This is a genomic window from Oceanobacillus longus (assembly GCF_042650085.1).
Lineage (GTDB): Bacteria > Bacillota > Bacilli > Bacillales > Amphibacillaceae > Oceanobacillus > Oceanobacillus longus.
This window is the reverse complement of record NZ_JBHSAO010000018.1, coordinates 1-57,671: the sequence shown is the minus strand read 5'-3', so window position 1 is coordinate 57,671 and position 57,671 is coordinate 1. Positions and strand designations below refer to the sequence as shown.

General features: G+C 38.1%; 52 protein-coding genes, 1 pseudogene and 1 riboswitch (1 of these 54 running past the window's edge). Of the genes and pseudogenes, 19 read left to right on the top strand and 34 right to left on the bottom strand.

Annotated elements, in window-relative coordinates; all coding sequences use genetic code 11:
- From ACFOUV_RS18380 to ACFOUV_RS18370, 3 genes are all read right to left on the bottom strand, one after another.
- Positions 1 to 228, bottom strand: the 5' end (the start) of a protein-coding gene (locus tag ACFOUV_RS18380; protein ID WP_379498237.1) for a D-2-hydroxyacid dehydrogenase. Its footprint begins 720 nt before the window's first position; 228 of the gene's 948 nt are visible here — the first part of the coding sequence; the start codon lies at positions 226 to 228; its stop codon lies beyond the left edge, outside the window.
- A 355-nt stretch (positions 229 to 583) separates the two neighbouring features.
- Positions 584 to 1,051, bottom strand: coding sequence for a thioredoxin-dependent thiol peroxidase (bcp, locus tag ACFOUV_RS18375; RefSeq protein WP_379498236.1), 468 nt, complete (start codon positions 1,049 to 1,051; stop codon positions 584 to 586).
- Between the two features lie 58 nt (positions 1,052 to 1,109).
- Positions 1,110 to 1,544, bottom strand: a complete 435-nt coding sequence (locus ACFOUV_RS18370) for an ion channel (RefSeq protein WP_379498235.1) — start codon at positions 1,542 to 1,544, stop codon at positions 1,110 to 1,112.
- 186 nt (positions 1,545 to 1,730) lie between these two features.
- On the opposite strand from ACFOUV_RS18370, the gene ACFOUV_RS18365 reads away from it, so the two are divergent.
- Positions 1,731 to 3,026: a glutamate-1-semialdehyde 2,1-aminomutase gene (locus ACFOUV_RS18365; RefSeq protein ID WP_379498234.1), complete on the top strand. Its 1,296-nt coding sequence runs from the start codon at positions 1,731 to 1,733 to the stop codon at positions 3,024 to 3,026.
- A 590-nt stretch (positions 3,027 to 3,616) separates the two neighbouring features.
- On the opposite strand, the gene ACFOUV_RS18360 is transcribed toward ACFOUV_RS18365, so the two are convergent.
- From ACFOUV_RS18360 to ACFOUV_RS18350, 3 genes are all read right to left on the bottom strand, one after another.
- Positions 3,617 to 5,368 carry an ABC transporter ATP-binding protein gene (locus ACFOUV_RS18360; protein WP_379498233.1) on the bottom strand — a complete coding sequence of 584 codons (1,752 nt, stop codon included), beginning with the start codon at positions 5,366 to 5,368 and terminating at the stop codon, positions 3,617 to 3,619.
- A 98-nt stretch (positions 5,369 to 5,466) separates the two neighbouring features.
- A complete protein-coding gene (ntdP, locus tag ACFOUV_RS18355) occupies positions 5,467 to 5,994 on the bottom strand; it encodes a nucleoside tri-diphosphate phosphatase (protein WP_379498232.1) in 528 nt (175 codons plus the stop codon).
- A gap of 159 nt (positions 5,995 to 6,153) precedes the next feature.
- The gene (locus ACFOUV_RS18350) at positions 6,154 to 6,405 is read right to left on the bottom strand and encodes a gamma-type small acid-soluble spore protein (RefSeq protein WP_379498231.1); all 252 of its coding nucleotides are present in this window, start codon (positions 6,403 to 6,405) and stop codon (positions 6,154 to 6,156) included.
- 164 nt (positions 6,406 to 6,569) lie between these two features.
- Between ACFOUV_RS18350 and ACFOUV_RS18345 the strand changes: the two genes are divergently transcribed.
- Positions 6,570 to 6,770 (top strand): hypothetical protein, encoded by a 201-nt coding sequence (locus ACFOUV_RS18345; RefSeq protein ID WP_379498230.1) that lies wholly within the window; start codon positions 6,570 to 6,572, stop codon positions 6,768 to 6,770.
- 19 nt (positions 6,771 to 6,789) lie between these two features.
- Here ACFOUV_RS18345 and mutY read toward each other — a convergent pair whose 3' ends face one another.
- Positions 6,790 to 7,884, bottom strand: coding sequence for an A/G-specific adenine glycosylase (mutY, locus tag ACFOUV_RS18340; protein ID WP_379498229.1), 1,095 nt, complete (start codon positions 7,882 to 7,884; stop codon positions 6,790 to 6,792).
- 67 nt (positions 7,885 to 7,951) lie between these two features.
- Here mutY and ACFOUV_RS18335 point away from each other — a divergent pair, with 67 nt between their 5' ends.
- A complete protein-coding gene (locus tag ACFOUV_RS18335; RefSeq protein ID WP_379498228.1) occupies positions 7,952 to 8,938 on the top strand; it encodes a metal-dependent hydrolase in 987 nt (328 codons plus the stop codon).
- A gap of 28 nt (positions 8,939 to 8,966) precedes the next feature.
- Here the strand turns inward: ACFOUV_RS18335 and ACFOUV_RS18330 are convergent, their stop codons facing one another.
- Both ACFOUV_RS18330 and recX read right to left on the bottom strand, forming a co-directional pair.
- Complete coding sequence (locus tag ACFOUV_RS18330) at positions 8,967 to 9,302, bottom strand: YfhH family protein (protein ID WP_379498227.1); 336 nt, start codon at positions 9,300 to 9,302, stop codon at positions 8,967 to 8,969.
- A gap of 60 nt (positions 9,303 to 9,362) precedes the next feature.
- Positions 9,363 to 10,175 carry a recombination regulator RecX gene (gene recX / locus ACFOUV_RS18325; RefSeq protein WP_379498226.1) on the bottom strand — a complete coding sequence of 271 codons (813 nt, stop codon included), beginning with the start codon at positions 10,173 to 10,175 and terminating at the stop codon, positions 9,363 to 9,365.
- A gap of 196 nt (positions 10,176 to 10,371) precedes the next feature.
- Here recX and ACFOUV_RS18320 point away from each other — a divergent pair, with 196 nt between their 5' ends.
- From ACFOUV_RS18320 to ACFOUV_RS18285, 8 genes are all read left to right on the top strand, one after another.
- Positions 10,372 to 11,271, top strand: coding sequence for a TIGR01777 family oxidoreductase (locus tag ACFOUV_RS18320; protein ID WP_379498225.1), 900 nt, complete (start codon positions 10,372 to 10,374; stop codon positions 11,269 to 11,271).
- Between the two features lie 282 nt (positions 11,272 to 11,553).
- Complete coding sequence (locus ACFOUV_RS18315; RefSeq protein WP_379498224.1) at positions 11,554 to 12,111, top strand: GNAT family N-acetyltransferase; 558 nt, start codon at positions 11,554 to 11,556, stop codon at positions 12,109 to 12,111.
- Positions 12,112 to 12,177: 66 nt separating this feature from the next.
- Positions 12,178 to 12,309 carry a YfhE family protein gene (locus ACFOUV_RS18310; protein ID WP_379498223.1) on the top strand — a complete coding sequence of 44 codons (132 nt, stop codon included), beginning with the start codon at positions 12,178 to 12,180 and terminating at the stop codon, positions 12,307 to 12,309.
- A 995-nt stretch (positions 12,310 to 13,304) separates the two neighbouring features.
- The gene (locus tag ACFOUV_RS18305; RefSeq protein ID WP_379498222.1) at positions 13,305 to 13,700 is read left to right on the top strand and encodes a GntR family transcriptional regulator; all 396 of its coding nucleotides are present in this window, start codon (positions 13,305 to 13,307) and stop codon (positions 13,698 to 13,700) included.
- Positions 13,697 to 14,803, top strand: a complete 1,107-nt coding sequence (locus tag ACFOUV_RS18300) for a DUF1648 domain-containing protein (protein ID WP_379498221.1) — start codon at positions 13,697 to 13,699, stop codon at positions 14,801 to 14,803. The genes ACFOUV_RS18305 and ACFOUV_RS18300 overlap by 4 nt, the downstream gene beginning before the upstream one ends.
- Before the next feature lie 22 nt (positions 14,804 to 14,825).
- Positions 14,826 to 15,029 carry a PLD nuclease N-terminal domain-containing protein gene (locus ACFOUV_RS18295; RefSeq protein ID WP_379498220.1) on the top strand — a complete coding sequence of 68 codons (204 nt, stop codon included), beginning with the start codon at positions 14,826 to 14,828 and terminating at the stop codon, positions 15,027 to 15,029.
- Complete coding sequence (locus ACFOUV_RS18290; RefSeq protein ID WP_379498219.1) at positions 15,030 to 15,938, top strand: ABC transporter ATP-binding protein; 909 nt, start codon at positions 15,030 to 15,032, stop codon at positions 15,936 to 15,938.
- On the top strand, positions 15,938 to 16,714 hold the full coding sequence (locus ACFOUV_RS18285; protein WP_379498218.1) for an ABC transporter permease: 777 nt from the start codon (positions 15,938 to 15,940) through the stop codon (positions 16,712 to 16,714). The genes ACFOUV_RS18290 and ACFOUV_RS18285 overlap by 1 nt, the downstream gene beginning before the upstream one ends.
- Positions 16,715 to 16,755: 41 nt before the next feature.
- Here ACFOUV_RS18285 and ACFOUV_RS18280 read toward each other — a convergent pair whose 3' ends face one another.
- From ACFOUV_RS18280 to ACFOUV_RS18235, 10 genes are all read right to left on the bottom strand, one after another.
- Positions 16,756 to 17,457 carry a hypothetical protein gene (locus tag ACFOUV_RS18280; RefSeq protein ID WP_379498217.1) on the bottom strand — a complete coding sequence of 234 codons (702 nt, stop codon included), beginning with the start codon at positions 17,455 to 17,457 and terminating at the stop codon, positions 16,756 to 16,758.
- Between the two features lie 3 nt (positions 17,458 to 17,460).
- Complete coding sequence (locus tag ACFOUV_RS18275) at positions 17,461 to 18,318, bottom strand: ABC transporter ATP-binding protein (protein WP_379498216.1); 858 nt, start codon at positions 18,316 to 18,318, stop codon at positions 17,461 to 17,463.
- Positions 18,308 to 18,685: a GntR family transcriptional regulator gene (locus ACFOUV_RS18270; protein WP_379498215.1), complete on the bottom strand. Its 378-nt coding sequence runs from the start codon at positions 18,683 to 18,685 to the stop codon at positions 18,308 to 18,310. The genes ACFOUV_RS18275 and ACFOUV_RS18270 overlap by 11 nt, the downstream gene beginning before the upstream one ends.
- Before the next feature lie 127 nt (positions 18,686 to 18,812).
- Positions 18,813 to 19,682, bottom strand: a complete 870-nt coding sequence (locus ACFOUV_RS18265) for a ComEC/Rec2 family competence protein (protein ID WP_379498214.1) — start codon at positions 19,680 to 19,682, stop codon at positions 18,813 to 18,815.
- Between the two features lie 1,002 nt (positions 19,683 to 20,684).
- Positions 20,685 to 22,823, bottom strand: a complete 2,139-nt coding sequence (locus ACFOUV_RS18260) for an ATP-dependent Clp protease ATP-binding subunit (protein ID WP_379498213.1) — start codon at positions 22,821 to 22,823, stop codon at positions 20,685 to 20,687.
- A 705-nt stretch (positions 22,824 to 23,528) separates the two neighbouring features.
- On the bottom strand, positions 23,529 to 24,317 hold the full coding sequence (gene pdaA / locus ACFOUV_RS18255; RefSeq protein WP_379498212.1) for a delta-lactam-biosynthetic de-N-acetylase: 789 nt from the start codon (positions 24,315 to 24,317) through the stop codon (positions 23,529 to 23,531).
- A gap of 78 nt (positions 24,318 to 24,395) precedes the next feature.
- Entirely contained in the window at positions 24,396 to 25,706 is a 1,311-nt protein-coding gene (locus ACFOUV_RS18250) for a Na+/H+ antiporter family protein (RefSeq protein ID WP_379498211.1), read from the bottom strand.
- A 137-nt stretch (positions 25,707 to 25,843) separates the two neighbouring features.
- Positions 25,844 to 26,638, bottom strand: coding sequence for a YfkD family protein (locus tag ACFOUV_RS18245; protein WP_379498210.1), 795 nt, complete (start codon positions 26,636 to 26,638; stop codon positions 25,844 to 25,846).
- Positions 26,639 to 26,774: 136 nt separating this feature from the next.
- Positions 26,775 to 27,458, bottom strand: a complete 684-nt coding sequence (locus tag ACFOUV_RS18240; RefSeq protein ID WP_379498209.1) for an amino acid ABC transporter permease — start codon at positions 27,456 to 27,458, stop codon at positions 26,775 to 26,777.
- Between the two features lie 93 nt (positions 27,459 to 27,551).
- The gene (locus ACFOUV_RS18235) at positions 27,552 to 28,436 is read right to left on the bottom strand and encodes a transporter substrate-binding domain-containing protein (protein ID WP_379498208.1); all 885 of its coding nucleotides are present in this window, start codon (positions 28,434 to 28,436) and stop codon (positions 27,552 to 27,554) included.
- 330 nt (positions 28,437 to 28,766) lie between these two features.
- Here ACFOUV_RS18235 and ACFOUV_RS18230 point away from each other — a divergent pair, with 330 nt between their 5' ends.
- Positions 28,767 to 30,701, top strand: coding sequence for a heavy metal translocating P-type ATPase (locus ACFOUV_RS18230; RefSeq protein ID WP_379498207.1), 1,935 nt, complete (start codon positions 28,767 to 28,769; stop codon positions 30,699 to 30,701).
- Between the two features lie 18 nt (positions 30,702 to 30,719).
- On the opposite strand, the gene ACFOUV_RS18225 is transcribed toward ACFOUV_RS18230, so the two are convergent.
- The 3 genes from ACFOUV_RS18225 to ACFOUV_RS18215 form a co-directional block, all read right to left on the bottom strand.
- Positions 30,720 to 31,541, bottom strand: a complete 822-nt coding sequence (locus tag ACFOUV_RS18225) for a YihY/virulence factor BrkB family protein (RefSeq protein WP_379498206.1) — start codon at positions 31,539 to 31,541, stop codon at positions 30,720 to 30,722.
- A gap of 203 nt (positions 31,542 to 31,744) precedes the next feature.
- A complete protein-coding gene (locus tag ACFOUV_RS18220) occupies positions 31,745 to 32,041 on the bottom strand; it encodes a YtxH domain-containing protein (protein ID WP_379498205.1) in 297 nt (98 codons plus the stop codon).
- Positions 32,042 to 32,055: 14 nt separating this feature from the next.
- A complete protein-coding gene (locus tag ACFOUV_RS18215) occupies positions 32,056 to 32,529 on the bottom strand; it encodes a low molecular weight protein-tyrosine-phosphatase (protein ID WP_379498204.1) in 474 nt (157 codons plus the stop codon).
- A 171-nt stretch (positions 32,530 to 32,700) separates the two neighbouring features.
- Between ACFOUV_RS18215 and ACFOUV_RS18210 the strand changes: the two genes are divergently transcribed.
- Positions 32,701 to 34,071: an alanine/glycine:cation symporter family protein gene (locus ACFOUV_RS18210; RefSeq protein WP_379498203.1), complete on the top strand. Its 1,371-nt coding sequence runs from the start codon at positions 32,701 to 32,703 to the stop codon at positions 34,069 to 34,071.
- 53 nt (positions 34,072 to 34,124) lie between these two features.
- Here the strand turns inward: ACFOUV_RS18210 and ACFOUV_RS18205 are convergent, their stop codons facing one another.
- From ACFOUV_RS18205 to ACFOUV_RS18195, 3 genes are all read right to left on the bottom strand, one after another.
- Positions 34,125 to 34,790 carry an SOS response-associated peptidase gene (locus ACFOUV_RS18205; RefSeq protein WP_379498202.1) on the bottom strand — a complete coding sequence of 222 codons (666 nt, stop codon included), beginning with the start codon at positions 34,788 to 34,790 and terminating at the stop codon, positions 34,125 to 34,127.
- Positions 34,791 to 34,805: 15 nt separating this feature from the next.
- Positions 34,806 to 35,801, bottom strand: a complete 996-nt coding sequence (locus tag ACFOUV_RS18200) for a glutaminase (RefSeq protein WP_379498201.1) — start codon at positions 35,799 to 35,801, stop codon at positions 34,806 to 34,808.
- Positions 35,802 to 36,109: 308 nt separating this feature from the next.
- Positions 36,110 to 36,982 (bottom strand): CAP domain-containing protein, encoded by an 873-nt coding sequence (locus ACFOUV_RS18195; protein ID WP_379498200.1) that lies wholly within the window; start codon positions 36,980 to 36,982, stop codon positions 36,110 to 36,112.
- Positions 36,983 to 37,443: 461 nt separating this feature from the next.
- Between ACFOUV_RS18195 and mreBH the strand changes: the two genes are divergently transcribed.
- Positions 37,444 to 38,451, top strand: coding sequence for a rod-share determining protein MreBH (mreBH, locus tag ACFOUV_RS18190; protein ID WP_379498199.1), 1,008 nt, complete (start codon positions 37,444 to 37,446; stop codon positions 38,449 to 38,451).
- A gap of 80 nt (positions 38,452 to 38,531) precedes the next feature.
- Here mreBH and ACFOUV_RS18185 read toward each other — a convergent pair whose 3' ends face one another.
- Both ACFOUV_RS18185 and ACFOUV_RS18180 read right to left on the bottom strand, forming a co-directional pair.
- Positions 38,532 to 39,740: a saccharopine dehydrogenase family protein gene (locus ACFOUV_RS18185; RefSeq protein ID WP_379498242.1), complete on the bottom strand. Its 1,209-nt coding sequence runs from the start codon at positions 39,738 to 39,740 to the stop codon at positions 38,532 to 38,534.
- A 30-nt stretch (positions 39,741 to 39,770) separates the two neighbouring features.
- The gene (locus tag ACFOUV_RS18180) at positions 39,771 to 41,270 is read right to left on the bottom strand and encodes an aldehyde dehydrogenase family protein (protein WP_379498198.1); all 1,500 of its coding nucleotides are present in this window, start codon (positions 41,268 to 41,270) and stop codon (positions 39,771 to 39,773) included.
- Between the two features lie 996 nt (positions 41,271 to 42,266).
- Between ACFOUV_RS18180 and ACFOUV_RS18175 the strand changes: the two genes are divergently transcribed.
- Positions 42,267 to 43,610: a sodium-dependent transporter gene (locus ACFOUV_RS18175; protein WP_379498197.1), complete on the top strand. Its 1,344-nt coding sequence runs from the start codon at positions 42,267 to 42,269 to the stop codon at positions 43,608 to 43,610.
- A 124-nt stretch (positions 43,611 to 43,734) separates the two neighbouring features.
- Positions 43,735 to 45,078, top strand: coding sequence for a CoA-disulfide reductase (locus ACFOUV_RS18170; RefSeq protein WP_379498196.1), 1,344 nt, complete (start codon positions 43,735 to 43,737; stop codon positions 45,076 to 45,078).
- A 53-nt stretch (positions 45,079 to 45,131) separates the two neighbouring features.
- Here the strand turns inward: ACFOUV_RS18170 and ACFOUV_RS18165 are convergent, their stop codons facing one another.
- Positions 45,132 to 45,800 (bottom strand): hypothetical protein, encoded by a 669-nt coding sequence (locus ACFOUV_RS18165; protein ID WP_379498195.1) that lies wholly within the window; start codon positions 45,798 to 45,800, stop codon positions 45,132 to 45,134.
- 246 nt (positions 45,801 to 46,046) lie between these two features.
- On the opposite strand from ACFOUV_RS18165, the gene ACFOUV_RS18160 reads away from it, so the two are divergent.
- A complete protein-coding gene (locus tag ACFOUV_RS18160) occupies positions 46,047 to 47,765 on the top strand; it encodes a DNA-binding protein (protein WP_379498194.1) in 1,719 nt (572 codons plus the stop codon).
- Between the two features lie 265 nt (positions 47,766 to 48,030).
- Here the strand turns inward: ACFOUV_RS18160 and helD are convergent, their stop codons facing one another.
- The 6 genes and pseudogenes from helD to ACFOUV_RS18130 all read right to left on the bottom strand — a co-directional run bounded on the left by helD (position 48,031) and on the right by ACFOUV_RS18130 (position 56,051).
- Complete coding sequence (gene helD / locus ACFOUV_RS18155) at positions 48,031 to 50,349, bottom strand: RNA polymerase recycling motor HelD (RefSeq protein ID WP_379498193.1); 2,319 nt, start codon at positions 50,347 to 50,349, stop codon at positions 48,031 to 48,033.
- Positions 50,350 to 51,115: 766 nt separating this feature from the next.
- Positions 51,116 to 52,999 (bottom strand): ABC-F family ATP-binding cassette domain-containing protein, encoded by a 1,884-nt coding sequence (locus ACFOUV_RS18150; RefSeq protein ID WP_379498192.1) that lies wholly within the window; start codon positions 52,997 to 52,999, stop codon positions 51,116 to 51,118.
- Between the two features lie 326 nt (positions 53,000 to 53,325).
- The gene (ribH, locus tag ACFOUV_RS18145; protein ID WP_379498191.1) at positions 53,326 to 53,796 is read right to left on the bottom strand and encodes a 6,7-dimethyl-8-ribityllumazine synthase; all 471 of its coding nucleotides are present in this window, start codon (positions 53,794 to 53,796) and stop codon (positions 53,326 to 53,328) included.
- 33 nt (positions 53,797 to 53,829) lie between these two features.
- Positions 53,830 to 54,432, bottom strand: a pseudogene (gene ribB / locus ACFOUV_RS18140) (3,4-dihydroxy-2-butanone-4-phosphate synthase); the annotation flags it as partial.
- Positions 54,433 to 54,449: 17 nt separating this feature from the next.
- Positions 54,450 to 55,100 carry a riboflavin synthase gene (gene ribE, locus ACFOUV_RS18135; RefSeq protein ID WP_379498190.1) on the bottom strand — a complete coding sequence of 217 codons (651 nt, stop codon included), beginning with the start codon at positions 55,098 to 55,100 and terminating at the stop codon, positions 54,450 to 54,452.
- 192 nt (positions 55,101 to 55,292) lie between these two features.
- Positions 55,293 to 55,439, bottom strand: a riboswitch (FMN riboswitch).
- 114 nt (positions 55,440 to 55,553) lie between these two features.
- Positions 55,554 to 56,051 (bottom strand): peroxiredoxin family protein, encoded by a 498-nt coding sequence (locus ACFOUV_RS18130; protein ID WP_379498189.1) that lies wholly within the window; start codon positions 56,049 to 56,051, stop codon positions 55,554 to 55,556.
- Between the two features lie 182 nt (positions 56,052 to 56,233).
- On the opposite strand from ACFOUV_RS18130, the gene ACFOUV_RS18125 reads away from it, so the two are divergent.
- Positions 56,234 to 57,220 (top strand): DmpA family aminopeptidase, encoded by a 987-nt coding sequence (locus tag ACFOUV_RS18125; RefSeq protein WP_379498188.1) that lies wholly within the window; start codon positions 56,234 to 56,236, stop codon positions 57,218 to 57,220.
- Between the two features lie 186 nt (positions 57,221 to 57,406).
- A partial coding sequence (locus ACFOUV_RS18120; RefSeq protein WP_379498187.1) for a transposase occupies positions 57,407 to 57,671 on the top strand: 265 nt, incomplete at its 3' end.

The window sequence follows — 57,671 nt, the reverse complement described above, 5'->3', positions numbered from 1 at the left end:
TGGTAAATCATCTACTCCTGCAGACAATACCATGACCCACTTCAGACTGGCAGCGTTTTTTAGTAATTCCTCCGTTAAATCACTTCCATAAGTTACAAGAACTTCTGCCTCTGTTATGTGTTTGACTGTTTCCTCCTTACTTTCCGAATAGACAAATGTAAGTGAGTGGAAATTCGCCTCTAGCTTATCTTTATGTTTTCTTGAAACCTTAGCAGTAAATAAAATCATTGCCGTTCCCTCCCCTGTTCTTCTACTTATATAGTAAACGTTTTCTCACTGACTGAAAAGTATTAACAAAAGCGCAAGCGCCCGTTAAGGGACGTACGGACTGCGCCCCGTACTGTGGGGTGGTTCAACTTGTTGAACATTCCTACGTAGGAGATAAAGGAAACACGGCGACCGTAGGGAGTCGATGTTGACTTACCGCACGGAGGTGAAGGAAGTCTCGCTAGTCCCTGGGCGCTGGAGCTGGACGTGGCTGTTTATGCATTAGAATTAATTGCTGCCAAAATTATCTTTCTTATCTTTGAACAAATGCAAAGCAATTAAAAAACAGCCCTGAAATGGACTGTTCTCTTTTAAACTATACGTTTTCCTTTATAAATGTCAGTGCTTCTTCCACATGCCCATTTACTTTAACTTTCCGATATTCTTTTTGGAGTTTTCCCTCTTTATCGAGAATAAACGTGGAGCGTTCGATTCCATAATATTCTTTACCAAAATTCTTTTTCAATTTCCATACATCAAAGTTCTCTGCTACCTTATGATCTTCATCAGCCAAAAGCATAAACGGCAACTCATGTTTATCAATGAATTTCTGGTGACTTTTCACTGGGTCAGGGCTTATTCCAATGATTACCGCATCCAGTTCAGCAAAGCTCTCATGTTGATCACGAAAATCACAAGCCTCTGTGGTGCATCCCGGAGTCATATCTTTTGGATAGAAATACAAAACAACATGTTTTCCTTCAAAATCAGATAAGCTAATCTCTTCCCCTGAATGATTCTGTAATGTGAAGTCTTCTACCTTTTTACCAACTTCAACTGTCATATGATACCCCTCCATAAATAACGAATTAGATTTACTATATCATATAGAAGAAACAGAATCATTTTTCCCTGCTTCTCCCACTAAATTGCACCATTTTCAATACAAATGCAGCAGGCAGGATGTACCCAATTAATGCTTCTGTTAAAGCAATAAACCGGCCAATCCCAACAGGTGTTATATCACCATATCCAATCGTAAGCATGGTGACACCACTGAAATAAATCGAATGTATAATGGAACCAAGTATACTTACCTGGCGCAACTCCCCATTCTCCACAAGAATAATTCCCTGAAAGGAGAGGATAAAATAAATCAGTCCATAGCCAAACATCACAATAATATAAATGACCAATAACGATAAAAACACTTCTGTTGAAAAATGATTATCCCATGTTTTAATCATTACATGTCGTTTTTTACCGAGGATAAAATCATATAAACTCTTTATGACTATAAAACAAACAGCAAGAAACAATAGCCAAGGTATTATCATTTTAGAAGGCCCCTTTTTTTATATCTTTTATATGATATATGTATGCAAAATATCCGTCTGCTTGTCTCTTAAAATTAAAAATATGCAATGGATGACAGAATCAATATCCATGTATTCCTTAGATTATTTTGTTATATTAGTAAATGTTACATGTTCCGCATGGACATTTAAGGGAGGAAAATATAGATGAATCATAGAAAATCAGAGGAACTGCATACAGAAGCATTAGAACATATTGTTGGTGGTGTCAATTCACCATCACGTTCCTTTAAAGCTGTAGGTGGCGGTTCACCAGTATACATGGAACGTGGCCAAGGTCCCTATTTCTGGGATGTGGATGGGAATAAATATATCGATTATCTTGCAGCATACGGTCCCATTATCACAGGACATGCCCATCCACATATTGCAAAGGCAATTGCACATGCTGCAACTACTGGCGTCTTATACGGAACTCCAACAAAACTGGAAAATCAATTTGCTAAAATGCTTAAAGAAGCGATTCCTTCACTTGAAAGAATACGATTTAACAATTCTGGTACAGAAGCCGTTATGACAACAATTCGAGTTGCAAGAGCTTATACGGGGCGAGATAAAATTATTAAATTCGCAGGTTGTTATCATGGCCATTTCGATGCTGTATTAGTCCAGGCTGGTTCAGGCCCTTCCACATTGGGTACCCCAGATTCTGCAGGAGTTCCTAAATCGACTGCAGCGGATGTCATTACAGTTCCTTTTAATGACCTTAACGCTTACAAAGAAGCTTTGGCAAAATGGGGCGATCAAATCGCAGCCGTATTAGTAGAACCGATAGTTGGAAACTTTGGGATTGTCGAGCCACATGAAGGTTTCCTTCAAGAAATCAATGATTTAACCCATCAAGCAGGTGCTCTCGTAATCTACGACGAAGTAATTACAGCATTTCGATTCACTTATGGCAGTGCACAGCAGCTTTATGGTGTAGAACCGGATATGACAGCTATGGGTAAAATAATCGGTGGCGGTCTACCAATTGGCGCTTATGGTGGACGAAAAGATATTATGGAACAAGTTGCACCGCTTGGACCTGCCTATCAAGCTGGAACAATGGCTGGAAACCCGGCATCCATGGCATCTGGAATTGCCTGTCTGGAAGTATTAAAACAAGATGGTGTATATGAAAAACTGGATATGCTTGGAGAAAAGTTGGAAAATGGTATTCTTGCAAAAGCGGAAGAATTTGGAATTGTGATTACCGTAAACCGTTTACGTGGGGCACTTACCGTTTATTTCGGCGAAGAACATATAACGAATTATGCTCAAGCAGAAGCAACGGATGGCGAGACATTTGGTACGTTTTTTAAATTAATGCTGGAGCAAGGGATTAACCTAGCACCATCTAAATATGAAGCATGGTTCCTAACAACCGAACATAAAGAATCAGATATCGAAGAAACAATTGACGCTGTAGGCAAAGCCTTTAAAATAATGGCAGGTAAATAAAAACGAAATGTTTGTTGCTCTCTCAGTCCTCGCAGAGTTGAGATAAACTGCGAAGTAACTGCTATCTGACCGTCCGTGATCGCTCTGGGCGGATGCTTTCCGCGGGCACGGCCTCAGCCTCCTCGCGGAAACCCCACCGCTGCGGGGTCTTCGGACACGTGCTATTCCCGCAGGAGTCACCGCCCACATCGATGCCGGACTGGTGAAGTTGTGATAGATTTTTATCTAATATCACTAAGCTGCTAATCTTTTGTAGGCTTAACACTAGCTCTGGGAAATATACGAAGACTCCAGCGGGAGGAAAGGCATAGGTGAGACTCTGAAATGCGTTAGCATGAAGAGGCTCACCAGCCGCCCGCGGAAAGCGAAGTATATTTCCCAGAGCGGTCGCCGAAGCTTCTGCATACTGTTAGAAATCAACCAACAGTTACTTCATAGTTTATAGATTTTACGTAAAAATCAACATTAAAAATGACCTCTCCTATTCGGTAGAGGTCATTTCTTATACTTTAAGAAAGTACTATTGCAGTAATTAATTTACAGCCGTGACCAGATGCAGAGTCCCCCTCACCGGTCGCTTCCGCTTTTGCTTATTCTTCATCCAAATGCTGAATTTGATATAAATCATAATAATGACCCTGCATTTGCATTAGCTCATTATGGGAACCGACTTCAACAATCTGCCCATTTTCTACAACAACAATTCGATTTGCATGTGTGATGGTAGCCAATCGATGTGCAACAATAAAGGTTGTACGCTCAGAAGCTAATCTCTCCATCGTTTCCTGTATCAAGTGTTCACTTTCTAAATCAAGTGCAGATGTTGCTTCATCAAATATCAATATCGGAGGATTTTTCAAAAATACGCGCGCGATAGCCACACGTTGTTTTTGTCCACCAGACAATTTCACACCACGTTCACCGACTAATGTATCATAGCCATTTGGCAGCGTTTTGATAAAGTCATGCGCATTCGCAGCCTTTGCAGCCTCAACTACTTCTTTATCCGTGGCATCCGGGTTTCCCATCCGAATGTTCATTGCAATCGATTCACTGAAGAGAATATTATCTTGCAGCACCATTCCAATATTATTTCGTAAAGATCTGGCTTTCATATCGCGAATATCGATTCCATCTACTTTAATTGCACCGCCAGTAACATCATAGAAACGTGGGATCAGACTAATCAACGTTGATTTTCCCCCACCACTCATACCAACAAAGGCAATCGTTTCACCTTTTTCGACATTTAGACGGATATTCTCTAGTACAGGAATTTCTTCTTCGTCATATCGAAAAGAGACATTATCAAATTCAACTGCTCCATTTACTCTACCTGGCTCAACCGCATTATCCTTATCAACAATATCGTACTTCTCATTCATAAATTCAAACACACGATCAATAGAAGCTATTGCCTGAACAAGCGTTGTAGAAGAGTTAATAAGCCTTCTTAATGGACTATATACTCTTTCCATGTAACCAACAAATGCAACCATCGTACCCATTGTTACATTTCCCAAAATTACTTGATATCCGGCAAAAGCAATTACTAAAAGGGGAGCAAGATCTGTAATTGTATTTGTAACGGCAAAGGTTTTGGCATTCCAGTCCGTATGGTGTAATGCTTTATTGAGAAAATTTTTGTTCCGGGTTTGAAATTGACCTTGTTCATATTCTTCCAAGGCAAAGCTTCTTGTCACTGGAACACCTTGTACCCGTTCATGCAGATGTCCTTGAACCTCTGCCAGAGCTTGTGACCTCTCTCTTGTCAAACTACGTAATTTGCCGAAGAAATATTTGATTGCAAATCCAAATAACGGAAATAAAATAATAGAAACAATGGTTAAACCTACGTCCATTGTCAACATAATACAAATTGCAATAATAATTGTAATAAGATCAAGCCAAATATTCATTAATCCAGTAATCACGAAATTCTTCGTTTGTTCGACATCATTTATTACCCGGGAAATAATTTCGCCGGTTTTTGTCTGAGAATAGAATTTCAAGCTCAGTTTTTGTATGTGATCAAATAGCTTGTCCCTAATATCATACAAAATGTTGTTCCCTACCCATTGTGCAAGATATTGTCTAATATATTCAATGGGTGGACGGAGTACAAGAAATACAACAAATGATATCCCCATAATCCATAGCAGATTACTGATTTTCTCTGAATCATTGAGATTCTCCGCACCGATAATATCATCAATCACATATTTTAAGATTAAAGGCATTAGTAATGGAATACCAAATTTAATAATTCCAACTAAAATTGTCCAGAGTATCTTCCATTTATATGGTTTTACAAACTCCATGTACTGCTTAACACTGCTCATTTTTAATCTTCCCCTATTGTTTGTGTCCATAGAAAATCCCTGTTACGAGTTAGTAACAAGGATAAATCCTTTTGCTGAATGAGTTGATTCAAGATAGTTTAACGATATGTCAAATATCGCTCGTACCACCCGTCTACAAAATCAGGAGCAAACGGTCCTTTCCTTTGCCTTACCCATCGTAACAGATATTCCATATTATTATAAAGAATTCGATCAAGTACAACCGGATAATTCATTAATTCTTTATGTTCATCATATTCATCTTCATCCAGAAGATCATAGGTCATATCTGGATACACTTTAACATCCAAGTCATAATCAATATATTTTAATGCTTCATCATCGTATATAAAAGGAGAACTAATATTGCAGTAATAATGGATTCCATCTTCGCGCAGCATACCAATAATATTAAACCAATACTTCGCATGGAAATAACATATTGCCGGTTCCCTTGTAATCCATGTCCGGCCATCACTTTCTCTCACCAGTGTTCGATCATTAGCTCCAATAACAATGGATTCGGTACCTTTTAAAACGACACTATTCTCCCACGTCCGATGCAGCCGTCCATTATGTTTGTAACTCTGTATTTGCATTTTAGAACCCGCCCTCGGAGCCATCATACGATCTGTCCTTTCCCCTTATAGTTATACCGTTTTCATTTTATTCATTAATTATAAAGGTAACAACTCCAAATATAAAGCATAACGAATAACCAAAAAAAGAGCTTCCCTTTATTATTGAAGGGAAACTCTTTTTTTTAAACGTGAAAAATCGATTTGTTACTTTTTGTTTGATTGAGATTTTTGGTTTTGTTTTCTTACTTCCTGCGCATTTGTCTCGGAAGCAAACTCAGTACCAAACTGTCCTTGTCCTTTTGCTGCTTGTTGGTTTTGTTTTCTTACTTCTTGAGCATTTGTTTCAGAAGCAAATTCAGTACCAAACTGTCCTTGCCCTTTTGCTGCTTGTTGGTTTTGTTGCTTCACTTTTTGAACGTTTGTACCTGCAGTTGTTTGATTTGGTTTTTTAGCCATCACTATCACCTCCGCAATAATTAATTTATCCATTTCACAAAAACTTATCCAATGAATTTTTATTAATTAGCAGAACGTCATACAGGAAATATTACCAGCGAATAAAACCCTTGAAATAGCATAAGTTATGAATGCGATTTACTTCATTATTGGAGGACATGGCTATGAATAATACACCAAGAGACTTTACAGAACTGTCCATGATGAGTAAGACGATATGGCAGGATAACGAATTACAATATTTTCAACATGCACTTTCACAAATTCTCCCTTATATAAATTCAGAAGGATTAACCATTCTACATGAAATCAATAAGGAAATGTATAAGCGAGTGGAAAACAGTCAGGACTCCCACTATGAATGAGGGAGTCCTGACTGTTTTTTTATACTGTATCTTCTTCGATTGAGCTATTGATGTATTGCAGCATTTTTTGATGGGATACAGGAAACGGATACTTGGTAATGTCGTCTCGATGAACAAAAATGATTCGATCGTCATGTATTTCTGTCTGCGTTGTTTTAGCTTCGAAAATTTCCAATTTCCAAATAAGGTGGGAAAACACATGCTTCAAATTCCCTACTTTTTTCCTAAGATGAATATGTACTCCATACTCACTGTAGATCCAATTTACGAGATGATCCATACCGATCTCTTCTATTGGAACCATTGGAAATTGCCATAGGTTTGCGAGTAATCCATTTTCTAATCTTTTTTCAATTACAAAATCCCCATTTTTATTTTCGATTAATAAGACGACATAGGATAGGCTCTTTTGTTTCTTGGCCTTCTTTTTAATTGGTAACTCGTCCTGTATACCTTCAGCAAATGCTCTGCAATACGCTTGTACAGGGCAGAGCATACAACCTGGTGATTTTGGTGTGCAGATTGTTGCACCAAGATCCATAATTGCCTGATTAAATGACGATGGATCTTCTTTTGATATTAATTCACGCACATAATCCTCAAATAATTTCTTTGTGCTTTGCTGTGCGATATCTTCTTCTATTTTCAGAACCCTTGAGAAAACACGCATGACATTACCGTCGACAGCAGGTTCTGGTTGATTAAAGGCAATAGACAAGATCGCTCCCTTGGTATAAGGTCCAATTCCTTTTAATGAGCCCAATTCCTTAGGCGTAGAAGGCACCTTACCACCATATTCCTCTACGACTTCCCTTACCGCGTTTTGAAGATTCCTTGCACGGGAATAGTAACCTAGACCTTCCCATGCTTTGAGGACATCTTGTTGTTCTGCAGCGGCTAGCTCGTAAACGCTTGGATATTTCTCTATAAAGTGATTAAAATAAGGGATAACAGTATCCACCTTAGTCTGTTGCAGCATAATTTCGGAGACCCATATTTTATATGGATCATTTTCACTTCGCCACGGAAGATCACGTTTACTTTCGGCATACCAGTGAAGAAGATCATGTTCAAATTGTAACTTGTTGAAATTCTTTAATATTTGATTAGTCATCATTGCACTTCCTTTGTGTTACAATAACTTAAAAGATTTATGTTTCCCTTAAGGAGGAACTTTTTATATGGATACTGGCACTCATATTGTAATGGGTATCGCGCTGGGGGGACTGGCCACTTTAGACCCTGTAGTGCATAGCGATCCTGCACTATTCAATGCTGTATTGGTAGGGACTGTAATTGGTTCACACGCTCCGGATTTTGATACCGTTTTTAAACTGAAAAATAATGCAACTTATATACGTCATCATCGTGGTGCTTCTCACTCGATTCCCGCAATCATACTATGGGGATTGCTTGTTTCCGGTATGATATATATGTTCGTTCCACATGTTAACTATTTGCATTTATGGCTATGGACATTTTTGGCTGTCATCATCCATGTCTTCGTTGACCTGTTTAATGCATATGGTACCCAGGCATTCAGGCCATTCAGCAATAAATGGATAGCCAAGGGATTTATCAACACCTTTGACCCCTATATATTCTTCCTGAACATCGCAGGAATTGCCGCTTGGGCTCTCGGAGCACATCCAGGCTATACGTGGTTGACCATTTACACGGTCATTATATTATATTATATCAAACGTTATATGGACAAAAGAGAAATTGTAAAAAAAATAAAAGATTATTATCCGGATACTATTGAAATTGCAACTTCACCGACGATTAAACAAAACTTTTGGCGTGTTGCTATTACAACTGAAGATAAGTTCTATGTAGGTACTGTCGAAAATCGTCACATTGAAATTGTCGATGAGTTTTGGAAAGTACCTTTACCTGACAATTCCATTATGGAGGTAGCAAAAACGGATAAAAACATTCAGGCGTTCTTAAATTTCTCTCCCGTGTATCGTTGGGAAATCAATCACTTCGACTCTGTAACAGAGGTGCGCTTTATTGATTTAAGATATCGTTCAAAAAGCTACTATCCATTCGTTGCGGTTGTACAAATTAATGAAAACATGGAAATTATCAGTTCCTATACAGGATGGATTTTTTCCGAGCACAAACTCAAAAGTAAATTATATGTTGGCGACCCAACCACATAGAAAAACAGCAGGTACACGCCTGCTGTTTTTATTTTGTTACCTTCTTACCAAGTAATGAAATGGGAAGCGCTTCTTCTTTTTCATACATTTCTTCGAGAAGATTAATTCGGTGTCCCCATGCGAAAACACCATTTATATAGTTAATTTTAAATGTAAAGCCAGGCTCCATTTTCAATTGATATTTCTCTTCAGCTGAAAAGTCACCTGGGTTTATTGTATATGCTAAAGCAACCTGCATTTTGCGCTCATTTATTTGAACTTCTGAAACATTCCCCAATTGCTCTGCTTTCTGAGCCTTTTCTTTCAAAACACCTATTTCTCTATGTAGTTGTTCAATGGAATAATCACTGTATCGATAGTTCATCTTGTTCTCCCCTTCCCCATCCCTATTTTACCAATTGTTTCATAGAAATGAAAACCCTTTTTATTCCTCTATTCTTTCATCTAAAAACGTGTTAATGATCTCAAATGAAAATCCTTTCCGATACAAACCTTCTGTCACTTTTCTTCGTAATTCATATCCTTCATGCTTCGTTTCATGCTTTCGTAACAGTTTCTCTCCTTGATAAACGAGTGCATCCCATTCCACATTTGAATTTTTTTCTTCCTGGATATCTGCAAATGCTTCCTTGATCGCAGACTGTGCAAAACCCTTTTGCATTAAATTCGTTTGCAGCTGCTGTACCTGTTTTCGGAATGATTCCTTTTTACTCTTATTTATTTTTTTGGACATTAGTTTTTTAATTTTTTCATATTGTTTCTCAAACGGATAATTCTCAAGTGCTGATTCTGCAATGATTGTCGAAACACCTTTATCAATCAATTCCTTTTTAATGAGTTTTGGACCTTTCGACGAGGTGTTCATTCTCGAACGGACAAACATGATTGCAAACTGCTCGTCATCAATAAGTTTCTCATCTGTCAGCTTTTTAATAATTTGACCAATGTGCTCCTCATCGACTTCCTTTTTCACTAAATAATCGATTATTTCTTTTCTAGTTCGCATTCGAAAGCTTAAAAAGTTAATGGCTTGGGTATATGATTTATGTAGTGTATCTTTTTGAATGAGTGTGCCAATCATGGAATCGTCCAATTCAAAACCTTTATGAAGCCGATATTCGATTAATATGGCTTCATCCACACTAAAGCCGTACTCTTCACCATCAGCAGTGTTTAAAAAGATATTGAATCGATTCTTATGCTTTACTTGTGTTGTGATCCGGGTAATTTTCCTCAACGTTCTCACCCCTTTTCTTTATAATAACAGAACGAGCATCAAGATACCCAGTAAGCAACATGGAAAAATAATCACTACATTTATATTCCATGTTGCTTCTCTTGATAAATGAAATAATTTATGGATTACTACGGTAAGAATTGAATTGAAGTATATAATAGGAATGGAATAGGTTTTTTATTTAGGAGGGCTTACAATGAATTTCCTTATTAGCGGTGGCACCGGTTTTATCGGTAAATATATTTCTAAATCCTTACATGAGAAAGGACATCATACCTATATACTAACTCGATCTCCGAAAACAAATATGAACACAGACAACACCACCTACATAAACTATAATTACCCAGCTGAAGAACTGCCAATTATGGAAGCTGTCATTAATTTGGCGGGTGAATCCCTATTTGGTTACTGGTCATCAAAAAAGAAAAACGAAATTATAAACAGCAGATTAGAAGCTACCAATCATATTATTGATATGATCAAAAATATGAAAACCAAACCAAACGTTTTTATCAGTGGGTCAGCTGTAGGATTTTATGGAATTTCTGAAGATCTAATCTTCACCGAATCTACGACCGAAGTAGGGAAAGATTTTTTATCAGAAGTAACAGTGAAATGGGAAGAAGCCGCTCAGCAAGCTGAAAGATTAGGTATTCGCACTGTCTATGCCCGATTCGGTATTGTTTTAGGAGATGAAGGATCGCTTCCTCTAATGAGCTTACCAGTAAAAATGTTTGCTGGTGGAAAAATAGGTAGTGGTGAACAATGGATGTCCTGGGTGCATGTTGAAGATGCAGTTAAACTGATTGCGTATTGCTTATTTCACTCTGAACTAAAGGGACCTGTTAATATTACTGCACCTAATCCGAAGAGAAATAAGGAATTCATGAAAATACTATCCAAAAGTCTAAAGCGTCCTTACTGGTTTCGAACGCCTTCTACGTTGATCCATGCAACGATTGGTGAAATGGGACAATTAATCACAAAAGGTCAATACGTGTTACCTCAAAAGGCTTTGGAAAATGGGTTTGAATTCACTTATCCTGAACTGAAAGATGCCTTGGGGGAAATTGCAAAATCACAAAAAAAATAAAACAAAAAATTTATCAAAAAACGATTCCTTTTTTGATAAAAAAATTGTAAAATAAAAATATCAAAATACGAAAGAGATGAATGGATAAGTATTACATTACAACACAGAATTATATAGGGAAGGCAAATGGTGCGCCACCAGTTTATCTGGTTCTAGTGGGTTCGATTCCCACCCCGAATTTTTGTTGAACGCTAAAATAAAAATTCGAGGGTGGGTCTCTCACTGGATTTCCTTATGGAAAATCAGTGTTTTTACCCGCCTGGAATAAGGAGGGTATTTTTTATGCTTAAAATGCGTGATTTACATGAGGTGCCTTTGCTGTTTGAACAGATGGTACACCCAGATGTTTTTCCCTATGTAAGACATAAAGCAAACACTACGGATGAGTTCTATTTCCTAACAAAGCATACAATAGAGGCAGAAGAAAACGGGGAACTAATTTCCCGAACTATTTTAGATGAATATTACCACCCGATTGGCACGATCAATTTATTTGATATTCATAACAATTATGGCTTTTTGGCTACTTGGATTGGTCAGCCCTATTTCGGAAAAGGGTATAATCAAAGGGCCAAAGAACAATTTTTCGATATGTTATTTTTCTCTTATCATATCGAAGGCATATTTATGAAGGTAAGAAAAGCAAATAAGCGGTCCCTTAAGGCAGTGTTAAAATTACCTTATGTTGCTCTCGGTAACGATGTCTATCCGAATGTATATACAAAAATAAACAGTGAAGCAGATAGTTATGATCTATTTGTAATCACTAAAGAACACTACATGTCCTATCAGCAATTTAGAACGACGGAAGTACAGACAACGGATGAGGAAGTTTCCTAATTCCTGTTGCAAATTGCGCATAATTTTCAGCTGTATTGGGCATTCTAGTCATTAAAGTGAGGGATTATGATGGCTAAAATGAAACCAGGACAAAGTGAAAAGTTTCTATCGAAGACACAGGAAGTTTTGTACCAGAAAGAGTTCAAAAATGCGGACCGTGTTTATAATCAGATCACACAAAAAGGAAACCGGAGCTAAGCTTCGGTTTCTTTTTTTCTCCTCTATTATCCACAGAAAAGTCAGTTTTTACTTCTATGCAAATATTACTTGTAGTTACTCAACTTTCGCACCATTAAAATAAGTTCGAACCGTTAACTGGGTTAAACTTAGAATGTTTCTAATAATCCCCTTGCTAAACTTGATTAAAACAAGGCTGTTTTTCGTACTGTTTATAGCCTTTTAATCATCGCAGAGTTGAGATAAATGCGAACTAGAATAAGTAACTTCGGCGACCGCTCTGGGGAAATATACTTCGCTTTCCGCGGGCGGCTGGTGAGCCCTCCTCGTGCTTCGCACTGCGGGGTCTCACCGATGCCTTTCCTCCCGCTGGAGTCTTCGTATATTTCCCCAGAGCTGGTTTTAAGCTTACAAATTGCTAACTGCATTAGTGATTTATAAAATCATATCACACAGCTTCACCAGTCCGGGTGAGTGGCGGGCGGTGACTCCTGCGGGAAAAGCACGTGTCCGAAGACCAGAAGAGCGGTTTTCTCTTCGGGGCTGAGGCCGTGCCCGCGGAAAGCATCCGCCCAGAGCGATCCTGGACGGCGGCAAAAGCACAAATCTTGGAAATAAACCTAAAATCACTTCGCAGTTTATAGAAAATCCGACGATAAAAGAGGGAAATTAACGAAACGATCCTTGCGTATAGATGTATCCAGACTGCTCAGCGCAAACAGTTAATCCAAAGTCAACTTAAACAGTGTAGCTCCAGTCCTCCTAATTCTATCAAGGCTTATTTATCCATTTCATTCTGCGAAAGTTGAATAGTTATTAACATTAATTTGTGAATAACTAATGTATTCCTGTGGATATTGTGGATTACAGTTAATTACTTATACTGCGTAGCTATTTTGGTTGTGGATAGAACTGTTGATAATTAATACGGGCAAAATAACGTATTGCTATAATCGTGTTCTAACTGTTATAATGTATGTATAACAGTTAGAACACGTTTATAGGAGTGATGACATGTGTTTATCCAACTGGATTTAGAATCATCCGAACCGATTTATATTCAGTTACGAAATCAAATAATTGAAGGAATAGCAAAAAAGAAACTTCATCCGGGTGATCCATTGCCTTCTGTCCGATCTTTGGCTGCTGATATAGGAATTAATCTACACACCGTTAATAAAGCATATCAGCAGTTGAAACAAGAAGGATATATATTAATTCATCGTCAAAAAGGAGTAGTTGTAAATCCAGACGGTTTTCCAAAAGCTGACAATAAGTATAGAAAACAATTACGAAACAGCTTGCATCCACTCATATCAAATTCCATTAGCCGTGAACTCAGTGAAGAAGAATTTACGAAAGTTTGCACTGACATTTTTAAAGAATTTGCAAAAGAAGGTGAGAATGAATGAACAGTTTCATTTTTATTTTGGTACTAATTTTAATTCCTGTTTTCATTGCTACTATATTTATACCTTATTGGACAAGAAGAACAGATAGCTTTGGTGTTACGATACCAGCAGAAATTTTTTACAGGACAGATATTAAAGGAATGCGGAAAAGGTATGCAGTTTCAACTAGTATTCTCAGTCTATTACTTACCGTTATTTTCTTAATCAGCATTACCTTTCTGCCAAACAATGAAAACTCGATCAGTATCCTATTTAGTGCAATACTTACATTTTATATCATCAGCAGTTTTCTCGTTTATGTAAAATACCATACGGATATGAAGAGAATAAAGGAAAAGGAAAATTGGATAAATGAAAATTCGCAGCTTGTTTTTGTCGATATCCGTTTTCGAGATCAGAAACTTACCTATTCTAACTTATGGTTCTTGTTTTCCTTTCTTATTACCATCGTGACAATTATATTAACACTGCAATCACATCAGCAAATTCCAGATCGAATTCCGATGCAATATAACTTTGCGGGTGAGGTTACCAACTGGGCAGAGAAATCGTATCGTTCTGTATTACTTAACCCTGTTATGCAAATGTATTTAACTATTTTGTTTTTGTTCATAAATAAGATGATTGCGCGTGCGAAACAACAAATAGACCCGGAAAATCCGGAAGAATCAATCCGAAAAAATGTCCTTTTCAGAAGAAGATGGTCGGCCTATATTATTATTACAGGATTGGCATTAACAGTCATGTTTACAATCATTCAACTATCTTTTATTTATCATATTAATCAACAGGTATTAACCTTCATACCTTTAATCGTAACACTCGGTTTAATCATTGGTTCGATTATACTTTCCATTACAACTGGCCAGGGAGGCAGTAGAGTGAAAAGTATTTCAGAAAAAAACGGGAATGTAATCAATCGGGATGATGACAAGTATTGGAAGCTTGGCCAGTTTTACTTTAATAAAGAAGACCCAGCCTTATTTTTGGAAAAGAGATTTGGCGTAGGGTGGACCATCAATTTAGCAAGACCGATGGCATGGATTATATTTTTCGGAATAATAGGATTCGCATTTGCAATCCCATTCCTGCTTGGAGCATAAATTTATGAAGGAGGTAATTTGAATGCAAGCTTTTTTTGAATCGATCAACTGGGCAATTATCACCCCACTTCTTATTATTCAAGGTATTTTACTCATTGTCGCTATCATCGATTGGGCTAAGGAAGAAGAAATACGCGGTCCAAAATGGATGTGGTTTTTTATCATTGTTTTCGTTAACATTATTGGCCCTGTTCTCTATTTTATATTTGGAAAGAGGCGAGATTAAATGACTTTGCTAACCGTTAGAAACCTTACAAAAACCTATCAAGATAAAGCCGCAGTGAACAAAGTAAGTTTTGATTTTCAACAAGGGAAATGCATTGCCTTGATTGGACCAAATGGTGCAGGTAAATCAACGATATTAAAAACTTTAGCAGGCCTTCTAAAGCCTACCGAGGGGACAGTAACTTTTGCAGGCATGAATGCAAACGATGATATCCGGAAATTTATAGGTTATTTGCCGCAGTATCCTATATTTTATTCATGGATGACCGGGGTTGAGTTTCTTATATTCAGTGGCCAGCTTGCGTATATCCCCAAAACAGAGGCCAAAAAGAGAGCAGAAAAATTATTGAAAAAAGTTGGGATTTACGATGCAAAAAACCAACGGATTGGAAAATATTCTGGTGGGATGAAGCAACGTCTCGGCATCGCACAGGCGATCATTCATCAACCAAAATTACTATTGTTGGATGAACCTGTTTCTTCCCTTGATCCTTTAGGTCGACGGGAAGTTTTAACCTTAATGGAAGAATTAAAACAAGAGATGTCCATCCTCTTTTCAACCCATATTCTTAGTGATGCAGATGAAATAAGTGATGAATTATTGCTTCTCCATCAAGGCGAAATGGTAGAATCCGGATCAATCAACGAGTTACGGCACAAATATCAAACATCGACAATCAAACTTGAATTTAAAGATAATCCAACTGCTTATCAAACCAAAGTGAATGCATTGCCGAGTGTAACAGAAAGTCACATGGAAAGAAATGTACTTCTGGTTACAGCTAAAGATATTTCGTTGGCAAGACATGAAATCTTAGCCGCTGCTGCAAATGAGAACTGGGAATTAAATGGGTTCACGCTTGACCGGGCTTCCTTGGAAGATATGTTTATGAAAGTGGTGAATAATTAATGCAATGGAACACACTTTTCAAAAAAGAAATGGTGGAAAGCTGGCGAAACAAAAAATTAATTTGGGTACCATTAGTTATGATTTTACTTGCAATTATGGACCCGATTTCCAATTATTATATGCCACAGATTATGGAAGCCGTTGGAGGATTACCTGATGGAACAGTATTTGAGCTTCCTGATTTTGCTCCTGCTGAAGTCGTCATGATGAGTCTCTCTCAATTCAGTACTTTAGGTGTATTAATCATTGTACTTATCTCCATGGGAACCATAGCTGGCGAAAGAAAAAGCGGCATTTCCGAACTTATTTTAGTAAAACCTGTTTCTTACAGCAATTATATTACTGCAAAATGGGCAGCACTGCTTATCCTTGTTTGGGTTTCCTTTATCTTAGGAATGCTAGCTAGCTGGTATTATATTAATATTCTTTACGGAAGTTTATCATTTGGAGACTTTTTATTAATTAGTTGCTTCTACGGGCTATGGCTGGCATTTGTAGTTACACTCTCTATCTTCTATAATTCAATGATTAAGACTCCCGGCCTTGTTGCCTTTTTAACGATATTAACGATCATGGTGATGAAGGGTGTCACTCAAGTATTCAATCATTTACTTGAATGGAGTCCTAATAATCTTTCCAATTATATTTTTCAAATGCTCTTAACTGAAAGTATTCCATCTAACCTTGTGGGAACAGCGATCGTCACTATCATCATGTCGATCATCCTATTAATTTTATCTACTGTTATTTTCAAATCGAAAGAACTTGCGCAATAATTGACAAAGGACTAATGCAATAGGAGCATTAGTCCTCTGTTCTATTTAACTTTTATCGTTGTAATTCTTCTGATAAAGACGTACGAAATAATATAAATAATTACACCAACTCCAAACATTTGAATGAAATAAGTCATTTCAATAGTTTGATAGAGGTCGATAAAATAATCAATGACCCAACCTTGCGCAATGCCAAGAAGTAATACAGCTGCGAATATCCCAAGGACCACTCCCCCACCAAGCAATCCATATTTATAAAATAGGAGACCAATCATATACATGAGCGTCAGCATGAAAAATATAATGATCGTGTCGATAATAACTCTATTCCACCAGTTATTTACTACTAATTGTGCAGGTTGAATAAATTGAAAATTGTGTAGTCCCACTACATCTGCAAATGCCATTATGATAGAATGCAACGTATTTACAACAACCGCTTTAAAAAACGCCAACCCGAGAAAAAAGATGCCGATGCCGAGAAACAAATTTTTCCGAACAACTCCTAATTTTAATGAAAAAGGAATATTTTCTTTTACTGTCAAAAAACCAATAATTGAACAGTAAATATAAACAGGAATTGCGAGTCCAAAAGCAAAAAATCCATCATCAAATCGAAGCAAAAAGTAAGAGAATGCTAAAGAAACAGTCATAATACTCAATAGAATCGTCCAGAATACCATTAAAGAGTAACGAATATCTGTACTATAGAAATAAATTAATCCTTTTATTTGTCTGCTCATTGATTATGCCCCCTGCTTTCTTTCCGTTAAATAGATCATTAACTCCTGAATGGGTACCCCTTCAACATTCAATTCGTACATCTTCGCTTCCTCTACCGATCCATATACATATGCTGTCATCATTCCAGCAAGCTGTTTTTTCTGAATTACCTCTTTTCCAGAGAGGAACGTTTCGACTTCTGCGATTGACCCAGACACCGAAATTGTATTATCCCGTAGAATTTCGGATTCTTCTTGCAAAACCAAAGATCCTTCGCGTAATATCAAAACTTCTTCAAATAATAAACTAACTTCATCAATTAAATGTGTGGAAAAAATAATGGTACGTTTTTCCTCCTGGTACTCCTCAAGCATTATTTCATAAAATCTTTTCCTCGATGGAGCATCAAGACCTATATATGGTTCATCAAATATCGTAATTGGAGCTTTACTCGCTAACCCAACAGTAATGCCAAGTGCTGATTCCATCCCTTTGGATAGTGTTTTTATTCTGGCATCCAGATTAAGTCGATATTCTTTTGTGAGCTCTTCTGCAAGTTGCTGATCCCAATTAGGATAAAAAAACGAATACATTTTGAGTACATTTTTAACTTTTAAATCTTTTTTGAAGTTATGCCCTTCTTTGATTAAACAAATGGATTCCGTTAAGCGCTGATTATCGAAAGGATTTTCCCCATCTATGAATATTTCACCGCTGCTTGCTAAAATTTGCCCTGATAAAATGTCCATAAATGTCGTTTTTCCAGCACCATTTCTCCCTAATAGTCCAAAAATTTTCGGTTCATCCAATGTGAACGAAATATTGTTAAGCGCATAATTATCTTTATATTTTTTGGTTAAATTTTTCACTTCAATCTTCATTTGACTTATCCTCCCTCTTCACCATTTCCATTAATTCACGATCCTCAATACGTAGCTTTTTAGCTTCATTTTTTAATGGCAGCATATAGGTTTCATAAAATGTTTGCTTACGCTTTTCAATGAGAATTTCCTTTGCGTCTTCAGTTACGAACATACCAACACCCCTCCGTTTAAAGAGTATATCCTCCGCTACAAGTTCATTGATCCCTTTAGCAGCAGTAGCTGGATTAATCTTGTAATAGGCTGCAAATTCATTTGTAGATGGTACACGTTCTCCTGTTTGAATACTTTCATTAATGATGGAGTCTTCGATTTGTTCTTTTATTTGAAGGAATATTGGTTTGTTTTCATCTAATGAATTTTTCATGATTGGTTCCTTCCTTATTTGGTTAATTACTTATGTAACTAACCATATAACCATTAAAGACTTTTGTCAACATTATTTTATAAAAAAAAAGATTTCAGCATTTTAGAGCTGAAATCTTTTTTTTAAACTATCCAGCTGCATCCATTAGTTTGTTCACTGGATTTCTTTCAGGGATAACAAAGTAATTCATGCCATCCGTATTAATGACTATATTACCAAGAGCAGCTGTTGAGTAAATCATTGCATTCACGTTATACAGGTTTTCGATTACACGATTCACTGGATGCCCATAATCATTTTCTTTACTGTACGTCAAAATAGCGACGTCGGGATTTACTGCCTTTAAGAAATCGAGTGAAGAGCTTGTTTTTGAACCGTGATGAGCTACTTTAATTATCTCCGCTTGTACATCATACTCTTTAAGAAATGATTTCTCCTGTTGCTGTTCTACGTCACTCATAAATAAAAAATCTACATCCCTATATGTTAGTTTTAGAACAACAGATGATTTATTGTTGTTCTTATACCTTTCATACGCATTCCAAACATCTATTTTAATCAATGGATCAATCTCGATAGGGACATTTCTTTCAGCAATTTGGACAGGTATTTTCTGCTTCCTGATTTGATTAATATAGTTGGCAAAGGTTTTAGTTGGATGCAGTTTCCCTGTATCCAGTATTTTATCAACCTCTATGTTGTCCATCACCATTGGAAGTCCTCCAATATGGTCAATATCCGGATGTGTAGATATTAACAGATCAATCTTATTTATATGAAGTTGTTTTAAATAAGATACGATTTTTTCACCAGATTCCGGCGGTCCACCATCGATGAGGATTATTCTGTTTAGGGGCGTTTGAATCAGTATACTATCCCCTTGTCCTACATCAATAAAGTGGACCTGCATTTCTGGGGTTGATTCACTGTAACCCTCGTTCGGGAAAGCGAAAAGACAACTATTTATAATCATAATAAAGGCAAGCCATTTTTTCATAAGAAACATCCTTTACAGCTTCGGATTTCTTATTAGTTTTTCACCGATTACCAGAAGTTATGAAAAGAACTTGAAATGGCTACTCAACTTCCTCATCAATAAAAGAAGTTCAATCATGTAATGGGACTGGAATTACTCGTCCGACCGAAAAGATTTAATATTTCACTCCTCGCCCCGCCTAAAAGACTTGTTGTTTTATAAGCATAATCTATAAACTGTGAAGTATCTGCTGGTTGGTTTGGTTTCTTGAAGTATCTGCTTTTCCCCACCGTCCGGGATCGCTCTGGGCGGATGCTTTCCGCGGGCACGGCCTCAGCCTCCTCGAGAAACCCACTCTGCGGGGTCTTCGGACACGTGCTTTTCCCGCAGGAGTCACCGCCCGCCACTCACCCGTACTGATGAAGTTTTATAGCTACGCTAGTATAGTAATTATTAGCAACCTTCTAACCAGCCCTGGGAAATACACGGAGACTTCTGCGGGAGGAAAGGCATAGGTGAGACTCTGAAATGCGTCAGCATGAAGAGGCTCACCAGCCGCCCGCGAAAAGCGCAGTGTATTTCCCAGAGCGATCGCCGAAGTTACCTCTTCTAGTTCGCATTTCACCTCAACTCTGTCCTGATTAAAACCAACATTAACGAAAGAGCACCTCGGGATATAGATTTATCTTGACGCTAAGTGAAACAGCTACTTCTAAGTCAACTTAAGCAGTTGTAGTCTTCCTAATTCTGTTATTTTATGCTACAAAAGTTGAGTTGGGTATAACAAAAGCGCAAGCGCCCGTTTAGGGACTACGGACTGGACTGAGGCGTAGGAGATAAAGGAAACACGGCGACCGGTGGGAGTCAATGTTGACTTATCGTACGGAGGTGAAGGAAGTCTCGCTAGTCCCTGGGCGCTGGAGCTGGACGCGGCCGTTTATGTGGGAGGATTATTTGCTGAGAAAAAGTTTATACTTTCTTACCTATTAAAAAAACCGCCGAAAGTCCGGCGGTTTTCATTATTTATGCTTTTTCTACTTTAATCTCATTATCGAATACAGTTACATGGACATTTTCAATCGCATCTTCTTCAAGAATTAGATCTGTTAGTTGATCTTCAATTTTATCCTGAATAACACGACGCAATGGTCTAGCACCAAATCGCTTATCATATCCAAGCTTAACTAATTTCTGCTTCGCTTCATCAGAAATCGTAATCGCAATATTATTCTCTTTAATCGCTTCTTCAAGTTCAGCAAGCATTAAATCAACAATATGCAATAGATGACTTTCTGCTAACTCATTAAAGTTTACAATTGCATCAAAACGGTTAAGAAATTCTGGTTTGAAATAATCGCTCAGATTTTCCAATGTTGATACCGACTCATGGCTATTGCTGTTAAAGCCTACATTGACGGACTTCACACCAGTGCCGGCATTACTTGTCATAATAATTACGGTTTCCTTAAAGCTGACTTTTCTGCCATGTGAGTCAGTTAAGTGACCATCTTCCATCGCTTGCAGGAACATATTTTGTACATCTGGATGTGCTTTTTCAATTTCATCCAGCAAAAGAATGGAATATGGATTTCGACGAATACGTTCTGTCAGCTGTCCTGCTTCTTCATGTCCTACATATCCTGGTGGTGAACCAATAATTTTGGAAACGGCATGTTTCTCCATGTACTCACTCATATCGAGACGAACCATCGATTCACGGGTGCCGAATAATTCTTCAGCGAGTACTTTTGTTAACTCCGTTTTACCTACCCCAGTCGGCCCTACAAATAAGAATGATCCGATTGGACGGCCTTTTGATTTCAAGCCTGCACGGCTACGACGGATGGCTTTGGCAACTTTATTGACTGCTTCATCCTGTCCAATTACTTTTTTACGAAGATTGGCTGCAATATTTTTCATTTTCTCCTGTTCATCAGCCTGCATTTTGGTTACAGGGATTCCAGTTTTTTCTTCAACAATAAGCTGAATATCAGTGATATCAACATCCAATATTTTTTCACCATCAACAGCTTTTTCCACTTGTTTTTGCAATTGAATTTCTTGATAACGAAGATTTGCTGCATGTTCATAGTCTTCTCTATCTGCTGCTTCCTGCTTCTCTTTGATAACCTCGTCCAACCGTTGTTGAAGTGATTTCGAATCTTTTTGGGCATTTTCCAAGTTTAATCGAGATCCAACCTCATCCATAAGGTCAATTGCTTTATCAGGTAGAAATCTATCTTGGATATAGCGGCTTGATAACGTTACAAAAGAACGGATAGCCTCGTCTGAATAACGAACCTCATGAAAGTTTTCATAGCGGTCTTTAATACCATCTAAGATTTTAACTGCATCTTCATGGGATGGTTCATTTACAATGATTGGCTGCAATCTTCTCTCAAGTGCTGGATCCTTCTCAATTTGACGGTATTCCTTCAATGTTGTTGCACCCATTAATTGCAATACTCCACGAGCAAGCGCTGGTTTTAGAATATTACCAGCATCCATTTGTGAGCTTTCAGCCGTACCAGCACCAACTAGTAGGTGTATTTCATCGATAAATAGGATTACATTCTCGCGGGATTGTAATTCTTCAATCAGCTTTTTCATTCGCTCTTCAAATTGTCCTCGCATACTTGTATTTGCAACAAGTGAAGCTACATCAAGCAAGTAAATTTCTTTATTGAGTAATTTGGCAGGTACATTGCCTTCAACTATTTTAAGAGCCAGTCCTTCTGCAATTGCTGTTTTACCGACACCAGGTTCACCAATCAGCACCGGATTATTTTTATTTCTTCTATTTAATGTTTCGATTACTCGTCTTATTTCTTTATCACGACCGATTACTGGATCAATCTTTCCAGACCTTGCTTCATCTGTAACATTAGTTGCTAATTGATCAATCAAGCCGTTTCCTTTTCTTGATTTTTGTTTTGTTTTTGTTCCCGTTTTGCTTCCGCCACTTCCTTGGGAAAATTTATTGGAGAATGCATCGTTCGCGTTTCCAAATGGAGTATTTGAGAAAAAGTCATTCGAATTCATCATTTTACCTTGAATCTCCTGGAAACATTCATTGCAAAGATGCATTTCCATTTTTTGATTATTTATATGCATTTGTGCGTTGATATTAGCTTGATTTACACCACATTGTTGACATTGCATTTCCCATTCCTCCTTGGTTTTTTCAATTTATATTAAGCAAATTTGACTTTGACTATCTTTGACCTTGAATTCATTATACCCTGACCTATTTTGACTTTCAAGTATTTTGTTTGATATTTTTATGAAAGGCTATTTTTTAAAAGATGGATTGTTGTTAATCCATAAAATCTATAAACTGCGACGTAACTTTATTGTGACTTCCTCCCACCCTTTCAAAGGTAAGTGCTATTGCTGCCGTCCGGGATTGCTCTGGGCGGATGCTTTCCACGGGCACGGCCTCAGCCTCCTCGCGGAAAAACACCGCTGTGGGGTCTTCGGACACGTGCTGGGACTGCGATTACTCGCCCCACCGAAAACATTTGTTCCCGTAGGAGTCACCACCCAGAGCAATCCCGGACTGGTGAAGCTCGGTGATATTAATTTTATAAATCACTAATGCAGTTATCAGTTTGTAAGCTTAAAACCAGCTCTGGGGAAATATACGAAGACTCCAGTGGGAGGTAAGGCATCAGTGAGATCCGCAGTGCGTTAGCACGAGGAGGCTCACCAGCCGCCCACGGAAAGCGAAGAATATTTCCCCAGAGCGGTCGCCGAAGTTCCCTATCCTTCGTCGCTGTTTATCTCAACTGTGCATTTATTAAATAGCAACAAACCATGACAAAAAAATGAGGGTTGACTTAGATGTAAGTCGACCCTCATTCGTTTTTAATTATATAAACCATTAGGAAGTAATTTCTTAATTAGAAGGTCGTCAAGGCTTTTAAATGTGTAGCCCTGCTTTTTCAATTCCTGGATAATACGTTCCAAGGCTTCCGCGTTATCGGAGGAGACTGCATGTAGCAAAACAATGGCACCAGGATGCATTTGGGCCATGATTTGGTCAAATGCATACTCCGATCCTTTCTGTTCACTAACTTTCCAATCGATAAAGGCAAGTGACCAAAATATATGAACAAGCCCCAGTTCATTTGCCCATTGCAATGTATTCTCATTAAATACACCTCTTGGTGGCCTCAGGAACTTTATATCTTTCTGATCACTCACTTCCGCAACTGCTGCTTCCAATGTTTCCAGTTCTTTTTGAATTGCATCTTTCGTTAATATCGTAAAATCCGGGTGATGATAGGAGTGGTTTCCAATAATATGGCCATCATCCACCATTCGCTTAATTAACTCTGGTTCGCTTTTCACATAGTGACCTGTCACAAAAAATGTTGCTGGTACAGATTCCCTTTTTAATACATCCAATATTTCCTCTGTAAAACCCTGCTCATAACCATTATCAAACGTTATATAAATCGTTTTGGCACCAGAATCATCAACATAGTAGGCACCATATTTTTCTAGCAAGTTCTTATACTCCCCTATTTCGGGGACCTGATGATCGGTATTCTTTTTATATCCCCAACCAAATGCATCTATGGAATAGGGATTATATAGGCAAAAAGAAAAGGTAAGAAAAATGATGATTGATGCTTTAATAAAGTTTCGCATAGCAACCCACCTGTTTTTTTCTTACCTTTTCCTATTCTGTTTTCATTTATTCATTATTCGTAAGCAATTTAAATCCTTCTATAAAACCATTGCTGCAATCCAACCAAAAATGATCAACGGAATATTGAAGTGGATAAAGGTCGGAACAACGGTATCCCATATGTGATGGTGCTTTCCATCAGCATTTAGTCCCGATGTTGGTCCGAGGGTACTATCAGAAGCCGGTGAACCAGCATCACCAAGAGCTCCAGCTGTACCGATAAGTGCGGCTGTTGCCATTGGTGAGAATCCAGCTGCCATACAGATAGGTACATAAAGTGCCGCAATGATTGGAATTGTTCCAAATGAAGAGCCAATTCCTAAGGTAACTAATAAACCGACCAATAATAGAACAAATGCAATAAGTGCTTTATTATCTTGAAGATAACCTGAAGACAATTCAACTAAAGCGTTGACAGCTCCTGTCTCTTGTAAAACTGTCCCAAATCCGGAGGCTACAAGCATTACAAAGGCAATTGTGCCCATCATACTTATTCCCTCTGTCATAATATTATCCGCCTTTTTAAATGGTACGACAAGAAACAGGAACATAAATACTAGACCAGTCAAGGCGCCTAATATTAAGTTCTCGGTAATTATTTGTACGATTAAAGCAGCGATAATGGACACAATCGTTAAAAGATGTTTTTTGTTAAACTTAATATTTTCCTTCTCTGGTGTTTGCATTGCTATTGCTGCACCACCTGCGCCAGGAACTGCATCTCTTTCTTTTCGATATGTTATAAAAATGGCAACCAATAAACCTAGGACCATTCCTAAACCGGGAATTAACATTGCTAAAGCCGTTTCCCCTGGTGTGATGAATGAACCATTGGCTTCCATACCTTCTACGATTATTCCATGGAAAATCAATCCAAATCCGGCAGGCACCATAAGGTATGGCGCTTTTAAACCAAATGTTAACGCTACTGCTACGGCACGTCTGTCCATACGCATCTTGTCAAAAAGTTTTAATAATGGCGGGATCAAGATAGGTATAAATGCAATGTGAACAGGCACTGCGTTTTGAGATAAAGATGCAACACCAGCAATTACTAGCACCATCATTGTTTTCTTTCCTGTTAAGACACGAATCAGATAATTTACCAATATAGTAGTTATGCCTGTATAGCTGATTGCAACGGCAAAAGCTCCAAGCAAGATATAACTCAATGCCGTATTGGCAGATCCTCCCATACCACTTACCATTAATTCAATTGATTCAATAATATTTAATCCTGCCATCAATCCGGCAGTAACGGATGCAGCAATAATTGCTATAATTACATTTACTCGCAGTAAACTTAATATCGTCATCACTAAAACTGATGTAATCACAATCCATTCCATTTTAAAGCTTCCCCCTAAGTCATTCTATGTTGTTTTTATTTTATTAACTTTACTACTTTACCATGATAAAGCATTGAAATAAAATAATCAACCCTTTGGACGTAAAAAAACCCTGTAAAAATATTACAGGGTTTAGTTTATTTTAGCTGAAATGAAAAAGATATATGATCCTGTATGGGAATCCAGGCACCAATGCCCTGTTTCGTAACATTTTTGATTTCAATTGACTTTTTTGAACCCTTTAACTTCACATATACTTCTCCAAAGGTAACTTGACCTTTTTCATTAACTGCTGGAGCGTAGGCCTGCAATTCTCCATATTTCTTAACTGGTACTCCATAGGAATTGTCTTTTTTTGTGTTTTTTCCAATAATCGTATTATAAGATAATGGTAACTTTGTCTTTCCCTTGGCCTTGAGAAGCATCATCTTTTTAATATCATCTGGATCAGCAATTTTATTGGTTAATGCACCTTTTATCTCTTTTTGTTCCTGTTGTATATAATTCATGTTTTGAGGGGTATCTCCCCCCAAATTATTAAGCTCATTCATATTTATTTGCTGGTATTCCCAGTTAATATTCGACTCCTCAGAATTATAATTTAATGCCCATCTTCCAAGATAGATCATTCCTCTATATCCGATCGATATTGGAGATGGACTAATGGATGATTCATTCAGCATTTTAATAAGATCCGGGTTTTCAATAGGAATGGACATTTCATCCAGTAACTCCTGCGTTAATTCACTTGGTTCAACAACTTCCTGGTCTTCCGTCGAATTAGGATACGTATTTTCTTTCGATATATCTAAAACATGACTTGGTATTTCGATGTCTTTATCTGGCTTTTTCTCAGCTAAGCCAGCTGATGGGGAAAAAAGGGACAATAAGAAAGCAACAATTACGAAGGCTATTATTTTATTTATTTTCATGTTTTCCAATTCCTTTCTTTTCCCTTATTTTTTTCGTTTATGGCTAAATTATACATGACGGCAAGAAATACTTTTAACAAGCTTAAGAAGCCTATATGGATACATAAAAAAAGACGCTCGTAGTGAGCATCTTTTTTTAAATAAACTTACTATAATGCCTTTCCAAACTCTCCTGCAAGTACCCTATAAGTATACAAACTGGCCAATAAATGAGAGCCACAAGTACATACATCGTCATCGCATCAAACTCCCTACCTGCAACAATTTGCGTCTTTTGGAAAAGCTCTGGAACTGTAATAACAGCTGCTAGTGATGTCGCTTTTACTACATCCATGAACACATTTGTTAAAGGGGGAATGGCAATACGGGTTGCCTGGGGTAGAATGATTTTTCTTAATGTTGTCCAGTAAGGCAAATTTAATGCTCTTGCCGATTCCCATTGGCCTTTGTCAACACTATTAAGGGATGACCTGTCTATTTCGGCAATATATGCAGAACTATTCAAACCAAACCCAATAATGGCAGCGGCCATTGCAGTAAATTCAATTCCAACGACAGGTAAGCCAAAGTATAAAATAAAAAGAAATACGAGCATAGGCGTACCGCGCATAAAGGAAATATATACGCGGGATGGCCATCGCAGTAGGATATTCTTGGAACCTCTGGCTAACGCAAGAAATAACCCCAACACAAGACCAATTCCCATTCCCGCAATGGAAATGAGAAGCGTCATAGGCAATCCTTGTAAAACGAATGGAAGACTATCGATTGCAAGTTCGATATCGAATAATCCACCAAAATCAAATCCATTGAAGTTCATCTGTCATTCTCCTTACAGTGTATATTCAGAAAGAGATAAAAAGGAAAAATTAGAAATTTGGGCGTATTATTTTTACCGACTTTTGAACATTCTTTACAGTTCGAGACCTTCAATTACCTCAATCTCACCTTCAGGCTGGATAGAAGCATCTTCTTCATAGAATTGTATTGCTAGTTCAGATAATGTTCCATCTTCACGCATTTCACTTAATGCATTATTAATTTCCTCTGTAAGCTGATCAGCCCCTTTAGGAATGACAACAGCTTGTTCAGTCGGATGGAACTTTAACGTTGGATGAAGATGCAAATCAAAATCAGGAAATGCCGCTACACCGAATTTTGTTAAATAATAATCATTGATAACAACATCTGTTCTTGCATTACTAACATCACTTAAATATGCTTCATTTGGTGCGTTACCATATGTAATAACCTCCGCACCAAAATGTTCAGCAATCTGGCTGTATATCGTTGTAGCACCACCACCAGCTTTTTTCCCTTCCAAATCGTCCAATGTTTCAATTCCTGAATTATCAGATTCACGAACTGCCATGGTTGAATAGGAATACTTATATGGTTCACTAAAATTAAATTCTTCTTTTCTTTTATCGGTTGCTTCAATATCATTTGCTGCAACATCAATTCTTCCATTTTGCACAGCTGGAAGCATACTGTCAATTCCCATAATTTCAAAGCTGACATCAAGTCCTAGACGATTGCCAATCTCACGCAGAACTTCAACATCATACCCCGTCAATTCGTCATTGTTATCATAATAGGAAGCGCCAATCAGGGTACCAGATGTTCCTACAACAAGTTCTCCTGCTTCCTGTATTTCTGCCCATCTTTCATCTGTAACTTCTTCTGAATTGTCTTCCCCTTGATTACTTGTTTCCTCTTCTGTGCTATCTGAATCACCACAGGCAACGAGTACTGCGATAATCGCTAGAAATACGAGATATAGACTAAATTTCCTCACTTCACACACTCCTTTGTTATATATAAAACTCTCAGATAATTGTAACAGAAGAATACTGATAAATAAAAGTTTTTTACTCTGTCCCAATAAAAATAAAGAATCCATCTATAACAACTTATTCTAGCTCGAAATATATCAGTGTATTCATAAATTTAGTATTGACTCATTATTAAGGAGTGCTATAATAAAATTAGTTACTAGATTATAATAATTATAATCAGTCCATGTCGTTGCATGTAACCTTTTAGAACGTGCTTGTAGTAAATAAACTTTCTATCGTATAGTTCAATGCTAATGATTATTATTCTCATTTAAAGGAGGTAATTGATAATGAATATCAAAGCAAATGCAATACATTCAGGAACTGCTAATGAACGTATTGTTTCTACTAAAATTAGAATCGGCCGAATGAAAGAACATATTGAATTAATTGCTGCCTTAATTAGTGGTATTCTCATTTTAATAACCTGGACATTGGGTGATCACTTATCGGATACATTATGGGTGACGCTTCATCTTATCGCTTTTGCTATAGGCGGTTACGCAAAAGCAAAAGAGGGTATTACAGAAACAATCCGTACAAGTAAATTGAATGTAGAAATACTAATGATTCTTGCAGCAATAGGATCTGTTGCAATCGGATACTGGACAGAAGGAGCCATTCTTATTTTCATCTTTGCCCTTTCAGGTGCCCTAGAAACATATTCGATGAATAAGAGCAATAAAGCTATCTCTTCCTTAATGGATCTTCAGCCAGAGGAAGCATTACGGATTAGGGTTGGGAATGAAACGGTTGTTCCAGTATCCGAATTAAAACTGGATGATTTGATACTTATCCGTGCAGGAGAGCGGATTCCAGCCGATGGTATTATTGTAAAGGGATCATCATCCGTCGATGAGAGTACCATTACAGGTGAATCCATGCCAGTCAATAAGTTAAAAAGTAATGAAGTATTTTCAGGAACTGTCGCACTCGACGGGACACTTACTGTAAAGATTACAACAAAGCCAAATGAGACTCTGTTTCAAAAAATAATACAATTAGTACAGTCAGCACAGGAAGAAAAGTCACCCTCCCAATTATTCATTGAGAAATTTGAAAGCTCTTATGTATATATCGTGTTAATTGTAGTAGCGGTTATGATGTTTCTTCCTTATTTTGCATTTGGTTGGTCACTAGCGGATAGCATTTATCGTGCAATGGTATTGCTTGTCGTAGCATCTCCTTGTGCACTTGTTGCATCGATTTCTCCAGCAACATTATCAGCCATATCCAATGCTGCCAAAAAAGGGGTACTCTTTAAGGGCGGCATGCATATTGAAAATTTAAGTGAGATTAAAGCAATCACACTGGACAAAACGGGTACATTGACAAATGGAAAACCGATTGTTACCGACGCACTTTTTACATCTGATTATAATGAATTACAGATTTTATCTGCCGTTGGCGCAATTGAAAGTGAATCGATCCACCCACTAGCAAAGGCAATTACTGCCTATTGTGAGGAAAATGCTGGAAACTTAAATCATGTAGAAGTACTAAACATGAAAAATAGTAGTGGAGAAGGTGTTACCGCTGAGGTGTTTCATAAAACATGGAAAATCGGTAAAGCTGATTTTGTAGGAAAAGAAGCTGCTGAAGATTTTCAGAATGGTGCACTGGCTGAACTAGCATCCGAAGGTAAAACAGTGACGTTTGCCAAAGCAGATGAAGAAATTGTTGCGGTTTTTGCTTTGAAAGATACGGTACGACAAACAACAAAGAAAGCAATTTCAAAATTAAAAAAGAATGGAATTACAACGATTATGCTTACAGGTGATAATGAGTTAACTGCTAAGGCAGTTGCTGAAGAGGCAGGCATTGATCATTATATTGCGAATTGCCTTCCAGAGGATAAAGTGGAACACGTGAAAAAATTCCGGGAAAAGTTTGGGAATATAGCAATGGTTGGAGACGGGATTAATGATGCACCTGCATTAGCCAGTGCCAACGTCGGTATTGCGATGGGAGAAGGGACTGATATCGCCCTCGAGACGGCAGATGTCGTGCTTATGAAAAATGATTTATCCAAGATAACGAATTCCATTCATTTATCAAGTCGGATGAATCGGATTATCAAACAAAATATTATATTCTCACTGAGCGTGATCGCGGTATTGATTTTCAGCAATTATTTCCAGTTAATAGACCTCCCTCTTGGAGTGATTGGACATGAAGGAAGTACAATCCTTGTCATATTGAATGGTTTACGTTTATTAAAATAGCTGCCCTCCACTGGGCAGCTATTTTAATAAACGATGTTCTCTTATAAAAGCATTGATTACTCCGCCAGTGATGACGATGATACCAAACAAATAAAACCAGATCATCAGAACAATCACCGTTCCTAGACTGCCATAAGTTGCAGAATAATTACCAATATGGTTTACGTAGAAGGAGAATCCCCATGAAACCATCTGCCAGGCAACTGTAGCAAACAATGTACCCCAGACGATATTTTTAAAGTAAATCTTTTTATGTGGAGCAAGTTTGTATAGAAAAAAAAGAACGATAAAAAATATTGCTGAAGAAACGACCCACCTGAGCGTTTCCCATACGTCAAGAAACCCCCCTGATAAACCAAAAATGGAGAAGATATATATACCAATCATTCTTCCGAAAACCGGTAACAGCAATGCTACTATAATCACGATTACCATAGCTATTGTCATTATTATTGCAATCAGCCTATCTCTAAAAAAAGAGCGATTTCTCTCAATTCTGTAAGCACGGTTAAAAGCTCTGGTAATGGCATTTACGCCATTTGATGCAGCCCAGAGTGTACCAATTATCCCGATGGAAAGTAAACCACCATTCTGTTCGTTCATCATTTGTTCCACATTGGTGTTAATGAGGTCCATTACTTGCGAAGGTGCAAAAGATCCAATGGTATCAAGAATGACGTGTACATCGATTGGTAAATAGCCTATAAAGTTAAATAAAAACAATAAAAAGGGGAACAAAGATAAAAGAAAAAAATATGCCAACTGAGCAGCCAAACCGAACACATCTACTTCTTCTACGCGTTGATAGAACTGCTTGCCAAGGCTTAATAAATCTTTCACACTCAACCGCTCCCCATGAAAAGTTACTTTGATCAACCTTTATAATGCGTGTTCAAAAGGAGGATAAAAAGGACAAAGAAGTTCGAGGCAGCGTAGCTCCCGGTAGCGGAACGTATGTAGTTAATACGTGAGCAACGGAAAAGCAAGCTAACGAAGAAATTCGATGTGTCATTTTTACCAGACTTTTTGAACAACCTTTTTTATTACTCTATTTCTTTACCTTCACTTTTATTCGTTACTTTGTCCAATGTCGCTTCTACTTGTTCCAAAGCATTAATCGCATTTGCTGCTCCGTTGGCAAACGTTTGGTTAAATTGATCAAACGTATCTTTCAGATTATGAATGGCCTCTGATGGATGATTCATAAAATAAGTAGAATTTATCCTTGCTGAAGTTAGCTTTTCTTTTGCGTAATCTCTCGTATCTCTGTCAAATAGCGCTGTTACGCCACCTACAGCTGCTCCAATTGTAATACTTAATAATAGTTTGCGTTTTCCCATCCTGATTCTCTCCTTTAATTAAATTGATGTTTTTCCTTTAAATAACGAAGTAAGTGAGAACACCCTGCTGATACCAACTGATACGTATATTCAAAGTTCCCGGTATAATAAGGGTCCGGAACATTAGCTTCAGCAGGATTTTCAACAAAATCCATTAATCTTCGAACTACGGTAGAATCGTTTCCTTTACGTATATTGCCCAAGTCCTCTAGATTTTGATCATCCATTGCAATAATATAATCAAAATCATCCCAATCATCTTCAGCTACTTGTCTTCCCAGCATTCCTTCAAAGGATATTTTTTCTCTTTCCAATAAAGTCCTCGTACCTTCATGCGGTTGTTTACCAACATGCCAGTTACCTGTTCCACCAGAATCCACTTCAATTTGGTGAGATAAATTCTCCTTATTCACCAAGTCCCGAAATATTGCTTCCGCCATTGGGGAGCGACAGATATTACCTAAACAGACAAATAATACACGTATCATTATTTTAACACCCTTCCTGCATATATTATAATCATCTTTCTATGCGATAAGCAAAATATGTATCCTATTTTATTCGCAAATCCGCATATTTCCAAGAAGTTAAACAAAACGGTTACTATTGACAATTTTCGAAATATTTACTAGTATATTTACATAAAAGGGGGATGAAAAATGATAGACATACTAAATGACATTAGTGGTTTTGTCTGGGGCCCACCAACATTAATTTTAATTGTTGGAACAGGTTTATATTTAACCTTCAGATTGGGATTTTTGCAAATTAAAGCATTACCTTACGCTTTGAAATTTGCATTCAGCCCGAAAAGACAAGATAAAAAGTCTAAAGGGGACATTAGCCATTATCAGGCACTGACCACAGCGATGGCCGCTACCATAGGAACCGGTAATATAGTCGGGGTAGCAACCGCGGTTGTAATCGGTGGTCCAGGGGCAGTTTTCTGGATGTGGATCACGGCATTGTTTGGAATGGCAACGAAATACGCGGAAGCTGTTTTAGCGGTTAAATACCGTGTTGAGAACGATAAAGGGGAGATGTCCGGGGGACCAATGTATTACCTTGAAAGAGGTCTCAAGGCAAAATGGCTAGGTGTTTTATTTGCTATTTTCGGTTCCATTGCCGCATTTGGTATTGGAAATATGGTTCAATCCAATTCCGTTTCAGATGCATTGGAAACTTCCTTTAATGTCCCTACTTGGATAACAGGTATCGTTCTTACCATTTTAACGGGTCTAGTTATTCTTGGTGGAATTAAAAGTATTGGTAAAGTCACTGCATTTTTCGTTCCTATCATGGCATTATTTTATATTGTCGGCGGTTTAATTATTATGGTAATGAATTTTGATCTTATCCCTGCTGCTGTTGGCTTAATTTTTACAGATGCATTTACAGGTAGTGCTGTAGGTGGTGGTATATTAGGAACAGTAATTAGATACGGGGTTGCACGTGGGGTCTTCTCGAATGAAGCTGGTTTGGGTTCAGCTCCAATTGCTGCAGCTGCAGCAAAAACAGACTATCCTGGTCGCCAAGGTCTTGTTTCTATGACCCAGGTTTTATTTGATACCATTATCGTTTGTTCCATTACAGGTATTACAATCGTTATGGCAGATATGTATTCCGGTGGTTTAGATGGAGCTCCATTAACAAGTGCATCTTTCTCCGCATTTTTGGGTGATACTGGTGGATACTTAGTGACCATTGCAATCGTGTTCTTTGCATTCTCTACACTTGTAGGCTGGTCCTATTATGGAGAAAAATGTTTCAATTACTTATTCAAAAGTACAAAAGCTATTTCTATTTATCGTATTGCATTTGTCTTAGTTGTATTCTACGGTGCTATTGAATTAATTGATGTCGTTTGGCTGATGGCAGATATTATGAACGCATTAATGGCAATACCTAACTTGATTGGTCTATTGGGTCTATCAGGCGTCGTTGTCTATGAAACAAAGAAATTTATGAAGGTTGCTAAAGAAGAAAAAGAAGAGGAAAAGATCGCTAAGACTAAAGCTAAATCAGCGTAAGAGCAAAAGGGGGATATCCTAGGAATTATCAGGGTATCCCCTTTTATAAATTATTATGCAATTGGGTCTATACATAAAGGGTCGTTATTTTTAGCTGCATTGACATGATTTCCTACATTATATGCAGTAAAATCTTCATCATCGATATGCTGTAGTAATTGTTTCGCTTTTTCAGGTTGCAGTTGATTTGGTTGTATCCATTCATTTTCCTTTTGCTTTGGGAGAATAATTGGCATGCGGTGATGTATATCCTGCATAAATGAATTAGCCTCTTTGGTTAAGATTGTACAAGTAAATAATGTTTGATCTCCCTGTTCCCACTTGTCCCAAAGACCAGCAAATGCAAATAATTTACGATCCTTCAATTGAATCCTTTTCGGCTGCTTTTCCTGTTCTGTTTTTTTCCATTCATAAAAACTGTCTGCTACAATGAGACATCTTTTGCGAGACATCAGGTTTTTAAAGCTCGGCTTATCATCCGCGGTTTCACTTCTAGCATTTATCATTTTGTACCCTATTTTTTCGTCCTTTGCCCAAGAAGGAACAAGTCCCCAGCGTAGATGGCCTGCCCTCTTCTTATTACCATCATGAATAATAGCTAGCACATTTTGGCCGGGCGCTATATTATAACTTTGATTAAATGATTCAATGCCTTCTTGAAGTTCAAATTCCTCCAATATTTCCAGCTCATCAGCCAGCAATGTATACCTTCCACACATATAATCACTTCCCCACTAAAATAAACTTAAATCCCATTGATTAGCAATATGCCTTAATAATTTAATCCCACCAATACTGTTTCCCTGATTATCTAATGCGGGGCCATAAACTCCAATCCCACAGCCTTCTAGAAAGGGAAATTCTTCATCCCTAACCCTTGGTGGAACCACTGCCAAAATCCCTCCGGATACACCGCTTTTTGCCGGCACACCAACATAGGCTGCAAATTTACCGGAGGCATCATACATCCCACAGGTCAACATTAATGCTTTCGCGAGACGACTTATTGCCCTTGGTATTATTTCTTCATTTGTATTTGGATCGAAACCATCATTTGATAGAACTAAGCCAATTCTTGCAAGATCATCCACCGTAATTTCAATGGCACTTTGTTTAAAATAAGTTTCCAATGTTATACCGAGATCTGATTCCAAATAGTCTCCTTCTAACAGATAATAGCCAATAGCTCTGTTTTTCATGGAAGTATCCCGTTCCGATTCATATGCCCTTACATTTACTTCCGGACGATAACCAATCATCTTTTCCAACAGTACGATTAGTGCCTCCAACTTCTGATCAGATGTTCTGCCCTCAAGCATAGAAGAAACAGTGATTGCTCCGGAATTCACCAGTGGATTAAATGGTTTATTCGGCCGTTTCATTTCCAGATGCATGATTGAATTAAATGCTTCACCGGTTGGCTCCACATCTACACGGCTCAGTACATAGGCTAGACCTCTTTCCATACATGCTACTATAAATGTCAGGACTTTTGAAATACTTTGGATTGTGAACTTTTCCTCTGTAATACCAGACTTAATGATTGTCCCATTTCTCCCAATAATTGAAATCCCCAATGCATCCGCGTTGGCTTCCGCTAAAATTGGTATGTAAGTAGCCACTTCTCCATCCACCGTTTGCTTTTTGAAAAACTGAACCCAGCTATCTACATATTCCTGTAACCATTTTTCTGTTACTTCTGTATTTAAATTAGCTGTTCCTTGCACCATAGATTTCACCTCCAAATATGCATTTTCGACTAAAGTATATATTTGTCTTTACCCTATATAGCTTTATTCTACCCATATTATTTGCATACAATCTTAAATCGGAGCGAAGGAATTTTGATAAAAAGGACGAGCATATTAATTATCAGACCAAACTATCAGTAATACAAGAGAACGGTCACTCATTAAACTGATGAGTTACCAAACAAACCCAAAACACAAAAAAAACGCTTGGATTTAAGTCCAAGCGTTTTTCTGTGGTTAATTCGTTTTTCTCCATGTTATCTGAACTACTTAATCATCTTAAAGTATTATTTTCCGATAAATTGTTGTGTCCAGTGGTTACCTTGTTCTACATAACCTACACCAATGTGTGTATAGTTACCGTTTAAAATATTTGCACGGTGACCTTCACTATTCATCCAAGCTTCTACAACTTCTGCAGGAGTACGTTGTCCTTGTGCAATGTTCTCTCCGGCAGTATTATAAGTGATACCAAAGCTCTTCATCATATCAAAAGGTGAACCATACGTTGGACTGTTATGATCAAAATAGTTATTTACAGCCATGTCATTTGATTTCTCACGAGCTACTTTACTTAACTCTGTATCAATTTGCAATGCTGACAAACCTTGTTTTGCTCTTTCTTGGTTTGTTAATTCAACTACTTCTTGCTCAAATTGGTTTAATTGTTGCGACTGTTCCTGCTTTTGTTCAGCTGGTTCTTCTTGCTGAACTGGTTGTTGTACAGGTGTTGCCGGCTGTTCTGCTGGTGCTTCTTCTTTAACTGGCGCTTCTTCTACTGGTTGCTCTACCGGTGCCTCTTCTTTAACTGGTGTTTCTTCTACCGGTTGTTCTGCTGGTGTTTCTTCTTTAATAGGTGCTTCTTGTACCGGTTGTTTTACGTTTTCTTCTGTAGTTTTCTCATTCTTCTCTGTTACTTGAAGTGATTTCCAATCGATATTGCTCCAGTTAATATCAAATCTATTAGATACTTTATCTAGTAGACCTTTCATATCATTTCCTGAAACAGCACCCCATTCTCCATTCACAGAATAAAGAACTTTATATGAAAGATTAACTTGTTGATTTTGTTCTGTTGAAGCCTCAGCGTCTGATGAAAAAGCTCCACCAAATAATAAAGCTGTAGACAATGCTGTAACGATTCCTATCTTTTTAAACATCTAGATGCACTCTCCTTTGTTTTTTGTTGTTGTGTTTTCTTGTGCAAAATCATCATAGCATAGGTTTTTTGTAATATTTGTGGGAGAGATTTCCATATCGTTAAATTCTATAAAATCAATTTTCCCTATTAATCTCAAATCCTTATTCTTCATAGTAAAGAAGGATTTCCTGAAATCGGGTAGGATGGTAAATGTTCAAAAAACAGGAAATTATTACTACAAAGTCAGGATTGACACCTTTCTAAAAGCGGGTTCATGTTACAGACTGCAATAATTTGTAATGAAAATGTCACTTGATTTTCTTCCTCTAAATGTTTTAATTTTAAGAGTAACGTTATTTAAGATGAGGAAAATCTATTACACTTATTTCAGTATCGATCAGGTATATTCATTGCCTTCTGAAACTGTAACTTCATATTAAAGTACGATAAAATAATTTGTCATCATTGGAGGTACATATTATGTTTTCAAACGCAGAAATTGGGATCGACTTGGGTACGGCAAATATTCTTGTCTATTCAAAAACAAAAGGAATCGTCTTAAACGAGCCTTCAGTTGTGGCTATTGATATTAATACAAAGCAAGTTGTGGCTGTTGGTTTAGAAGCAAAAGAAATGGTCGGCAAAACACCGAAACACATCGTGCCTATTCGTCCGTTAAAAGATGGCGTAATCGCGGATTACGATGTAACTGCTCAAATGTTGAAAGAATTATTAAAGAAAGTCAGTAAAAAATTGGGCATGTCCATGCGCAAACCAACCGTGGTTGTCTGTACTCCTTCAGGGAGCACTTCCGTTGAAAGACGTGCCATTCACAATGCTGTGACAAGCTACGGAGCAAAACACGTTCATCTCATTGAAGAACCTGTTGCAGCGGCAATCGGAGCAGATCTTCCGGTTGATGAGCCCATTGCAAATGTAATCGTTGATATTGGCGGAGGAACTTCTGAAGTAGGTATAATCTCATTTGGCGGAATTGTATCTTGTAACTCTGTACGCACTGCAGGGGATAAAATGGATGAGGAAATTATTCAGCACATCCGTAAGAAATACAATATTCTAATTGGTGAGCGCACAGCCGAAAACATTAAAATGGAAGTCGGTTATGCGTATCCAAATCATCAAGAAACTACGATGGATATTCGCGGCCGGGATATGGTTACCGGTCTACCAAAAACAATTGAAATTACTTCAACTGAAATCTATCACGCTATTAAGGAATCTCTCGAAAGAATATTGGAAGCTATTCGCTCAACCTTGGAAGAATGCCCACCAGAGTTAAGTGGAGACATTGTGGACAACGGGATTGTCCTAACCGGCGGAGGATCACTTCTAAACGGCATGCAGGAATGGCTTGCAGAAGAAATAAGCGTTCCGGTGCATATGGCTCCAAATCCACTCGAATCTGTGGCAATCGGAACCGGTCGTGCTCTTAAAATGATAGGGAAATTACAAAAAGCAGCAAAGTAAGCGCTCATTCATAAATAATGCAAAATCCCACCTCAAGCAGGTGGGATTTTGCATTTATTTTTATCTGTACCAGGAATGCCTTACTGTTTTTTTAATCTTTTATAAACAGCTCTGCTTTTTTCAATATGCTCCGACTCCATTATTTGTACTCCACGTTTTCCCATTTCCTGTATATACAACTTTCCGGGGACAACTTTTTCAGGTGGATAGACACCCTTTTTCGCAATCGTCCCATTGCCAATCATTTGTGCTACAACTGAAATTGTATTTGCGGTTGCTCGTGCCATAGCGGTTACATTTGTTTTCCGATCTTTATATGTTGTCATTTCATATTTATAGGAAGTATGAGCTCCGTTTTTTTCACCTGACACCACTACCCTTAATAAGACGGCATCATCTTTTTCCCCTAATTCTGCAATAGGATCAAGTACTTTTAAAAATACTTCCCTTGGACTGATCATTACTCCGTTAACTTCCACTTCATAATCTTTCCTTGTAAGATTTAAGTCGACGAGTAGCTTAAACTTTGCCGCATGTCCTGGGTAGCGAATTGTTTTATACTCCAATGTTTCGATATTTGGAAAAGAAAGAGAAAGTGTAGATGTCCCTCCGGAAGTATGGAAAGCCTCCAGGGAACCAAATTCTTCAAAATGAATCTGTTCAATTTCACTGAGAGATGGAATTTCCTGTTTGATACCCTTTCGGATTATTAAAGATGGATCTGTGTAATGATCAAAAACTCCTTCCATAGAAAAAACGTGATTATATTCTATTGGCGGCTCTGGGTTAACCGGAATCCCCCCAACATATAGTTTAATCGATTCTACGCTATCCAGCTTACTCGCGCCATATCCTGATAAAATATTAATCATTCCTGGTGCTACTCCAAGGTCCGGGATAAGCGTAACACCCACCTTTTTTGCATCTTCATCCAATGTTAGTACTTTATCGGTTATATGGCCAATATGACCACCAAGATCGATGGAACTTACACCGACTTCAATTGCAGCTTTCGCTACCATTTCATTAAATGAATAGAATAATGCATTAATTACTACATCAAATTGCTTCATATATGCTGCGAGCTCTTTTGAATCAGTAGCGTTTACTTGAAACGCCTTTAATTTTGGCGACTTCAGCTGATCGCAGACGGATTGCGCGCGGTTGATATCGATGTCTGCAAGTCCTACCGAGGTCACATCCTTACTTGCCGCCAAATCACGTGCTGCCTCTTTTCCCATTAAGCCTGAACCGAGTACACCTATTTTCATGTTGTTCACTCCCTGCAGTTTAATAAGAATCACGATCTATAAAGTATCCTATGATTCCACATCGATTTGTGCGCGCTGCAGTTTTCCGCTGTAATCCACATAAATTGCCTTCCATTCTGTAAATACATCCAATGCTTGAACACCTGAATCCCGGTGACCATTTCCAGTACCCTTTGTACCACCAAAAGGCAAATGTATCTCCGCCCCTGTAGTCCCAGCATTCACATAAATAATTCCCGTATCCAGATCACGTTGTGCTTTAAATACACGATTAACATCACTGGTAAATATGGAACTTGACAAACCGTATGTCACACCATTATTTACTTCAATCGCCTCTTCAAAGCTATTTACAGTTATTATTGAAACAACTGGGCCAAAGATTTCTTCCTGCGCTATACGCATGTTAGGTGTTGCATCTGTAAATAAGGTAGGTGCAAAATAATATCCCTTTTGGTGATGCTCATTTGTAAGCTCAAAGCCCCCCGCAAGTAATTTTGCACCCTCTTCTTTTCCAATTTTAATGTACTTCTTTATCTTATCTATGGCAGCTTGATTGATAATCGGTCCTATTTTAATGGATTCATCCAAGCCATTACCAACAGACAGATTAGCCATCGCAGCCAACAATCTTTCCTCCAGAGCTTGCTTTACCTTTTCATGGACAATGACACGGCTACAGGCAGTACAACGTTGGCCACTTGTTCCGAATGCACTCCAAAGAATCCCCATGGCAGCAAGATCCAAATCAGCATCATCCATTACAATAACCGCATTTTTTCCACCCATTTCGAGGGAAACCTTTTTCAATTGCTTTCCACATGCACTCGCAATATTTCTCCCGGTATCATTGGAACCCGTAAACGAAATAACTCGAATGTCATCATGATGTACCATCGCTTCACCTACAACTAATCCCGAACCGAAGATAACGTTCATCACCCCATCAGGAAGTCCTGCTTCTTCAAATATTTTTGCAAGCTCAAATGCCATAATTGGAGTTTCCGTTGCTGGCTTCCAAATAACGGCATTCCCTGCAACAATTGCAGGAAATGATTTCCATGTGGCAATTGCAATCGGAAAATTCCAAGGCGTAATAATTCCTACAATTCCTACGGGGCTACGCTGACTCATTGCAAACTTATCCTTTAATTCTGTTGGAGTAGTCTGCCCAAACAAACGGCGACCTTCCCCAGCCATATAAAAAGCCATATCAATTCCTTCTTGTACTTCACCACGTGCTTCTTCTATCACTTTGCCATTTTCCATCGTCAACAATTGGGATAGTCTTTCTTTCCGTTCTTTCATTAGATATCCAACCCGATATAATACTTCGGCACGTTGCGGGGCTGGAACAAGAGCCCATTTTTTCTGTGCCTTCCCAGCTGCTCTCACTGCAGCATTCACTGTATCTGAATCAGATAAAGGTACCTGAACGATTTCCATACCTGTGGCTGGGTTGATTACCGCCTTCGATTTATTAACATTCATCCATTTTCCATCAACATAGTTTTTAAGTTTTTGGACTTCCATTGATAACGCTACCATAACGAACCCTCCTTAAAAAGTTAACCTTTGAATGTCATTTGCCATTATCTTATAAATATATGATATTTATCTTAACCAATGACCAATTCCATAATAATTCCGCAGTAGATAGAACGTTACTGAGGTGGTATGATATGGAAAATCCCTGAAGCGATGTACAGTCCTTAGACAATTCGCAACTTTATTATTACTAACTCAACTTTCGCACCAATAAAATAAGTTCGAACAGTTAGCCGGCTTAAATTTAGAATGTCTCTAATCTTGCTAGCCTTGATAAAAAAAGGCTGTTTTGTACTGTTTATAGCCTCTTAATCATCGCAGAGTTGAGATAAGATGCGAACTAGGATGAGTAACTTCGGCGACCGCTCTGGGGAAATATACTGCGCTTTCCGCGGGCGGCTGGTGAGCCCTCCTCGTGCTTCGCACTGCGGGGTCTCACCGATGCCTTTCCTCCCGCTGGAGTCTTCGTATATTTCCCCAGAGCTGGTTTTAAGCTTACAGATTATTAACTGCAATATAAATCATATCACATAGCTTCACCAGTCCGGGTGAGTGGCGGGCGGTGACTCCTGCGGGAAAAGCACGTGTCCGAAGACCCCGCAGAGTGGGTTTCTCGAGGAGGCTGAGGCCGTGCCCGCGGAAAGCATCCGCCCAGAGCGGTCCCGGACGGCGGGAAAAGCACAAATCCTGGAAATAACCTAAAGTTACTTCGGAGTTTATATAAACTGCGATGATAAAAACAGAGAAATTAACGAAAAGGTCCTTGAGTATAGATGGTATTCAGACTGTTCAGAGCTAATAGTAATTCCAAAGTTAACTTGAGCAGTGTAGCTCCAGTCCTCCTAATTCTACCAAGGCTTATTTATCCATTTCACTCTGCGAAAGTTGAGTTACTAACTTACCTATACAAGACATATGTCTTAAATTTAAAGATAACCTTGTATGTGATATACTTGGTAGATAATTTTTTCAATCATGAAAGGAACTTAACATCTTATGGACAAGAAAAAAGATCAATGGTCGACAAAGCTCGGCTTTATATTATCATCTGCAGGTGCCGCCATCGGACTTGGCGCAATTTGGAAATTCCCTTATATGACAGGAATGAATGGTGGAGGTGCATTTTTCCTTTTATTCATTGCTTTTACGATTCTTATTGGCCTTCCCCTATTAATAGCCGAATTCATCATCGGTAGAGGGACTCAAAAAGAAGCGGTCAGTGCATATCAATCACTCTCACCTAAATCTCCTTGGTCTTTTATAGGACATTGGGGTGTTGTAGGAGCTTTTATACTGATGTCCTTTTACAGTGTTGTAGGTGGCTGGGTTTTAATCTATAGTGCCTTATCAATACCAGGAATGATTATTCAAGATAACGCTAACTATCCGGAGCTATTTGCTACAATTACAGGAAACCCTCTGATAACTATTTTGGGATTAGCTTTATTTGTAATTATAAATATTATTGTTGTCTCATTTGGCATTAAGGACGGCATCGAAAAATCGAGTAAGCTATTAATGCCATTATTATTTGTATTCTTTATTGTCATTGTAATTCGTTCAGTTACCTTTGAAGGGGCAATGGAAGGGATTCGCTTCTTCCTTCAGCCTGATTTTTCCAAGTTGACCGCAGAAAATGTATTATACGCACTTGGACAGGCTTTCTTTTCGCTTGCAGTAGGAATATCCGTTATGGTTACTTACAGTTCCTATTTGAAAAAGGATGTCAGTTTACCTGCTGCCGCTGGATCTGTAGGATTAATGAATATTTTTGTGTCCCTCCTGGCCGGACTCGCTATTTTTCCAGTTGTATTTGCTTTTGGTCTGGAACCAGCAGAAGGTCCAGGGCTATTATTCATTGTACTTCCTGAAGCATTTGCTCAAATGCCGTTCGGTGAAGTCTTCCTAAGCTTATTTTTACTACTGTTTCTCTTTGCTGTTTTGACATCTTCCTTCAGTATGCTTGAAATAATTACATCCGCTTTTACGGAAAAGAAAGAGAGATCTCGCAAGAAGGTTTCTTTAATTGCTGGAATAGTCATATTCATCGCAGGAATTCCTGCTGCATTATCTTCCAACCTGCTTGCTGATTTTAAAATTTTCGGTTTGACTGTTTTCGATGCGAGTGATTTTTTGGTAAGTAATATTATGCTTCCTGCGGGATGTTTGTTCATTGCTTTATTTATTGGATTTAAAATGGACAAGACACTTATCAAGCAAGAATTTTCATACGGTCATCATTTGCCTGGCAGCACGTATCAGATATGGTTTCAATTAATGCGTTGGGTAGTACCAGTTACAATAATAATCGTTTTTCTCAGCTCTTTAGGGGTATTATAATTATAAATACTATTTTTTTATTTTCGTATCCCCTTTTCAGCTTTCATTTCGATTGTAGTTCAAATTAGATCTTTTCTTAGAAGGAACGCTGGAAAATACGAAAACTTACCTAAGGAGCGATTCAATGACACAGAAAATAATTATCGTTGGGGGTGTTGGTGGCGGCGCGACCGTTGCAGCCCAAATTCGTAGAACAGATAAAGATTCCGATATCTTGTTATTTGATAAATGCGGATATATTTCCTTTGCCAATTGTGGTATGCCATATCATATCGGGGGGAAGGTGAAAAAACGGGATAACCTATTATATCCAGTCGAAAAGTTTAATCATAAATACGATGTCGAAGTCCGTACAAATTCAGAAGTACTATCCATTAATCGTCAAAAGAAAAGCATTCAATATAACGCAGACGGAATCATTAACGAAGAATCCTATGATAAATTAATCCTTTCTCCTGGAGCTACGCCAATCGTTCCAAACGTGGATGGAATCAAAAATAGCCGTACCTTTACATTGCGGACCATTGAGGATATGGATCGAATTAATGCATTTATTAAGAACGCTAAACCAACAAAAACAACCATCGTAGGGGCTGGCTTTATCGGTTTGGAAATGCTAGAAAATCTGCATTCCTTAAAATTAGAATGTACCATTATAGACCGATCCCCACAGCTGATTAAAAATGTCGATGAAGATATGGCTGCAATCATTCAAGAGCACTTGGAGGAAAAAGATGTCGAAGTAATCTTAAATGATGGATTAGAGTCCTTCCATAACGATGGAAAAACATTACGATTAAACAGCGGGAAAAAAATAGATACTGACATGACCATTTTAGCTATTGGAATTAAACCAAACACAAAATTGGCCATTGACGCTTCCTTGGATCTTGGGAACACAGGGGCAATCTCTGTAAACGAATATATGCAAACAACAGATCCGGATATCTATGCTCTGGGAGATGCGGTTGAAGTCAGAGATTTTCTGACAGGATCACCAAAACAAATTGCACTTGCATGGCCTGCTCATAGACAAGCATATATTATTTCCAGTCATTTAAATGGAGATACCGTTCCATACCGCGGCAATCTCGGATCTTCCATTTTAAAGGTCTTTGATTTAACAGTGGCAGCAACCGGACATAATAGCACATCACTTCAGGAAGAAGGAATAATATTCCAGCACACCGTTTTATCTTCCTATTCACATGCTGCGTATTATCCTGGATCAAAGAAAATTTGGATAAAAATATTTTATAATGAGGATACCGGCTTATTATATGGTGCTAATGTTGTGGGATATGAAGGAGTCGATAAACGTATGGCAGTACTTGCTACCGCTATTAAAGGAAAATTAACGGTGGCAGATCTACCTGAACTGGAACTCGGTTATTCACCGGTATATTCTAGCTCAAAAGATCCCATCAATGTTGTTGGATACAAAGCGCTAAGTGAATTAAATAAATAAAGAAAACCCGGTCCTGACTAGAGGCACCGGGGTTTTTATTTATTGTACGAACATCAATCTGCTTCAAACTGATAGACAAGTTCGTATTTCTTCTCATCCAACAATTCTGCAACATGCACGCGCACACCATGACCAAAGACAATCTCATCTTCTGTCATTGCAACAACCATTGCTTTCGTATTATTCTGTACATCTAGATAAATATCTCCCACGGCTGGTTTCAATGCATCATCATTTTCTGCCAGATAACTGATTGACTCATCCTGCAGCTGTTGTTCCTCGGGCACCAAATTTTTATCATAATAAGCTATTTCCTGACTTGCATCCTGTCTACCAGCCACAAGAACAACATATTCACTATGCTTCACACCGTTGTCCCGCGTTGTAATTACATTTCCGTCCTCAACGCTTTCTACTTTTTCAATTTCATTTAGAGAATAATGATCAAGAAAATCAGGCGTAGGTTTTACAATAAGTATATAATCTCCTGGGTTTGGCTTCGCATATTGGTCAATGGTATAACGCTTCCCATAAAAAATAAATGTATCATTGTGTTTCGGTCGGTATAGTTCAATTTCTGGGGCCTGTGTCAGTACTTGCTTCATATCCTTCAAGCGGTACATGTGAATTGATTTTTTAAACATCGCTTTTACGGAATACACTTTGTGAAGTTCATTCTGGTAAAAGACGAACTGACCTTTTCTTACTTGATATAGCTTCATTTTTCTTCCTCCTAAAAAAATCCTTGTGTTCATTATAACTATTTTTTAAAATAAATACAGTCCACCGTTATATTTCCTTAAAGTATGGACTTTTAAACATTGTTTCTTCAATTATCTAACATTTTATATATGCAAAATGGTCATTTTAAAGAATGTAAATAAAAGTTAAACGAAATTGATACTTTTTGAAACTATTCCGCTTTTATAACGTATACTTAGATAGTAACTAGATTAGGAGCTGTGTATATGATAGGAATTTTAACAACAACCATTCTCTCTTTCATTCTTTATTTTATTATCTCGGTGTATTTTATCGTTAAGAATAACCTTCACCGCAATACAATCCTTAAGGCAATTGGAATCGTATTTATTAGTCTTTTTATTGTTACCGCAATTATTGTTTATATTATGATGCCAACCATCACGATCCCTAATATGACTATTGCCAATTTGCTTGTGGCATTTGTAGGCGTATTGGCATTTTACGGTATTACAATGAGTAAGCCTTTTACCAATACCAGCAGGCAATTTGATACCATATCTGTAGGTATTATTGCAGCAGCGGTTATCGCCATACCCGCATTTTTTATTTTTGGGATATTTGCTTTAAATGACACGTATGATTCCATCTCCAAACAGAACGTGGAAGAAGCAAAACCATTGGACAAGGATGCAACACCCATTGTTGTTTCACCTGAGTCTGCAAGAAATAAAGTTCAAAAAGCAATGAGCGTTGTGCCGAACACGCAATTTTATGATTTAGGAAAGCTCCAGGTTCAGAAGATTGATGATGACATTGTGTTTATCGCACCGGTTGAATTCACTGATTTCTGGCGTTACTTCCGTGGAAAGGAAACGGAAGGTTACTTTATGATTTCTGCTACAGATGTCAATGCTCAACCGCAGTTTATTGAAAGTAAAATGAGGTATACAAATTCAAGTTTCTTTAATCATAATATAGAACGGACTATTTACGGAGCGTATCCAAACTATATCAATAGTGGTGAGGCTCAAATTGAGGTGGACGAAGATGGGAAACCTTGGTATGTTCAGACGCTTTATAAGCCAATTGGCGTAACAAATAAACCGAATATGTCCAAACTAAATGTGGCTGTTGTCGATCCCGTAACGAGTGAAGTAACCTTGTATGAGACAGAGGAAGCGCCTGAATTTATTGACGGCTCGATCAGCTCGGAAATGGCTTCTGAGGAGAACGAATACTTCGGAAGATACGTCCATGGCTGGCTCAACTCTTTATTCGGGAAAAAAGATGTAAAAATACCGAATGAATCAGGTACGGAAAGTAATGTAACACCTATTTTTGATGAAAGTGGCGCCATGCACTATTTTACCGATATGACCTCACCAAAGGAAAACATTGATTCGGCACTAGGGTATACTTTAGTCAATGCCCGTACAGGCGAGTTAGTTTACTATAATGGCGCTCAGAATAATGGAATTATGGACAGTAAGGGCGCAAGAGAAATCGTCGACAAAGAATTTCCAGAGAAAAACTGGACCGGTTCTATGCCGGTATTGTATAACATTGACGGTAACCCAACTTGGGTAGTTAATGTGTTGGATCCAAACGGGTTATTCAAGCATTATGCCTATATTAAAGCTGCCGATTCTGATTTTGTAGTCTTTGGGGATTCGGCAAGACAAACACTGGATGCCTATCGTCTGGCATTAGCTCAAGACCCAAGTAATGTAGAATCAACTGGCGAGACATCTGGACTTGAAGAACGCAGTGGCGAAGTTGACCGGGTCGTCGTAACAAATCAGGAAACAGGACAATTAATTCAGTTTATATTAACAGATGATCAAACGATTTATACATTAAACTCCACCAAAGCACCGTTAGCTGTTTTTCTACAGCAGGGGGATCTAGTACAGTTTGATGTTAATGTATTGGATAACGGAACAGCGATTGTCGAAAAACTTGAAATTGAAGGTTTAAATTAGATTGGAAAATCCTATATTTTAATTGAAAGAGCCTGGGACATAACTAAAGTGTTTAACTCAAAGCCGAACATTTCGCCATAATAGCGAAGGAAATACACGGAGACTCCTGCGGGATGAAAAGCCTAGGTGAGACTACGTAGAGCGATAGCTCGGAGTAGGCTCAGCAGCGCCCGCGGAAAGTGTAGTGTATTTCCGTAGCGGTATATTTGCACCAACTATGTTCGGATTTTACTTTGGTTAAAACACTTTTGTCCCAGTCTCTTTTCTATTCCTTCCTATCGTACGTATTCAGTGGTGCTTCCAAAATAAAAGGACTTGGCTCACTTATCGTTAACATCACCAATGCATGCATTGCCCTCGTACACGCTGTATAGAAAATCGTTCTGTCTGACTCCATGAAATACTGTTCTTTGGATGCGTCAGGAATTATAACCGCATCAAATTCAATTCCTTTAGCCAAGTATACAGGCAGTACAAGCAATCCCTTCTCAAAGGAGTACGTTTCCTCGTTGACTTGTTTAACAGCGATTTTGTTCTGTAATAACTTATAAAGTATCTCACTTTCCTCTAACGTCTTACAAATAAGCGCAATCGTTTCATGCCCTTCTTCCCTAAGCTCCATCATATTTTCAACAATTGCAGTTACCAACGCTTCCTTATCCGTTAACCTTTCAAGTCTTGGTATTCTTCCTTCTCTGTTAAAGGCTTCAATTAACTCCTTGCCTGGTGCAAAGTACGTGGTGAAATCAACTATTTCCTTTGTGGAACGGTAACTTTTTGTCAGGGTAATCTTTTCATAGCTGCTTTCCGTATCTACTGAAATCAGCGGATTTTCCTTTGTAGCATACGTATAAATGGACTGATTAATATCTCCCAGCAATGTTAACTTCGTATATGGAAAGATATGCTTGATATAGGCAAATTGGAATGCTGAATAATCTTGAGCCTCATCAATAAGTAAATGCCGGACAGACCGATCTGCATCATCTCCGAATAGTCTACCTTTGAAGTAGATATAAGGTGTAGCATCTTCCCATAACAAATTATTATTAGATAAATTTTTAACTGTCAGCGTGCAGATTTCCTTCCAAAGTTCAGGAGCATTTTGAGGTTTCCATTCCGTAAAGAGCTTATAGAAAGTCTCAGATAGATGAACGAATTCAAAACGTTTCACACGTTTTTTAATCTTTGAGAAAACCCTTTTTACGACTTCCTTACGCAGGAACTCCTCTTCCAACTCCATATTACTTGCGAAATCATTCAGATCATCTTGCTTCACTGATTTATGGTACGCCTTTAAATAAGCTTCCTTATCCAATAATTCTACTTGTTCCATTACCCAATCCTTATCCTCTTCACGCTTCTGAACACGACGTAATTCTTTTAGTAACCATTCAGAGACGAGTTGCATTTTATTGGGTATCGCTAGATCTTTATCTAAGGCATAAAAGTAATCACTTATTTGTTGTTTTGAAAAAAGGATTTCTTTACGAAAGGAAATATTTTTAAATTCAAGACTACTTTTTTTCAAATTGGAAACAAATTCGTCAATTAGATCTTTAAATGCAAGCCCTGATTTATAATCGATTGCTTTTAGGCGTATCCCATAATCTTCACGATTCGTTTCAGTTAATACATATTCCATTTGTTCGAATGGAGATTCTACGCTGAACGAACTTCCAATACCTGCTTCTAAGTAGTGTAAAAATGTTGTTTGTCTTACATTTGCTTCTCCTAACTCTGGCAGGACATTGGATATATAACTCGTAAATAAAGGATTTGGAGAAAAAAGAACGATATCTTCGGTATTTAAATCTTCGCGGTACCGATACATCAAATAAGCAATACGTTGCAAAGCTGCTGAAGTCTTCCCACTACCTGCTACACCTTGAACAATCAAGAGGTTACTTCGTTCATTTCTAATGATTTTATTTTGTTCCTTCTGGATTGTAGCAACAATGCTTCTCATTGTGGTACTAGCATTATTTCCAAGCGCCTGCTGAAGAAGCTGATCAACGATTGTTACTCCTGTATCAAACATTCCTTCCATAATGCCTTGTTTTATGATGAATTGCCGTTTTAATGTTATTTCTCCTGTGATCTCAGCTTCCGTTGTTTTAAATACTGCTTTTCCTGGAGGGTAATCATAATACAGACTTGAAATGGGTGCACGCCAGTCATATATTAGAAAGTTTTCATCATTCCTATCCATTAATGATGAAATACCAATGTAAATACGGTCCGTTTCATTACCGCCGTCTTCTACAAAGTCAACTCGCCCAAAATATGGTGAATCTTTTAACTTCATTAATGTTTTTAGTTGCTCACCAAGTTTTCCATGGGATCTTTCTATTTCCGATAATAATTCTGCCTGTTGTTTAATGCTGGCCTGTGTCTCAATAACGTCATCAGGTTCATCCAGATTTACTGTCACATCATCCCAAAAGGTCTTCCGCAATTCGATTACATTTTCTTTTAATCCTGCTGATTTAGAATATAATGAATCGACTTTTTTATTAATCTCATCAATGACTTCATCAACTCGACGTTGTTCATCTCTACGATTATCATTTTCCAGGCTCATTCCTTCAACTCCATTCCAAAAAAATTCAAATCTCCAAATACCTCTTGCTTGATATATTGTTACTACTGCTTAAATATTACATCATATATAAATTATTACGTCAGTTTTCTAATAGATTAGACTGCCGTTACTCGTCTCATCAAAAACAATGTTCCTTTTTGTCACAATATCTATAAACTACGAAGTAACTGCTGGTTGTTTGGTTTCTTTAAGTAACCGCTTTTCCCGCCGTCCGGGATCGCTCTGGGCGGATGCTTTCCGCGGGCACGGCCTCAGCCTCCTCGAGAAACCCACTCTGCGGGGTCTTCGGACACGTGCTTTTCCCGCAGGAGTCACCGCCCTTCGCTCACCCGTACTGGTGAAGCTCGGTGATATGATTTTATAAATCATTAATGCAGTTAATATTTTGTAAGCTTAAAATCAGCTCTGGGGAAATATACGAAGACTCCAGCGGGAGGAAAGGCATCGGTGAGACCCGGAGTGCGTTAGCACGAGGGGGCTCACCAGCCGCCCGCGGAAAGCGAAGTATATTTCCCCAGAGCGGTCGCCGAAGTAACTTATCCTAGTACGTAGTTTATCTCAACTACGAAGACTATAAAGCAATAATACTTTTTTTCAGTGGGATGAGTAACCGCAATATCCAACATGACGAAAAGAGCCAGTAATAAAAAACCACACAGATATTCGTTTATCGTTTACGACTTTTCTGTGTGGTGTTCTTCTATTGTCTTCTTGTCTTCATTATTAGCATATTGCAATAAATGATTCAATCTTTCTCTAATTCTTCTACGAGCAACGAAAGCTCTTCCCATCGGTCCATCCTTGCTTCCAGTTCGGTTTCTGCTTCCTGTTGTTTTGCGAATAGCTTTTGTACTTGTTCCGAATCACTTCCAGCATCAACAATTCCCTGCTGAATCTCTTCTACTTTTTCTTCGAGTTCCATAATTTGTCCTTCAATTTTTTCCCATTCCCGTTGTTCGTTATAGGAAAGTTTCTTCTTCTGTTTCTTCGGTTTTTCTGCAACTTTTTCCTGCTTCGTCTTCGTCGGTGTACCCTCTTTTAATTGGCGCTTTTCCAGATATTCACTGTAATTACCGAAGAAAAGACTCGTATTACCTTCACCGCAGAAGACCAACAGGCGCTTCGTTACCCGATCCAAAAAGTAACGATCATGGGAAACAGTAATAACAACGCCAGGGAAATGATCCAAGTATTCCTCCAGAACACTCAATGTTTGCGTATCCAGGTCATTGGTCGGTTCATCAAGGAAGAGAACATTCGGTTCTGTCATCAACACTTTAAGCAAATATAATCTTCTCTTTTCCCCTCCGGAAATTTTGCGGATATAGGTCCACTGCTCGGAACGTGTAAAAAGAAATCGCTCCAGCATTTGTTCCGCTGTAATTACCTGACCATCCTTTGTATGAATTACTTCTGCCACTTCTTTGATATAATCAATAATGCGCATGTTTCCGTCCAGTTCCTCATCACCTTGTGTGTAATAACCAATCTTCACCGTTTCCCCTATCTCTATTTCACCTTCGTCCGGCTCAATGCGATTAGCCATAATATTAAGCAAGGTTGTTTTACCAGAACCATTGGCACCAATTATTCCTATACGATCGCCAGGGACAATCAGATGGCTGAAATCATGCAGAAGGATTTTTCCATCATAGGATTTTTTGATATTTTTAAGTTCAATCACTTTCTTACCTAGTCGGGTTGAGCCGACTTGAAAATCCACATTATCTTTATTTGTATCAAACGTTTCCTCTTTCATAACCTCCACACGATCGATTCTCGCCTTTTGTTTCGTTGATCGCGCTTTAGCCCCACGTCTAAGCCAGGCCAGTTCACGTTTTAATGTATTCTGATGTTTTTGTTCACTGCTGATTTCGAGGGCTTCTCTTTCCGCTTTTTTCTCCAGAAAGATTTCATAATTTCCTTCATAAATATATAAATTTCCTTTATCAAGCTCATAAATTCGGTTTGTAACCCTATTGAGGAAATAGCGATCATGAGTTACCAATAGCATGGAACCTTTATAGGACTGCAAATATTTTTCAAGCCATTCAACGGTTTCATTATCTAGGTGATTTGTCGGCTCATCAAGAATTAATAAATCCGCCGGCTGAATAAGAGCTTTTGCAATTGCTACCCTTTTCTTTTGTCCACCAGAAAGTTCGGTTATTCTTTTTCCGAAATCAGTGATCCCTAGTTTGGTCAGCACCGTTTTCGCCGCCGTATTTGCTTCCCAAGCTTCTTCAGCATCCATTTCCTGCTGTACCTGCATCAAACGAGCTTGATTATCGGTATTTTCAGCATCTTCTTGAAGTTTAAGCAATGCCGCTTCATACGTGCGCATCAGCTTCATGACTGCAGAGTCTCCATAATAAATTTGTTCGATAACCGTTAAATCCGGATCTAAAACAGGGTCTTGTGCAAGATATTCGATATGATAATCTTTCGAATGCTTAATCATGCCTTTTTCTGGTGATTCCAATCCTGCAATTACTTTTAAAAAACTTGATTTCCCAGTACCGTTGACACCGATCAATCCAATTCTTTCATGTGTTGCAATTGTACAGGTTACATTATTAAAAAGTATTTTTTCACCATAAGATTTATGTAAATTTTCAATTGTAAGCATAGTTAAACCTTCCTCACGCTTTTATTAGCTATTCGTTCTTTTTACTCGATCGATTCTTTATCAGTGCTTTCACAATGATAACAATTAAAAACAACAGCCATGATGTAACGATATAGAATATGATCTTGCTTATATCATTCATATCTGTAAAAAAGGAAGCCATCCCCGCCCACACCAACGCCACAATAACAAGTTGTGCAACTAAAAGTTTGATTGTAATCTCCTCCGGTCGTAAAAATTCCCTAACTAGTAGTTTATCTTACTCTCCAGTAATTTTCCATACAAAAAGCCGAGAAGAACTATATACTTCCCGACTTTATATGGAATTAATTCTCTATCATTTTTATCATGTTTGCCATTTCAATTGCAGTTACTGCTGCGTCTGCTCCTTTATTGCCTGCTTTTGTTCCAGCACGTTCGATTGCTTGTTCAATGGTTTCCGTAGTTAAAAGACCAAAGATGACAGGCTTACCAGTTTGCATCGATGCATTGGAAACTCCCTTTGCTGCTTCATTACAAACATAGTCGAAATGGGGTGTTGAGCCACGTATTACCGTTCCTAATGTAATAACAGCATCATACTTACTGTTATTAGCCATTTTATGTGCAATTAACGGAAGTTCAAATGCTCCCGGCACCCAGGCTGTATCAATATTTTCTTCTGCAACACCGTGTCTTTTTAATGTATCCAATGCCCCATCCAGTAATTTACCTGTAATAAATTCGTTAAACCTTGCCACTACAATTCCAATTTTTAAATCTGTACCTACGACATTTCCTACATATGTGTTCCCCATTTATTCCATCTCCCTATTCTAATTATGAATTAATTCTTGCTTTTTCCGATAGGCAACCAAATCTTCAATTGTAATTAATTTAAGATCAAATTTTTCTGCCATTACTTCTAAGTCCGGTAATCTCGCCATCTCACCGTCTTCCTTAATGATTTCACAAATGACACCTGATGGGAAAGCATCACTTAAGATTGCTAAATCTACAGCCGCTTCTGTATGCCCTGAGCGAGTCAGTACTCCACCATTTTTTGCAATAAGCGGAAATACGTGTCCAGGACGTTTGAAATCGGCTATGCCTGCCTCCGGACTTGTCAAAGCTTGTATGGTGTTTGACCTTTCCACTGCACTGATTCCAGTAGTCGTATCTATGTGATCAATCGATACTGTAAAAGCTGTTCCAAGTGGGTCTGTGCTGTTAGCAACCATCATCGGAAGTCCGATTTTTTTAGCAAGATTTTCTTGAATTGGTGTGCAGACTAATCCTTTACCATGTGTGATCATAAAATTAATAACTACCGGTGTTGCTTTTTCAGATAGAGCAATGAAATCACCTTCATTTTCTCTATTTTCATCATCTACTACAATAACTGGTTTTCCAGCTTTCAATTCAATTATAGCTTCATCTATTGTATGAATCATTTGCAATCCTCCTCCTTTTACATAAAACCATTCGTTTTAAGAAAATTTTCGTTTATACCTTCGCCTTGATCTGTTTGCTGAGTCCTTAGCATATTTTGAACATATTTGGCTAGCATGTCACATTCAATATTGACGATATCACCCTTGCCTTTTCCACCAAGAACCGTTTCTGCCATCGTGTGTGGAATCAGTGAGATTGTAAATATATTTTTATGAACGCCAAAAAGTGTGAGACTTGTTCCGTCAACCGTAATGGATCCTTTATGCATTAGAAATGGAGCTAGATCTTCAGGAATTTGAATGTCATAATAAACCGCATTTTCTTGCTTCTTTTTTTCGATAATTCTTCCTGTACCATCTACATGACCGGAAACAAAGTGACCTCCAAACCTTCCATTAGCAGCCATTGCCCGTTCCAAATTCACTTGTGAACCTGGTTTCAACAATTGTAATGAGGTTGATTGGATTGTTTCAGGCATAGCATCCACTTGAAAACTTTTCTTTGAAAAATGCGTTACTGTTAGACAAATTCCGTTAACGGAGATGCTATCTCCAATATTCACGTCTTCGAGTACCTTTTTAGATCCAATTGTCAGCTGAACAGCTTGTTCAGAAACGTTTTGCATCTTTTCCACTGTTCCCATTTCCTCAATAATCCCCGTGAACATTTACATCTTCCTCTCCTACCTATTAATGCAAATTAAACTTATCTTCGGCGTATTAAAAAAGCCTCTGAAAAATAGCTTCAGAGGCTTCGAGTTAGAATTTTAATGTGCATGAATATTAATAGTGATACCAAATACTTGCACAACGATAGAATCGTGCAAAAATACGATAGCTACTATCAAATTGCATGCCTAAAATCCCTTCTCTCATCCAGACTTTAACTGTCGGTTCTGGAGTTTCACCAGATCCACCGCTTGGTTTAAAAACCGCACGGGTCACGGACTTAGAAGCAATGCTTCATTACCGCCGATTGGGAATTTCACCCGACCCCGAAGGAATACTGCATATTGATTTTTTTATAGTATAACATCTTTGGCGAAGGAGATACAGTACTTTTTCTTATTTATAACCTATTTACAAAAATTAACAGGGTATGTCCCAAAATGCAAAAGATATTATTGCAACTTTTCATATTCCGCAATCATACGTTCATAGTCCAATGCACCATATGCCTTATAACGAATGACACCTTTCGAATCAATCATATATGTTGTTGGGATTGGACTTATTCTGTACAAAGTGGAAACCTCTCCTTCTTCGTCCATCAAAATGGGAAATGTTAACCCGAGTTCATCAGCAAATTGTGTTACCTGATCTTTATTCCTTTCCATGTCAGTCAAGTTAATTGCCAATACAACCGCATCCTTATCCTTGTAAAATTTCTGCATATCAGGCATTTCTTCCCTGCACGGCGGGCACCAGGTAGCCCAAAAATTTAGCATGATTCGTTTCCCTTTGTAGTCAGATAACGTTACCTTTTCACCAGTCATTGTCATCAATTCAAAATCAGGTGCTTGATCTCCAATCTCGGTACCGTTTGAATCCGCCAAAATTGTGCCTGTGGACCAAAGAAATATGCAAGTTAAAATTGTTATAAAAAGTATTTTCTTCATTTTGACCCTCCACTAAATTGTTATAGATAGTTTTCCTTAGTTACTTATTTACATTCAAAAATATAATCATTTCCCAACAGATTTGCTATAATAATACTTAAATAATGCATAATCACTATAAAAAGGGGAAAATAATAAAGCTTTTATTCACTTCAATCTCATTCCCACTAAAGGAGATTATTATGAAATTACAAAAAGGTAAAAATAATTGTATTGTCGATGTCCTGGATGTAAAAGTAGGACATGTTACGTTATTTGAAAAAGTCGACGAAGAAAATACAATATGTACTGGTGTAACTGCTATTCTCCCTCATTCCGGGAATATATTCAGGCAAAAACTGCCTGTTGGAAGTTCCGTTATCAATGGATTTGGTAAGACTGCAGGCCTCGTGCAAATTGAGGAAATCGGACTATTGGAATCTCCTATTATGTTAACGAATACGTTCAGTGTTGGAGCCGTTAAGCAAGGCGCGTTAAAATATATGTTGGAACAAAATGAAGAAATCGGTGATACAACTGGAACGATTAATATTGTAGTCGGGGAATGTAACGACAGCTTTTTGAATAGTATTCGACTTCAAGCAATCACGCCAGATCATGCGGTAGAAGCTATTCATAATGCCACGACACACCCAGTCGAAGAAGGTGCTGTTGGTGCGGGAAAAGGGATGCAATGTTTCGGGTATAAGGGTGGTATCGGTACGTCTTCACGCGTTGTTTCAGCTGATGAGCACGATTATACTGTCGGTTGCCTGGTTGTAAGTAATTTTGGTAAAAGTGATGATGCGTTATTTGCTGACTGGAAGAAAAAAAATCAAGACACTCCTGATGGTTCTATTATGATGATCATAGCCACCGATGCTCCACTTTATGACCGTCAATTAAAACGCCTTGCCACACGTTGTGCAGCAGGACTCGCTCGAACCGGAAGCAATATAGATCATGGCAGTGGTGATATCGCCATCGCATTCTCTACAGCAAATAAGCATGATCATAAACATACTTCTATTTTGGATTCTTTATCCTTTATTCGTGATGACCACCCCATGATGAACCAATTATTTCAAGCCGTTGTTGAATCAACAGAAGAAGCTATTATCAGTTCTTTAAAACATGCGGAAACTACGGAAGGCAGGAAAGGAAGAGTTCTGGAAAAGGCTCCATTTTAAAAAGTGGAAAGCAAATGCTCTCCACCTTTTATAATTTGGGGTTTTCTCAGCGATTGCTGTTAGTCCACAAAATCTATTAACTACGAACTAGGATAAGTTACTTCGGCGACCGCTCTGGTAAATATACTTCGCTTTTGACCTGACCCCCATAAGTTAGAGTAAAAATAATTTATGGGGGTTAGGTTTATGGCAACGTACAGTAAAGAGTTTAAGGTAAAGGTCGCAGAAGAATATATTGAAGGGAAATTGAGTTATAGACGGTTAGCGGAAAAATACAAGGTACCAACGACTACACTTCGAGGTTGGGTAAGAATTTATAAGTACTACGGGTCAAATAAATTAGTGCAAAATGAACAAAAACAAAGCGTTTACTCTGTTCAATTGAAGTTAGATGTATTAAGCTTTATGAAGAGCACAGGTGCTTCCGTGTCCGACACAGCTCTTCAGTTTG

Excerpts from the sequence above, each read along its gene's own strand:
- bcp (WP_379498236.1), bottom strand. The coding sequence starts at position 1,051 with ATGACAGTTGAAGTTGGTAAAAAGGTAGAAGACTTCACATTACAGAAT.
- ACFOUV_RS18370 (WP_379498235.1), bottom strand. The coding sequence starts at position 1,544 with ATGATAATACCTTGGCTATTGTTTCTTGCTGTTTGTTTTATAGTCATA.
- ACFOUV_RS18365 (WP_379498234.1), top strand. The coding sequence starts at position 1,731 with ATGAATCATAGAAAATCAGAGGAACTGCATACAGAAGCATTAGAACAT.
- ACFOUV_RS18360 (WP_379498233.1), bottom strand. The coding sequence starts at position 5,368 with ATGAGCAGTGTTAAGCAGTACATGGAGTTTGTAAAACCATATAAATGG.
- ntdP (WP_379498232.1), bottom strand. The coding sequence starts at position 5,994 with ATGATGGCTCCGAGGGCGGGTTCTAAAATGCAAATACAGAGTTACAAA.
- ACFOUV_RS18350 (WP_379498231.1), bottom strand. The coding sequence starts at position 6,405 with ATGGCTAAAAAACCAAATCAAACAACTGCAGGTACAAACGTTCAAAAA.
- ACFOUV_RS18345 (WP_379498230.1), top strand. The coding sequence starts at position 6,570 with ATGAATAATACACCAAGAGACTTTACAGAACTGTCCATGATGAGTAAG.
- mutY (WP_379498229.1), bottom strand. The coding sequence starts at position 7,884 with ATGACTAATCAAATATTAAAGAATTTCAACAAGTTACAATTTGAACAT.
- ACFOUV_RS18335 (WP_379498228.1), top strand. The coding sequence starts at position 7,952 with ATGGATACTGGCACTCATATTGTAATGGGTATCGCGCTGGGGGGACTG.
- ACFOUV_RS18330 (WP_379498227.1), bottom strand. The coding sequence starts at position 9,302 with ATGAACTATCGATACAGTGATTATTCCATTGAACAACTACATAGAGAA.
- ACFOUV_RS18320 (WP_379498225.1), top strand. The coding sequence starts at position 10,372 with ATGAATTTCCTTATTAGCGGTGGCACCGGTTTTATCGGTAAATATATT.
- ACFOUV_RS18315 (WP_379498224.1), top strand. The coding sequence starts at position 11,554 with ATGCTTAAAATGCGTGATTTACATGAGGTGCCTTTGCTGTTTGAACAG.
- ACFOUV_RS18310 (WP_379498223.1), top strand. The coding sequence starts at position 12,178 with ATGATGGCTAAAATGAAACCAGGACAAAGTGAAAAGTTTCTATCGAAG.
- ACFOUV_RS18300 (WP_379498221.1), top strand. The coding sequence starts at position 13,697 with ATGAACAGTTTCATTTTTATTTTGGTACTAATTTTAATTCCTGTTTTC.
- ACFOUV_RS18295 (WP_379498220.1), top strand. The coding sequence starts at position 14,826 with ATGCAAGCTTTTTTTGAATCGATCAACTGGGCAATTATCACCCCACTT.
- ACFOUV_RS18290 (WP_379498219.1), top strand. The coding sequence starts at position 15,030 with ATGACTTTGCTAACCGTTAGAAACCTTACAAAAACCTATCAAGATAAA.
- ACFOUV_RS18285 (WP_379498218.1), top strand. The coding sequence starts at position 15,938 with ATGCAATGGAACACACTTTTCAAAAAAGAAATGGTGGAAAGCTGGCGA.
- ACFOUV_RS18280 (WP_379498217.1), bottom strand. The coding sequence starts at position 17,457 with ATGAGCAGACAAATAAAAGGATTAATTTATTTCTATAGTACAGATATT.
- ACFOUV_RS18275 (WP_379498216.1), bottom strand. The coding sequence starts at position 18,318 with ATGAAGATTGAAGTGAAAAATTTAACCAAAAAATATAAAGATAATTAT.
- ACFOUV_RS18270 (WP_379498215.1), bottom strand. The coding sequence starts at position 18,685 with ATGAAAAATTCATTAGATGAAAACAAACCAATATTCCTTCAAATAAAA.
- ACFOUV_RS18265 (WP_379498214.1), bottom strand. The coding sequence starts at position 19,682 with ATGAAAAAATGGCTTGCCTTTATTATGATTATAAATAGTTGTCTTTTC.
- ACFOUV_RS18260 (WP_379498213.1), bottom strand. The coding sequence starts at position 22,823 with ATGCAATGTCAACAATGTGGTGTAAATCAAGCTAATATCAACGCACAA.
- pdaA (WP_379498212.1), bottom strand. The coding sequence starts at position 24,317 with ATGCGAAACTTTATTAAAGCATCAATCATCATTTTTCTTACCTTTTCT.
- ACFOUV_RS18250 (WP_379498211.1), bottom strand. The coding sequence starts at position 25,706 with ATGGAATGGATTGTGATTACATCAGTTTTAGTGATGACGATATTAAGT.
- ACFOUV_RS18245 (WP_379498210.1), bottom strand. The coding sequence starts at position 26,638 with ATGAAAATAAATAAAATAATAGCCTTCGTAATTGTTGCTTTCTTATTG.
- ACFOUV_RS18240 (WP_379498209.1), bottom strand. The coding sequence starts at position 27,458 with ATGAACTTCAATGGATTTGATTTTGGTGGATTATTCGATATCGAACTT.
- ACFOUV_RS18230 (WP_379498207.1), top strand. The coding sequence starts at position 28,767 with ATGAATATCAAAGCAAATGCAATACATTCAGGAACTGCTAATGAACGT.
- ACFOUV_RS18220 (WP_379498205.1), bottom strand. The coding sequence starts at position 32,041 with ATGGGAAAACGCAAACTATTATTAAGTATTACAATTGGAGCAGCTGTA.
- ACFOUV_RS18215 (WP_379498204.1), bottom strand. The coding sequence starts at position 32,529 with ATGATACGTGTATTATTTGTCTGTTTAGGTAATATCTGTCGCTCCCCA.
- ACFOUV_RS18210 (WP_379498203.1), top strand. The coding sequence starts at position 32,701 with ATGATAGACATACTAAATGACATTAGTGGTTTTGTCTGGGGCCCACCA.
- ACFOUV_RS18205 (WP_379498202.1), bottom strand. The coding sequence starts at position 34,790 with ATGTGTGGAAGGTATACATTGCTGGCTGATGAGCTGGAAATATTGGAG.
- ACFOUV_RS18200 (WP_379498201.1), bottom strand. The coding sequence starts at position 35,801 with ATGGTGCAAGGAACAGCTAATTTAAATACAGAAGTAACAGAAAAATGG.
- ACFOUV_RS18195 (WP_379498200.1), bottom strand. The coding sequence starts at position 36,982 with ATGTTTAAAAAGATAGGAATCGTTACAGCATTGTCTACAGCTTTATTA.
- mreBH (WP_379498199.1), top strand. The coding sequence starts at position 37,444 with ATGTTTTCAAACGCAGAAATTGGGATCGACTTGGGTACGGCAAATATT.
- ACFOUV_RS18180 (WP_379498198.1), bottom strand. The coding sequence starts at position 41,270 with ATGGTAGCGTTATCAATGGAAGTCCAAAAACTTAAAAACTATGTTGAT.
- ACFOUV_RS18175 (WP_379498197.1), top strand. The coding sequence starts at position 42,267 with ATGGACAAGAAAAAAGATCAATGGTCGACAAAGCTCGGCTTTATATTA.
- ACFOUV_RS18170 (WP_379498196.1), top strand. The coding sequence starts at position 43,735 with ATGACACAGAAAATAATTATCGTTGGGGGTGTTGGTGGCGGCGCGACC.
- ACFOUV_RS18165 (WP_379498195.1), bottom strand. The coding sequence starts at position 45,800 with ATGAAGCTATATCAAGTAAGAAAAGGTCAGTTCGTCTTTTACCAGAAT.
- ACFOUV_RS18160 (WP_379498194.1), top strand. The coding sequence starts at position 46,047 with ATGATAGGAATTTTAACAACAACCATTCTCTCTTTCATTCTTTATTTT.
- helD (WP_379498193.1), bottom strand. The coding sequence starts at position 50,349 with ATGAGCCTGGAAAATGATAATCGTAGAGATGAACAACGTCGAGTTGAT.
- ACFOUV_RS18150 (WP_379498192.1), bottom strand. The coding sequence starts at position 52,999 with ATGCTTACAATTGAAAATTTACATAAATCTTATGGTGAAAAAATACTT.
- ribH (WP_379498191.1), bottom strand. The coding sequence starts at position 53,796 with ATGGGGAACACATATGTAGGAAATGTCGTAGGTACAGATTTAAAAATT.
- ribE (WP_379498190.1), bottom strand. The coding sequence starts at position 55,100 with ATGTTCACGGGGATTATTGAGGAAATGGGAACAGTGGAAAAGATGCAA.
- ACFOUV_RS18130 (WP_379498189.1), bottom strand. The coding sequence starts at position 56,051 with ATGAAGAAAATACTTTTTATAACAATTTTAACTTGCATATTTCTTTGG.
- ACFOUV_RS18125 (WP_379498188.1), top strand. The coding sequence starts at position 56,234 with ATGAAATTACAAAAAGGTAAAAATAATTGTATTGTCGATGTCCTGGAT.